This window comes from Oleiagrimonas citrea (assembly GCF_012395255.1).
Classification (GTDB): Bacteria; Pseudomonadota; Gammaproteobacteria; order Xanthomonadales; family Rhodanobacteraceae; genus Oleiagrimonas; species Oleiagrimonas citrea.
The window spans coordinates 396,402-452,003 of sequence record NZ_JAAZQD010000002.1 but is presented as its reverse complement, the minus strand read 5'-3'; the positions used below and the strand labels follow the sequence as shown (position 1 = coordinate 452,003).

The 55,602-nt window shown below is 66.3% G+C and carries 56 protein-coding genes (2 of these 56 running past the window's edge); 24 read left to right on the top strand and 32 right to left on the bottom strand.

The window, feature by feature from the left end:
• The 5 genes from accB to cutA all read right to left on the bottom strand — a co-directional run.
• Positions 1 to 35 carry the 5' portion of an acetyl-CoA carboxylase biotin carboxyl carrier protein gene (gene accB / locus HF690_RS06090; protein WP_168608818.1) on the bottom strand. 424 nt of this gene lie to the left of the window's left edge, so the window shows 35 of its 459 coding nt (coding positions 1-35); it begins with the start codon at positions 33 to 35; its stop codon lies beyond the left edge, outside the window.
• Between the two features lie 34 nt (positions 36 to 69).
• Positions 70 to 510: a type II 3-dehydroquinate dehydratase gene (gene aroQ / locus HF690_RS06085; RefSeq protein ID WP_168608817.1), complete on the bottom strand. Its 441-nt coding sequence runs from the start codon at positions 508 to 510 to the stop codon at positions 70 to 72.
• Positions 511 to 794: 284 nt separating this feature from the next.
• On the bottom strand, positions 795 to 1,409 hold the full coding sequence (locus tag HF690_RS06080) for a TlpA family protein disulfide reductase (protein WP_168608816.1): 615 nt from the start codon (positions 1,407 to 1,409) through the stop codon (positions 795 to 797).
• A gap of 4 nt (positions 1,410 to 1,413) precedes the next feature.
• Complete coding sequence (locus tag HF690_RS06075) at positions 1,414 to 3,621, bottom strand: protein-disulfide reductase DsbD family protein (RefSeq protein WP_168608815.1); 2,208 nt, start codon at positions 3,619 to 3,621, stop codon at positions 1,414 to 1,416.
• Between the two features lie 56 nt (positions 3,622 to 3,677).
• Positions 3,678 to 4,022: a divalent-cation tolerance protein CutA gene (gene cutA / locus HF690_RS06070; RefSeq protein ID WP_168608814.1), complete on the bottom strand. Its 345-nt coding sequence runs from the start codon at positions 4,020 to 4,022 to the stop codon at positions 3,678 to 3,680.
• Between the two features lie 230 nt (positions 4,023 to 4,252).
• Between cutA and groES the strand changes: the two genes are divergently transcribed.
• The 3 genes from groES to HF690_RS06055 all read left to right on the top strand — a co-directional run bounded on the left by groES (position 4,253) and on the right by HF690_RS06055 (position 6,992).
• Positions 4,253 to 4,546 (top strand): co-chaperone GroES, encoded by a 294-nt coding sequence (groES, locus tag HF690_RS06065; protein WP_113064176.1) that lies wholly within the window; start codon positions 4,253 to 4,255, stop codon positions 4,544 to 4,546.
• A gap of 117 nt (positions 4,547 to 4,663) precedes the next feature.
• A complete protein-coding gene (gene groL, locus HF690_RS06060; RefSeq protein ID WP_113064177.1) occupies positions 4,664 to 6,322 on the top strand; it encodes a chaperonin GroEL in 1,659 nt (552 codons plus the stop codon).
• Positions 6,323 to 6,437: 115 nt separating this feature from the next.
• Complete coding sequence (locus HF690_RS06055) at positions 6,438 to 6,992, top strand: YaeQ family protein (RefSeq protein ID WP_168608813.1); 555 nt, start codon at positions 6,438 to 6,440, stop codon at positions 6,990 to 6,992.
• Positions 6,993 to 7,057: 65 nt separating this feature from the next.
• Here HF690_RS06055 and HF690_RS06050 read toward each other — a convergent pair whose 3' ends face one another.
• Entirely contained in the window at positions 7,058 to 9,031 is a 1,974-nt protein-coding gene (locus HF690_RS06050; RefSeq protein WP_168608812.1) for an LTA synthase family protein, read from the bottom strand.
• 167 nt (positions 9,032 to 9,198) lie between these two features.
• Here HF690_RS06050 and glnE point away from each other — a divergent pair, with 167 nt between their 5' ends.
• A complete protein-coding gene (gene glnE, locus HF690_RS06045; protein WP_168608811.1) occupies positions 9,199 to 12,099 on the top strand; it encodes a bifunctional [glutamate--ammonia ligase]-adenylyl-L-tyrosine phosphorylase/[glutamate--ammonia-ligase] adenylyltransferase in 2,901 nt (966 codons plus the stop codon).
• Here glnE and HF690_RS06040 read toward each other — a convergent pair.
• Together HF690_RS06040 and rpsU are read right to left on the bottom strand one after the other, a co-directional pair.
• Positions 12,080 to 12,523: a GatB/YqeY domain-containing protein gene (locus HF690_RS06040; protein WP_113064181.1), complete on the bottom strand. Its 444-nt coding sequence runs from the start codon at positions 12,521 to 12,523 to the stop codon at positions 12,080 to 12,082. The two genes, glnE and HF690_RS06040, sit on opposite strands and share 20 nt — an antisense overlap.
• Before the next feature lie 148 nt (positions 12,524 to 12,671).
• Entirely contained in the window at positions 12,672 to 12,887 is a 216-nt protein-coding gene (gene rpsU, locus HF690_RS06035) for a 30S ribosomal protein S21 (protein ID WP_043099318.1), read from the bottom strand.
• Positions 12,888 to 12,949: 62 nt separating this feature from the next.
• Between rpsU and tsaD the strand changes: the two genes are divergently transcribed.
• Genes tsaD through HF690_RS06015 form a run of 4 tightly spaced genes read left to right on the top strand, consistent with a single transcriptional unit; the run spans position 12,950 to position 15,315 of the window.
• Entirely contained in the window at positions 12,950 to 13,987 is a 1,038-nt protein-coding gene (gene tsaD, locus HF690_RS06030; protein ID WP_168608810.1) for a tRNA (adenosine(37)-N6)-threonylcarbamoyltransferase complex transferase subunit TsaD, read from the top strand.
• Between the two features lie 55 nt (positions 13,988 to 14,042).
• Positions 14,043 to 14,402, top strand: a complete 360-nt coding sequence (folB, locus tag HF690_RS06025; protein ID WP_113064183.1) for a dihydroneopterin aldolase — start codon at positions 14,043 to 14,045, stop codon at positions 14,400 to 14,402.
• Positions 14,399 to 14,929, top strand: coding sequence for a 2-amino-4-hydroxy-6-hydroxymethyldihydropteridine diphosphokinase (gene folK, locus HF690_RS06020; RefSeq protein ID WP_168608809.1), 531 nt, complete (start codon positions 14,399 to 14,401; stop codon positions 14,927 to 14,929). Before folB ends, folK begins: the two co-directional genes overlap by 4 nt.
• Positions 14,926 to 15,315, top strand: coding sequence for a lipocalin-like domain-containing protein (locus HF690_RS06015; RefSeq protein WP_168608808.1), 390 nt, complete (start codon positions 14,926 to 14,928; stop codon positions 15,313 to 15,315). Before folK ends, HF690_RS06015 begins: the two co-directional genes overlap by 4 nt.
• Before the next feature lie 33 nt (positions 15,316 to 15,348).
• On the opposite strand, the gene HF690_RS06010 is transcribed toward HF690_RS06015, so the two are convergent.
• On the bottom strand, positions 15,349 to 16,101 hold the full coding sequence (locus tag HF690_RS06010) for a pteridine reductase (RefSeq protein WP_168608807.1): 753 nt from the start codon (positions 16,099 to 16,101) through the stop codon (positions 15,349 to 15,351).
• Between the two features lie 60 nt (positions 16,102 to 16,161).
• Between HF690_RS06010 and HF690_RS06005 the strand changes: the two genes are divergently transcribed.
• The 5 genes from HF690_RS06005 to HF690_RS05985 all read left to right on the top strand — a co-directional run bounded on the left by HF690_RS06005 (position 16,162) and on the right by HF690_RS05985 (position 22,480).
• Positions 16,162 to 17,457 (top strand): mechanosensitive ion channel family protein, encoded by a 1,296-nt coding sequence (locus tag HF690_RS06005; RefSeq protein WP_168608806.1) that lies wholly within the window; start codon positions 16,162 to 16,164, stop codon positions 17,455 to 17,457.
• A gap of 36 nt (positions 17,458 to 17,493) precedes the next feature.
• Entirely contained in the window at positions 17,494 to 18,351 is an 858-nt protein-coding gene (locus HF690_RS06000) for a DUF6159 family protein (RefSeq protein ID WP_113064188.1), read from the top strand.
• 6 nt (positions 18,352 to 18,357) lie between these two features.
• Positions 18,358 to 18,756, top strand: coding sequence for a hypothetical protein (locus HF690_RS05995; RefSeq protein ID WP_113064189.1), 399 nt, complete (start codon positions 18,358 to 18,360; stop codon positions 18,754 to 18,756).
• Between the two features lie 184 nt (positions 18,757 to 18,940).
• A complete protein-coding gene (locus HF690_RS05990) occupies positions 18,941 to 21,094 on the top strand; it encodes a TonB-dependent receptor (RefSeq protein ID WP_168608805.1) in 2,154 nt (717 codons plus the stop codon).
• 192 nt (positions 21,095 to 21,286) lie between these two features.
• Positions 21,287 to 22,480, top strand: coding sequence for a class I SAM-dependent methyltransferase (locus HF690_RS05985; protein ID WP_168608804.1), 1,194 nt, complete (start codon positions 21,287 to 21,289; stop codon positions 22,478 to 22,480).
• A 27-nt stretch (positions 22,481 to 22,507) separates the two neighbouring features.
• Here the strand turns inward: HF690_RS05985 and HF690_RS05980 are convergent, their stop codons facing one another.
• The 7 genes from HF690_RS05980 to HF690_RS05950 all read right to left on the bottom strand — a co-directional run bounded on the left by HF690_RS05980 (position 22,508) and on the right by HF690_RS05950 (position 30,124).
• The gene (locus tag HF690_RS05980; RefSeq protein ID WP_168608803.1) at positions 22,508 to 23,740 is read right to left on the bottom strand and encodes a multifunctional CCA addition/repair protein; all 1,233 of its coding nucleotides are present in this window, start codon (positions 23,738 to 23,740) and stop codon (positions 22,508 to 22,510) included.
• A gap of 40 nt (positions 23,741 to 23,780) precedes the next feature.
• Positions 23,781 to 24,719: a complex I NDUFA9 subunit family protein gene (locus HF690_RS05975; RefSeq protein ID WP_168608802.1), complete on the bottom strand. Its 939-nt coding sequence runs from the start codon at positions 24,717 to 24,719 to the stop codon at positions 23,781 to 23,783.
• A 44-nt stretch (positions 24,720 to 24,763) separates the two neighbouring features.
• Entirely contained in the window at positions 24,764 to 26,830 is a 2,067-nt protein-coding gene (locus tag HF690_RS05970; RefSeq protein WP_168608801.1) for a transglycosylase SLT domain-containing protein, read from the bottom strand.
• A gap of 29 nt (positions 26,831 to 26,859) precedes the next feature.
• Positions 26,860 to 27,624: an endonuclease/exonuclease/phosphatase family protein gene (locus HF690_RS05965; RefSeq protein WP_113064549.1), complete on the bottom strand. Its 765-nt coding sequence runs from the start codon at positions 27,622 to 27,624 to the stop codon at positions 26,860 to 26,862.
• Positions 27,625 to 27,700: 76 nt separating this feature from the next.
• A complete protein-coding gene (locus tag HF690_RS05960; protein ID WP_113064192.1) occupies positions 27,701 to 28,345 on the bottom strand; it encodes a thiol:disulfide interchange protein DsbA/DsbL in 645 nt (214 codons plus the stop codon).
• 35 nt (positions 28,346 to 28,380) lie between these two features.
• Positions 28,381 to 29,277 carry a thiol:disulfide interchange protein DsbA/DsbL gene (locus HF690_RS05955; protein ID WP_168608800.1) on the bottom strand — a complete coding sequence of 299 codons (897 nt, stop codon included), beginning with the start codon at positions 29,275 to 29,277 and terminating at the stop codon, positions 28,381 to 28,383.
• 112 nt (positions 29,278 to 29,389) lie between these two features.
• Positions 29,390 to 30,124 (bottom strand): c-type cytochrome, encoded by a 735-nt coding sequence (locus tag HF690_RS05950; protein WP_113064194.1) that lies wholly within the window; start codon positions 30,122 to 30,124, stop codon positions 29,390 to 29,392.
• A gap of 123 nt (positions 30,125 to 30,247) precedes the next feature.
• On the opposite strand from HF690_RS05950, the gene yihA reads away from it, so the two are divergent.
• A complete protein-coding gene (gene yihA, locus HF690_RS05945; RefSeq protein WP_168608799.1) occupies positions 30,248 to 30,871 on the top strand; it encodes a ribosome biogenesis GTP-binding protein YihA/YsxC in 624 nt (207 codons plus the stop codon).
• Here yihA and HF690_RS05940 read toward each other — a convergent pair.
• Positions 30,868 to 31,374 carry a GAF domain-containing protein gene (locus HF690_RS05940; RefSeq protein ID WP_113064196.1) on the bottom strand — a complete coding sequence of 169 codons (507 nt, stop codon included), beginning with the start codon at positions 31,372 to 31,374 and terminating at the stop codon, positions 30,868 to 30,870. The genes yihA and HF690_RS05940 overlap by 4 nt on opposite strands.
• 92 nt (positions 31,375 to 31,466) lie before the next feature.
• On the opposite strand from HF690_RS05940, the gene bioD reads away from it, so the two are divergent.
• Together bioD and dcp are read left to right on the top strand one after the other, a co-directional pair.
• Positions 31,467 to 32,174, top strand: a complete 708-nt coding sequence (gene bioD, locus HF690_RS05935) for a dethiobiotin synthase (RefSeq protein WP_240151604.1) — start codon at positions 31,467 to 31,469, stop codon at positions 32,172 to 32,174.
• A 124-nt stretch (positions 32,175 to 32,298) separates the two neighbouring features.
• Complete coding sequence (dcp, locus tag HF690_RS05930) at positions 32,299 to 34,488, top strand: peptidyl-dipeptidase Dcp (RefSeq protein WP_168608798.1); 2,190 nt, start codon at positions 32,299 to 32,301, stop codon at positions 34,486 to 34,488.
• Between the two features lie 76 nt (positions 34,489 to 34,564).
• Here the strand turns inward: dcp and HF690_RS05925 are convergent, their stop codons facing one another.
• From HF690_RS05925 to trxA, 5 genes are all read right to left on the bottom strand, one after another.
• Complete coding sequence (locus tag HF690_RS05925; RefSeq protein ID WP_113064197.1) at positions 34,565 to 35,932, bottom strand: glutamate--cysteine ligase; 1,368 nt, start codon at positions 35,930 to 35,932, stop codon at positions 34,565 to 34,567.
• Positions 35,933 to 36,004: 72 nt separating this feature from the next.
• On the bottom strand, positions 36,005 to 36,502 hold the full coding sequence (gene msrB / locus HF690_RS05920; RefSeq protein WP_205300800.1) for a peptide-methionine (R)-S-oxide reductase MsrB: 498 nt from the start codon (positions 36,500 to 36,502) through the stop codon (positions 36,005 to 36,007).
• A gap of 85 nt (positions 36,503 to 36,587) precedes the next feature.
• The gene (locus HF690_RS05915; protein ID WP_168608797.1) at positions 36,588 to 37,169 is read right to left on the bottom strand and encodes an LOG family protein; all 582 of its coding nucleotides are present in this window, start codon (positions 37,167 to 37,169) and stop codon (positions 36,588 to 36,590) included.
• 117 nt (positions 37,170 to 37,286) lie between these two features.
• Positions 37,287 to 39,029 (bottom strand): transcription termination factor Rho, encoded by a 1,743-nt coding sequence (gene rho / locus HF690_RS05910; RefSeq protein WP_168608796.1) that lies wholly within the window; start codon positions 39,027 to 39,029, stop codon positions 37,287 to 37,289.
• Positions 39,030 to 39,196: 167 nt separating this feature from the next.
• Positions 39,197 to 39,523, bottom strand: a complete 327-nt coding sequence (trxA, locus tag HF690_RS05905; RefSeq protein WP_113064201.1) for a thioredoxin — start codon at positions 39,521 to 39,523, stop codon at positions 39,197 to 39,199.
• Positions 39,524 to 39,880: 357 nt separating this feature from the next.
• Between trxA and HF690_RS05900 the strand changes: the two genes are divergently transcribed.
• From HF690_RS05900 to HF690_RS05865, 8 genes are all read left to right on the top strand, one after another.
• Entirely contained in the window at positions 39,881 to 41,659 is a 1,779-nt protein-coding gene (locus HF690_RS05900; protein WP_168608795.1) for a DEAD/DEAH box helicase, read from the top strand.
• 123 nt (positions 41,660 to 41,782) lie between these two features.
• Positions 41,783 to 42,463, top strand: coding sequence for a cell division ATP-binding protein FtsE (ftsE, locus tag HF690_RS05895; RefSeq protein WP_113064203.1), 681 nt, complete (start codon positions 41,783 to 41,785; stop codon positions 42,461 to 42,463).
• Positions 42,463 to 43,419 (top strand): permease-like cell division protein FtsX, encoded by a 957-nt coding sequence (ftsX, locus tag HF690_RS05890; RefSeq protein ID WP_168608794.1) that lies wholly within the window; start codon positions 42,463 to 42,465, stop codon positions 43,417 to 43,419. The genes ftsE and ftsX overlap by 1 nt, the downstream gene beginning before the upstream one ends.
• Positions 43,420 to 43,444: 25 nt before the next feature.
• Entirely contained in the window at positions 43,445 to 44,293 is an 849-nt protein-coding gene (locus HF690_RS05885) for a response regulator (protein WP_113064205.1), read from the top strand.
• Positions 44,294 to 44,312: 19 nt separating this feature from the next.
• A complete protein-coding gene (gene ung, locus HF690_RS05880) occupies positions 44,313 to 45,023 on the top strand; it encodes a uracil-DNA glycosylase (protein WP_113064206.1) in 711 nt (236 codons plus the stop codon).
• Between the two features lie 118 nt (positions 45,024 to 45,141).
• Positions 45,142 to 45,999: an RNA polymerase sigma factor RpoH gene (rpoH, locus tag HF690_RS05875; protein WP_113064207.1), complete on the top strand. Its 858-nt coding sequence runs from the start codon at positions 45,142 to 45,144 to the stop codon at positions 45,997 to 45,999.
• Between the two features lie 264 nt (positions 46,000 to 46,263).
• Positions 46,264 to 46,659: a TonB-dependent receptor gene (locus tag HF690_RS05870; RefSeq protein ID WP_168608793.1), complete on the top strand. Its 396-nt coding sequence runs from the start codon at positions 46,264 to 46,266 to the stop codon at positions 46,657 to 46,659.
• Positions 46,660 to 46,824: 165 nt separating this feature from the next.
• Entirely contained in the window at positions 46,825 to 48,696 is a 1,872-nt protein-coding gene (locus tag HF690_RS05865; protein ID WP_168608792.1) for a family 43 glycosylhydrolase, read from the top strand.
• Positions 48,697 to 48,721: 25 nt separating this feature from the next.
• Here the strand turns inward: HF690_RS05865 and HF690_RS05860 are convergent, their stop codons facing one another.
• The 10 genes from HF690_RS05860 to HF690_RS05815 form a co-directional block, all read right to left on the bottom strand.
• Entirely contained in the window at positions 48,722 to 49,897 is a 1,176-nt protein-coding gene (locus HF690_RS05860; protein ID WP_168184665.1) for a DUF2235 domain-containing protein, read from the bottom strand.
• 98 nt (positions 49,898 to 49,995) lie between these two features.
• Positions 49,996 to 50,835, bottom strand: coding sequence for a trypsin-like serine protease (locus HF690_RS05855; RefSeq protein WP_168608791.1), 840 nt, complete (start codon positions 50,833 to 50,835; stop codon positions 49,996 to 49,998).
• An 85-nt stretch (positions 50,836 to 50,920) separates the two neighbouring features.
• Complete coding sequence (locus tag HF690_RS05850; RefSeq protein ID WP_113064212.1) at positions 50,921 to 52,081, bottom strand: glycoside hydrolase family 18 protein; 1,161 nt, start codon at positions 52,079 to 52,081, stop codon at positions 50,921 to 50,923.
• Between the two features lie 68 nt (positions 52,082 to 52,149).
• Positions 52,150 to 52,530 (bottom strand): VOC family protein, encoded by a 381-nt coding sequence (locus HF690_RS05845; RefSeq protein ID WP_168608790.1) that lies wholly within the window; start codon positions 52,528 to 52,530, stop codon positions 52,150 to 52,152.
• Between the two features lie 86 nt (positions 52,531 to 52,616).
• Positions 52,617 to 53,018: a DUF6869 domain-containing protein gene (locus tag HF690_RS05840; protein WP_168608789.1), complete on the bottom strand. Its 402-nt coding sequence runs from the start codon at positions 53,016 to 53,018 to the stop codon at positions 52,617 to 52,619.
• A gap of 4 nt (positions 53,019 to 53,022) precedes the next feature.
• On the bottom strand, positions 53,023 to 53,424 hold the full coding sequence (locus HF690_RS05835) for a hypothetical protein (RefSeq protein ID WP_168608788.1): 402 nt from the start codon (positions 53,422 to 53,424) through the stop codon (positions 53,023 to 53,025).
• Positions 53,425 to 53,493: 69 nt separating this feature from the next.
• Complete coding sequence (locus HF690_RS05830) at positions 53,494 to 54,045, bottom strand: YdeI/OmpD-associated family protein (RefSeq protein WP_168608787.1); 552 nt, start codon at positions 54,043 to 54,045, stop codon at positions 53,494 to 53,496.
• Between the two features lie 49 nt (positions 54,046 to 54,094).
• Positions 54,095 to 54,496, bottom strand: a complete 402-nt coding sequence (locus HF690_RS05825; RefSeq protein WP_168608786.1) for an MAPEG family protein — start codon at positions 54,494 to 54,496, stop codon at positions 54,095 to 54,097.
• A 190-nt stretch (positions 54,497 to 54,686) separates the two neighbouring features.
• Positions 54,687 to 55,151, bottom strand: coding sequence for a VOC family protein (locus HF690_RS05820; protein WP_193568423.1), 465 nt, complete (start codon positions 55,149 to 55,151; stop codon positions 54,687 to 54,689).
• Between the two features lie 137 nt (positions 55,152 to 55,288).
• On the bottom strand, positions 55,289 to 55,602 hold the final stretch of the coding sequence (locus HF690_RS05815; protein ID WP_113064218.1) for a hypothetical protein. 400 nt of this gene lie beyond the right edge of the window; the window shows 314 of its 714 coding nt (coding positions 401-714); its start codon lies beyond the right edge, outside the window; its stop codon occupies positions 55,289 to 55,291.

Genomic DNA, 55,602 nt, shown 5'->3' with positions numbered 1-55,602 from the left:
AGGTCGATCAGTTTCTTGATCTTGCGCAGATCCATGGGATGAACCTTGTCAGCAGTAGGTCGAAAGGGATCAGCCGGCAAGCCGTGCGAACACGGCTTCCAGCGCCAGCCGGTAGCTGTCGGGGCCGAAGCCCGCGATCACGCCGACGGCCAGGTCGGAAAAATACGAATGACGGCGGAACGGTTCGCGCGTCTGCAGGTTGGACAGATGCACCTCGACGAAGTCGATCTCCACCGCGGCGAGCGCGTCGCGCAGGGCCACGCTGGTATGGGTGAACGCGGCCGGGTTGATCAGGATCGCGTCCACGCTCTCGTCGCGGGCCTGATGCACGCGGGCGATCAGCTCGTGCTCGGCGTTGGACTGGAACCAGGACAATTCATGTCCGGCGGCTTCGGCCCGCGCGGCGAGATCGGCGTTGATCTCGGCCAGACTGCGCGTGCCGTAGCGCTCGGGTTCGCGCACGCCGAGCAGATTCAGATTGGGGCCGTGCAGGGCAAGAATCTTGGCCACGAAGATATTCACTGAACGCGACGTGCATCGCCGAAGGCGCAAGTGTGCGCGTGAGAATTCGAATTGTCCAGTTCGGCGTAGTTCGGCGACGTTCTTTGACGTTCGCGTCACAAATTCCGGGTCAGTGGCGCAGGTGGCGCGTGAAACCGCCCGTGGGCGCACTGTGCCGGTGCCTTCGCGGTCGATGGCGGGACGTTCGTGACGCGATCGCAACACGAGTCCGGCGGTCCAGCCGTCGGGCGATGGGCGACCGTCGAGCGCTCAGGTCGACGTGGAAAGACGGTTCAGCGAAGCCACTGCGCCAGTTGCCGGGCGCCCAGCGGGCCCAGGTGCGTGCGCACGATGCGGCCATCGGAATCGACCAGCACGCTGAAAGGCAGGGCCAGGCGCGTGTTGCCTAGCACGGCGCGGGGGTCGGGTTTCACGCCTTCACCGAGCAGGGTCGGGTAGCCCGTAGGGTGATCGGCGAGAAAGGCGCGCACGGCCTGCGGGTCGTCCATCGCGATGCCAACGATTTGCGCCTTGCCCGCGTACGCGCGCTGCGCCGCGGTCAGCGCCGGCATTTCCTTGCGGCAGGGGATGCACCAGGTTGCCCAGAAATTGATCAGTACGGTGCGGCCCTTCCACTGCGCAAGGGGCTGGGGATGGCCCTCGGCATCGGGCAGTGTCCAAGTGGGCAGAGCATCGCCGGGTGCACGCACGGTCACGCCGGCCGGTGGCGCCGGGGCGGTGGCCGTGAGCAACCTTTGCGCGATGCTCTGACCCATCTGCGTGGTCATCAGGCGGTCCAGCAGTTTCGGCGGTACGCCGTATTCGTACACGTACACGCCGAACAGGCCGAATCCGACGGCTGCGGCCAACAGCACGATGCCCAGCGAGGCGCTTCGGCTGCGGGCCATCGGTTTACTGCGCCGCCTTCTCGACGGCCCTGCGCACGATGCCGGCGGTCAGCACGGAGGGCAGCTTCACACCTTCCGCACCGTTCTTGCCGAAGACCACGTAGACCGGCACGCCCGGCGAGTTCCAGCGCTTCAGGAAGGCGGTGATGGCCGGGTTCTCGTTGGTCCAGTCGCCCTTCATGTAGACCGTGCCGGTTCGCTTGAGCAGGTCGCGGAAGGCGTCGGTGTTCAGCACGGCGTGCTCGTTGGCCTTGCAGGTGATGCACCAGTCGGCGGTCATGTCGACGAACACCGGCGTGCCCTGCTTGCGCAGTTCGGCCAGCTTGGCCGGGGTGAACGCGACCATGCCCATGTCTGCGTGAGTACTCGCCATGGCCGCGGGAGTCGGCACGCGATGGATCAGCGCCAGCGGCACCAGTGCGATCAGCAGCAGGGCGCCGGCCAGCACCTTGCTCGGCGCGCCGCGATGGCGGCTGCGCTCGATCCACCACAGCGCCAGCGCCAGCAGCACCGCGCCGACCAGCAGCAGGCCGACGCCGTCCGCGCCGCGCTGGTTGGCCAGCACCCAGGCCAGCCAGGCGGCGGTCAGGTACAGCGGGAAGGCCAGCACCTGCTTCAGCGTTTCCATCCATGCGCCCGGCTTGGGCAGCCAAGCGCCCAGCTTCGGGAAGTAGCCGATCAGCAGGAACGGCAGCGCCAGACCCAGGCCGAGCACCAGGAAGACCAGCAGTGCCGAGTACCACGGTGCGGCGAAGGCGTAGGCCAGGGCCGCGCCCATCGCCGGAGCGGTGCACGGGCTGGCCACGACCACCGCCAGCACGCCGGTGAAGAAATCGCCGGACAGACCGGACTTGGCGGTCAGCGACTGACCCGTTCCGGCCAGCCCGGCACCGAAATGCACCACGCCGGAATAGCTCAGGCCCATGGCCAGAAGAATGTAGACGAGCACGCCCACGAACACCGGCTGCTGCAGCTGGAAGCCCCAGCCCGAAGCCATGCCGGCCTGGCGCAGCGCGATGACGGCGAGGCCGACCACGGCAAAGCTCAGCAGGACGCCGGCGGCGTAGGCCAGCGCGCGGTGATGCGCGACCTTCGGACCTTCGCGGCCTTCGATCAGGCTGACCGCCTTCAGTGACAGTACCGGCAGCACGCAGGGCATCAGGTTCAGCAGCAGTCCGCCGCCCAGCGCCAGCAGCAGCACGGTCAGCAGCGACTGCGACATCGCGGCCGGCGCAGGCGCATGTGCGGTCGAGGCCGTCGTTCCCGGACTGCTCGTGCCCGTGCCGGGCGGCAGGGCGACGTCGACGGTGCGGGTCATCACCGGATAGCAGATGCCGTCCTCCAGACATCCCTGGAACTGCGCCTGCAGTTTCACGTGGTCGGCGCGGCCGCGCGTGATCGGCAACGGCACCTCGACCTGGTCGAAGTAGACGATGCTGTCGCCGGAATATTCATCGTGGTAGGCCGTGCCGTTGGGCCACTGCGGCGTGCCCAGCTTCGCGCCGTCGGCGTCCAGCAGCGCCAGGTGGGTCTTGTCGCGATACAGGTAGTAGCCCTTGGGCATGCTCCAGCGCAGCAGCAGCGTGTTCGGCGCGGTGGCGATGGCCTCGAAGCGGAAGGCCTGCTCGGCCGGCAGGGCGTCGCCGGACGATGCGTTCTTGCCGCCGTCCGTCAGCATCTCGCTGGAGTTCTTGCCGATCGCGGTCAGCAGATCGTTGCCGCCGGCCTTGCCCGGGGTGGCCGCGCCGTTGCCGGGCAGCGTCATGGTCAGGGTCTTGGTGTACGGCGGGTAGCAGATCTTCGGATCGACCTCGTGGCAGCCCTGCATCTTCACCGCCAGCGTCAGGGTCTTCGCGTTCTTGTCCTGCAGCGTGTAGGGCAGCGTGGCGTCGATGGCGTGGTGGTAGATCTCGATGTCGCCCAGGTATTCGTCGTGTTCCTTCAGGCCGTCGGGCAGCTGCAGCGAGCCCAGTGTGGCCGCGCCGCCAGACGCCTTGGCCGAGATGCGGCTGCGATACAGGTAGTAGTCGGGCGCGATGGTCCAGTGCAGGTGGATCGTGCCCGGTGTGCGCACTTCGGCGGTGACCTGGTAGGCCTGCTCGACGGGCAGCAGACCGTCGACTTCCTGCGCGGCCAGCGGCGGCGCCAGCGCACACAGGGCCAGCAGTGCAGTCAGCAGCAGGAGGGCGGAACGACGGAACAGAAGATGCATCGGGGACTCCGGTCCGCGCTTCGTAGCGCGGGCTCGCGTACGGGGTAAGGTAGTCATTATGACCGTGCGGGCGGCGAATCGCTTACAGCGACGCTTTCGCCCAGCCAGTCCAGGTAGGCCGGCAGGCCGTCAGCGATGTCCAGCGCGATCAGCTCGGGCACGTCGTACGGATGCAGTTCGAGCAGGCGCGCCTGCAGGGCCGCGACGGCCGCGGCGCGGGTCTTGATGAGCAGCAGCACTTCGGTGTCCTCCTGTACCGCGCCTTCCCAGCGGTAGGTGGAGGTCAGGCCGGGCAGGCGGCTGACGCAGGCGGCCAGGCGCGCCTCGACGAGCGCGCGGGCGATGCGCGCGGCCGAGGCTTCGTCGGGGCAGGTGCACAGCAGCAGTCGGGCGTCGGTCATGGCATTCGGTCGCGTGAGCGTCGGACCAGTCTACGCAGCCGCGGCAGCGCGTGCAGGGGACTTTTTTCATGGCGGCCCTTGAAAGCGTCGCAGGGGTCCTCCATCTGGCGTGACAGGGCGGCGCGGTCTTCAAAACGGGATCGGCTGCCGCTAAAATTGGCACTCAACACCGCCGAGTGCTAACAAGGCGGTGAAATTTTCTTCAACATCAACGACTTGGTGGAAATGTCATGAGCAAACTGCGTCCGCTGCACGACCGCGTGATCGTCAAGCGCCTGGAAGAGGAGAAGGTCTCCGCAGGCGGCATCGTCATCCCCGATTCGGCCACCGAAAAGCCGATCCGCGGTGAAGTCCTGGCCGCCGGCGAAGGCAAGATCCTGGACGACGGCAAGGTCCGCCCGATGGCGGTCAAGGTCGGCGACAAGGTCCTGTTCGGCAAGTACTCGGGCACCGAGGTCAAGGTCGAGGGCGACGAACTGCTGGTCCTGCGCGAAGACGACATCGTGGCGGTGATCGAGGGCTGATTCCGCGCCTCCGGTCCGGCGCCGCATCCCGATGCCGAGCGCCGACCGCTGCGGGGACGCCGTCCGGCACCTACCTCCGATTTTCCATAACTGATTACCGAAAAAGGTTGAACCATCATGGCAGCTAAAGAAGTACGTTTCGGCGAAGACGCCCGCGCGCATCTGCTCAAGGGCGTGAACACGCTCGCCAACGCGGTCAAGGTCACGCTGGGTCCGAAGGGCCGCAACGTCGTGCTCGAGAAGAGCTTCGGCGCCCCGACCATCACCAAGGACGGCGTGTCCGTCGCCAAGGAAATCGAGCTGGAAGGCAAGCTCGAGAACCTCGGTGCGCAGATCGTCAAGGAAGCCGCTTCCAAGACGTCCGACATCGCCGGTGACGGCACCACCACCGCCACCGTGCTGGCGCAGGCGTTCATCCGCGAGGGCATGAAGGCGGTCGCCGCCGGCATGAACCCGATGGATCTGAAGCGCGGCATCGACAAGGCCGTGACCGCGGCCGTCGGCGAGCTGAAGAACCTGTCCAACCCGACCGCCGACGACAAGGCGATCGCCCAGGTCGGCACCATCTCGGCCAACTCCGACGCCAACATCGGCGACATCATCGCCGAGGCCATGAAGAAGGTCGGCAAGGAAGGCGTGATCACGGTCGAGGAAGGCTCGGGCCTGGACAACGAGCTGGACGTGGTCGAGGGCATGCAGTTCGACCGCGGCTACCTGTCGCCGTACTTCATCAACAACCAGCAGAGCCAGCAGGTCGAGATGGAAGACCCGTTCATCCTGCTGCACGACAAGAAGGTCTCCAACGTGCGTGACCTGCTGCCGGTGCTCGAGGCCGTCGCCAAGGCCGGCAAGCCGCTGCTGATCGTCGCCGAGGAAGTCGAGGGCGAGGCGCTGGCCACGCTGGTGGTCAACACCATCCGCGGCATCGTCAAGGTCGCCGCCGTCAAGGCGCCGGGCTTCGGTGATCGTCGCAAGGCGATGCTGGAAGACATGGCCGTGCTGACCTCCGGTCAGGTCATCTCCGAGGAAGTCGGTCTGCAGCTGGAGAAGGCCACGATCAACGATCTGGGCCGTGCCAAGCGCGTCGTCATCACCAAGGAAAACACCACCATCATCGATGGCGCCGGTGAAGCCGAGAAGATCCAGACCCGCATCGGCCAGATCAAGGCGCAGATCGAGGAGACCTCCTCGGACTACGACCGCGAGAAGCTGCAGGAGCGCGTGGCCAAGCTGGCCGGCGGCGTGGCCGTCATCAAGGTCGGTGCCGCCACCGAGGTCGAGATGAAGGAGAAGAAGGCGCGCGTCGAGGACGCCCTGCACGCCACGCGTGCGGCCGTCGAGGAAGGCGTGGTCCCGGGCGGCGGCGTCGCCCTGATCCGTGCGCTGTCCGCGGTCGAGGGTCTGACCGGCGACAACGTCGACCAGAACCACGGCATCGCCATCACCCGTCGCGCCCTGGAAGCGCCGCTGCGCGAAATCGTCAGCAATGCCGGCGAAGAAGCCAGCGTGGTGCTGAACAAGGTGAAGGAAGGCAAGGGCAACTTCGGCTACAACGCCGCCACCGGCGAATTCGGCGACATGATCGAATTCGGCATCCTGGACCCGACCAAGGTCACGCGTTCGGCGCTGCAGAACGCTTCCTCGGTCGCCGGTCTGGCCATCACCACCGAGGCCGTCGTGGCCGAACTGCCGAAGGACGACAGCGCCGATGCCGGCGCCGGTGCCGGCGGCATGGGTGGCATGGGCGGTATGGGTGGCATGGGCGGCATGATGTAAGCCCGGTCATTCGACCTGCGACACGAAAAACCCCGCTTCGGCGGGGTTTTTCTTTGCCCGGTTTCCGTGGGTGTGGCGGCGTACAATGGTGGATTGTCCCGGGAAATCCACGCGCATGGCGCTCAGCTCCACCATCCACAAGGCCGAACTGTCGATCAGCGACATGGATCGGCATTACTACGCCAGCCACGCGCTGACCGTTGCCCGTCATCCGTCGGAGACTGAACAGCGCATGATGGTGCGGCTGCTGGCATTCGCGCTGTACGCCGATGACCGGCTGCGGTTCGGTCGCGGCCTCAGCGATGACGACGAGCCGGCGCTGTGGCGTAAGGACTACAGCGAGGCGATCGAGCTGTGGATCGACGTCGGCGAGCCGGACGAGGCTCGCGTGCGCAAGGCCTGCGGTCGGTCGCAGCAGGTGGTGGTGATCAATTACGGCGGGCATGCCGCAGAGCTGTGGTGGGCGCGCGTCGGCGCGACGCTGCGGCGTCACCGCAATCTGTGTGTGCTGGACGTGGATGCCTCGACGCTGGAGCAGCTGGTCGCGCGCTGCGATCGCGGCATGCGCTGGCAGTGCCTGATCCAGGACGGCGAATTGCAGCTCATCGATGGCGACCGCACGCTGGCGGTGCGGCTGGATGCGCGCATGGGCGACTACGCGGTGGCCTGACTCCCGGTCATCGCGGCGACGGACGCGGATATCGAGCCGCGTCCGCCGGTCGCTGTTCGAAGGGGTCAGGGTGAGGAGACCGATGGTGTCGCCGCCTGCGGCTGGGCGTTCGGCATCGTGTCGGCGGCGGTCCGGGCGTGTTCCGAAGGCGTCGACGGCGAGGCCATCGTCGCGGCCTTCGCCCACAGCGCATCGTCGAGTTTGCCCTTCAGGCGCAGGCGGGCGATGTTGGTCATGCCCTTGTCCAATTGCTTCTGATCGGCGTCTTCGTCCGGTTTCGGCGCGTCCGGTGCGCGCGTGAGCGCGGCGAGCTTCGGCGCGACCAGCTGCGTCAGCGCGAAGTAGTTGTCGTGGATCGCGGTGCGCGCCAGTAGCATGCCCGGCAGTTCCCACGCGGCCACGTTCTTTTCGACCGGCTTGCCCGTCTTCAGGCGCGAGGTGTCGATCAGCAGGTACGGTACGGTCTGTACCAGGAAGCCCTGGCCGTTGCGGAAGCCGGCCTGCTGGAACGCCGGCACGATGGCCGGCAGGTGATCGCCGAAGAACACGATCAGCGTCGGCCGCTTGCGCTGGGCCAGCGTGTCGGCCAGGCGGCCCAGCTGCTGGTCGGCATGGCGGATGTGGTAGATGTAGTTCTGCAGCTCGACCTTGGCCTGTCCCGTCACCGTCGGCGGCACCGGAATGGCGTCGCGCACCTTGGTGTCGATGCCGAAATCCTGGTTGTACGGCCCGTGTGCCTCGATGCTGATGCCGAGCACGAAGCGCGGCGGTCCGTCGGCCGGCAGCTGACGCAGCAGCTCGTCGGTGAACGACTTGTCGGACATGTACTTGCCGTCGTGCACCGCATCGTTCGGCGGGAAGTCGTTCTGCGAGACGAAGCGGTCGAAGCCCAGCGCCTTGAACGCCGTGGAGCGGTTCCAGAAGCCCGGGTCGTTGCCGTGCACGGCCAGGGTCTCGTAGCCGTGCTGCTTCAGCAGCCGCACGATGCCGGGAATGGTCTTGCTGTGGATCTGCAGGTACGGGAACTGGATATCCGGGAAGTAGCGAAGCGGCAGGCCGGTGAGCACTTCGAACTCGGTGCGGATGGTGCCGCCGCCGAAAGTCGGCGAATGCATCTCGCCGGACACGCCGTGCCGGGCCAGTCGCCGCAGGTTGGGCATGAAATCGGTGCCCTGCGGATAGCCGTTGAGGATGGTCGGGTCGAAGAACGACTCGCTGAGAATGACGACGATGTCGGGCTTGCCGTCGTTGTCGGCCGCCGCGTTGTCCGCGGATTTCGCGCGCTGGATCGCCGGGTCGTAGCTGGCCATCATCTGCAGTGCGTCGCCGACGTTGGGCTTGTCCTTTTCCGCGCTGTACTGCAGGCGGAACAGCATCAGCGAGCTGATCAGGCCGGTGTGCTTGGCGGTGGCCTTGGCCGACCACGGCTGCATGCCCAGCGTGCCGCGGCTGTAGACCACGGACCAGGAAGAAAGGCCGAGCGCGAGGGTGCCCAGCAGCGCGAACGCGATCATGCCGCCGGCGAGCCGGTGGCGCGAACGGCGCTGTAGCAGCCGTGGCTCGTAGCGGATCAGTGCTGCCAGCAGCACGATGCCGCCGAGGATCAGCAGATACGGCCATGCGCTGTGCGGCAGGTAGCCGCTGAGCAGTTCGCCGCCGCCGTCGCCCATCTGTCCGACCATCTGGAAATCGGCCGGCATCAACGGCGAGCCGAGGTTGGCGACCTTGAGCGCATTGACGCCGAACACCAGTGCTTCCGCGCCGAGGGCGAGCACGAAGGCCAGCAGCGCCTTGCGCATCAGCACCAGCAGGAACAGTGCCAGCAGCAGGCCGGGCAGCGCATTGGCGATCATGCGCCAGGGCGCGGCCCACCAGTGCGCCCAGGCCGGGGAACTCCATAGCGCGCGCGGTGCGACCCCGGCACCGCCATCAAGCAGGCTCGTGGCCAGCACGAACAGCGCCGACAGCACGACGAGAAGCCCCGCCTTCGACCACGGCGACCACTGCGCCAGGGGCTTGATGTGTACGGAATGTGTCATGGACGAACCCGCATCGTGGCTTGCCGTGCGCCGTCGTGGCGCATCTCTGCAAGCATACTGAAGTGTAAATGTAACGATACGGACATGAACGCCAGATCACGAACGAAACGCCGGTATGCGGCCGTTCAGGTGCTGGCGTGCGCCGCCATGCAGGCGATAATGCGCGCATGAGCACCATTCCGTTGCCGCAATCGCTCGAGAGCCGGGTGGCCGAGCGTTACGCCGAAATCATCGCCCGTTGCCGCACGGCCGGCGTCACGGTTCAGGATGATGCCGGCGTCGCCGAGCGCATCCGCCGCATGCTGCTGGTCAGCGATTTCGCCGGCGAGGTGCTGATGCGCCAGCCGCACTTGCTCGGCGCGGCCGGGCTCGACTGGCTGCGTGGCGGGGGCGATGTCGCGACCCGCGCAGAAAAACTGCATCTGCCCGAGGATGAGGCCGGGTGCATGCGGGCCTTGCGCGAGTTCCGCGATGCCGAGGCGATGCGCCTGGTGTTCCGCGACGCCAACGGGCTGGATGCGCTCAGCGACACGCTCGGCGATACCAGCGCGTTGTACGAGGCGCTGCTCCAGCGCGCGCTGGTCTGGTCAGAGGCGCACATCGCGGAGCGTTTCGGCGTGGCGCGTAACGTCGAGGGCGAAGCGCAGAGGCTGGTGGTGCTGGGTTTCGGCAAGCTCGGCGGCAACGAGCTGAATTTCTCTTCCGACGTCGATCTGATCCTCAGCTATGCCGAGTCGGGCCAGAGCGACGGTCATCGCAGTCTCGACAACGGCGAATATTTCGCGCGCGTGGGTCGGCAGTTCGTGCGTCTGCTGGCCGAGCCGACCGAGCAGGGCATCGTCGCCCGCGTCGATCTGCGCCTGCGTCCGTTCGGCAGCGCAGGCCGCCTGGCACTGCCTTTCTCGGCGATGGAGCAGTACTACCAGCGCGAAGGGCGCGACTGGGAACGTTACGCCTGGATCAAGGCCCGTCCGGTGGCCGGCGACCGCAGCGCGGGCAAGGTCCTGCTGCAGATGCTGCGTCCGTTCGTGTACCGCAGGTACCTCGATTACACCGCCTTTGCCGGATTGCGCGACATGAAGGCGCGCATCGATGCCGAGGTGGCGCGCAAGGACCTGTCGGAGAATCTGAAGCAAGGGCCGGGCGGCATTCGCGAGATCGAATTCGTGGTGCAGTTGGAGCAACTGATCCGCGGTGGCCGTGATCCGTCGCTGCGTGTGCGCGGTCTGGTCCCGGCGTTGGACGCCTGCGAGGCGCACGGGTACATCCCGGGGCGGCGTGTGCGACGGCTGCGCGAGTCGTGGGCCTTTCTGCGACATCTGGAGAATCGCGTGCAGATGCTGCGCGATGCACAGACCCACGACGTGCCCGACGACCCGATGCTGCGCGAGCGACTCGCGTTGGGACTGGGCTATGCGGACTGGGCGGCGCTGGCGACCGAGCTGGCGCAGCATCGCGCCGCGGTCACCGAGGAATTCCACGCGGTGCTGGTGCCCGAGGCCGGTGCGCACGCCGCGGCGCCGGCGGACGACACCGCGCTGTGGCGTGCGGCCACCGAGCAGGTGCTGACCCCGGAGCGGCTGCGGGACAGCGGTCTGTCCGACGCGCAGACGCTGGCCGATGCCCTCAACAAGCTGCCCCAGGCTGCCACCGTGCGTGCGATGTCGGCGCGCAGTCGCGAGCGGCTGGAGCGATTGATGCCGCAGTTGATCGCCGCCGCCCGCGCGACCGCGGCGCCGGAGATCTGTCTGCGCCGTCTGACCCGGCTGGTACAGGCGGTGGCGCGGCGCTCGTCCTACCTGTCGTTGCTGGAAGAGCAGCCGGCCGCGCGCAAGCGGCTGGCGCAGCTGTTCGCCGAGCGCGCCTTCCTGGCCGAGTGCGTGATCGCGCAGCCGCTGCTGCTGGACGACGTATTCGATCCGCGCATGGAGCACCTGCCGCTCAAGCGTGCCGACATTGCCGACGAGATCGCCCGCGCGCTCAAGGCGCTGGACGTGCGCGATGCCGAGGGCGATCTGGAGCGTATCAACGAATTGAAGGCCAGTCTGGCGTTCCGACTGGGGTTGGCGTTCAGCGATGGTCGCGCGGACGCGGTCGCCTGTGCGCGGCGCCTGGCGGGGCTTGCGGCCGAGACCGTCGGCGCAGTGCTGGCGCTGGCCGAGCGCGAGCTGGTGGCCCAGCATGGCCGTCTGCCCGGCGAGGGCTCCGGTTTCAGCGTGCTCGGCTACGGCAGTCTGGGCGGCGATGAGCTGGGGTTCGCCTCGGACCTGGATCTGGTGTTCGTGTTCGACGGCGAGCGCGCGCAGCAGCGCAGCGACGGTGCGCGGTCGCTGGACGGCGTGCGCTGGTATCAGCGGCTGGCGCAGCGGGTGATGCACTGGCTGTCCGTGCTGACCCGCGCCGGTCGGTTGTACGAGGTCGATGCGCGTCTGCGGCCGGATGGCGCCAAGAGCATGCTTGTCACCAGTCTGGAGGCCTTCGACGCCTACCAGCGCGGGCGGGCCTGGACCTGGGAACACCAGGCGCTGCTGCGCGCGCGGCCGGTGGCGGGCGATGCGGCGCTCGGTGAGCGTCTGCGCACGGTGCGGCGTGACGTGCTGTTGCAGCCTCGCGATCCAGAGCGGGTGCGCGATGAAGTGCGGGAAATGCGACGTCGCTGGCGGCGGGAGCGTGACCGCTCACATGCGATGCAGCTGGATCTGAAGCAGGGTGCCGGTGCGCTGCTGGATATCGAATTTCTGCTGCAGGGGCTGGTGCTGTCCCATGCGTCGAAACACCCGGCGCTGCTGCAGCACACGGCCAATGCGGCGTTGATCGATGCCTGCGCGGCGGAGGGGCTGCTCGACGGCGCGCAGGCGGAAGTTCTGCATGCCGCGCACGAGGCGCTCCTGCAGCGTTCGCTGGAGTGCACGCTCGACAACCGACCGCGGCTGTTGCCGCGGTCGGCGTCGATCGAGCGTCATTGCGAAGCCGTGATGCGTACGGCGGAGGCGCTGGGGTTCGACTTCGAGGCGTCGGAAGACGCCGGTCCACCAACTTGGGGCGGCGTCAGCCCAGGCGCTGCTTGAGCTGCTTGGACACGTTGCCCATGTCGGCGCGGCCGGCGGCACGCTCCTTCAGCAGGGCCATGACCTTGCCCATGTCGCGCATGGACTCGGCGCCGGTCTCGGCGATGGCAGCGTCAATCATGGCCGTCAATTCTGCTTCGTCCAGCTGGGCCGGGAGGTAGGCCTCGATCACGCCGATCTCGAAACGCTCGGTTTCAGCGAGATCCTCGCGCCCGGCGCTTTCGTACTGGCTGACGGAATCTCGGCGCTGCTTGAGCATCTTCTCCAGTACGCCCAGCACCTGAGCTTCATCCAGCTCGACACGCTCGTCGACTTCCCGCTGCTTGATGGCGGCGTTGATCAGGCGAATGACGCCCAGGCGCGGCTTGTCGCCGCTGCGCATGGCGGTCTTCATGTCTTCGGTAAGCCGGGATTTCAGGGTCATGAGGTTTTCCTGGTGAAAGACTGCAAACGCGAAAAGCCGGTGTCGAGATCTCGACACCGGCCAATGCAGGCATGTTGTGCGCAGGGCTCGGTGTCACCGCGCCGCCGAAGCGGTCGGGCGAATCAGCCGCGCGCAGGCTGCCTGATGCTCAGTACAGACGCGTGCGGCGCGCGGTATCGCGCGACAGGCGGCGCAGGTGACGCTTCACCGCAGCCGCGCGCTTGCGCTTGCGCTCCTGAGTCGGCTTCTCGTAATACTCCCGCTTGCGGGTTTCGGCGAGCACGCCGGCCTTTTCGCAGGTACGCTTGAAGCGACGCAGGGCGAGCTCAAACGGCTCGTTCTCGCGGACTTTGACGCTGGGCATGGAATCTCCACTTGGTAAACTGGCCCGCTGAAATCGGGCGAGCCGCGAAGTATAACGTGTACATGAGCAAATTTTCAAAGCCTGTGTTGGGCATCGAATCGTCCTGCGATGAGACCGGGGTGGCTGTGTATCAGCCGGGGCGCGGTCTGCTGGCCCATGCGCTGTACTCGCAGGTGAAACTGCACGCCGATTACGGCGGTGTGGTGCCGGAACTGGCCAGCCGCGATCACGTGCGCAAGCTGCTGCCGCTGGTGCGCGAGACGCTGGATCGTGCCGGGCTGGGCATGCGCGATCTTGGCGGCGTGGCCTACACGGCCGGGCCGGGGTTGGTCGGCGCGCTGTTGGTCGGCGCCAGCGCGGCGCGCGCGATGGCCTGGGCGCTGGATCTGCCGGCCATCGGCGTGCACCACATGGAAGGGCATCTGCTGGCGCCGCTGCTGGAACCCGATCCGCCGCAGCCGCCGTTCGTGGCGCTGCTGGTGTCCGGCGGCCACTCGATGCTGGTCGCGGTGCGCGGCATTGGCGACTACGAGGTGCTGGGCGACACCCTGGACGACGCCGCCGGCGAGGCCTTCGACAAGACTGCCAAGCTGATGGGGCTGCCGTACCCGGGCGGCCCGGCGCTGGCCGCGGAGGCGCTGAAGGGCGATCCGGGCGCCTTCCATTTCTCGCGTCCGATGACCGACCGACCCGGTCTGGATTTCAGTTTCTCGGGCCTGAAGACGCAGGTGCTGCTGGCCTGGAACAAGAGCGATCGCAGCGAACAGACCCGCGCCGATGTCGCCAGCGGTTTCGAACAGGCCATCGTCGAGACGCTGGCGATCAAGTGCCGGCGCGCGCTGGAAGCCACCGGCATGTCGCGTCTGGTCATCGCCGGCGGCGTCGGTGCCAACCGCCGCCTGCGCGCGCAGCTGGCCGAGGCCGGCGAGCGCGAGGGCTTCAGCGTGCACTTCCCGCGGCTGGAGTTCTGCACCGACAACGGCGCGATGATCGCGCTGGCCGGCGCCATCCGGCTGGCCGCCGGGCAGGAGCAGGGGCCGCAGATCCGCGTGCAGCCGCGCTGGAGCCTGGAAACGCTGGAGCCGGTGCCGACCGCCTGAGCGCTTGCCGCTACACTGTCCGGCCTGCAACGCACCACTGCATCCGAGGAAGGGCATGGATATCGTCTTCATCGAACGACTCAAGATCGACACCATCATTGGCATCTACGAGTGGGAGCGGATGGTGCGCCAGACGGTGACACTGGATCTGGACATGGCGTTCGACAACACCGCGCCGGCCGCCACCGACAACATCGATGACGCGCTGAACTACAAGGCGGTATCCAAGCGTCTGATCGAGTTCGTCGAAGGTTCCGACTTCGGGCTGGTCGAGACCCTGGCCGAACGCTGCGCGCAGATCGTGCGCGAGGAATTCGGCGTGACCTGGCTGAAGCTTCGGCTGCGCAAGCCGGGCGCGGTGCGCGGCGCCAAGGCCGTCGGCGTGCAGATCGAGCGCGGTACGCGTCCCGAATGACCGCGGTTCTTCTCAGTCTGGGCAGTAATATCGAGCCCGAGCGCCACCTGCGTGCGGCGCTGACGGCGCTGCGCGAGCGTTTCGGCGCACTGCGCATCTCGCCGACCTACCGTACTGCGTCCGTGGGCTTCGAGGGTGCGGCGTTCCTCAATCTCGGCGTCGGTCTCGATACCGACCTGGAGCCGGAAGCGTTGAACGCCTGGCTGCACGCGCTGGAGGACGCCGAGGGTCGCCGCCGCGACGGACCGCGTTTTTCCAGTCGCACGCTGGACATCGACATTGTGCTGTTCGGCGACCGCGTCGTGCGCGGTCCGGGTCACCTGCAGATTCCGCGTGACGAACTTCGCCATGCTTTCGTGCTGAAGCCGCTGGTCGACATTGCGCCTGAGACCGTGGTGCCGGGCGATGGCCGCACGCTAGCGCAGCTGTGGGCCGTGCACCCGGATTACGAGCGCGCCTTCGAGGTCTGCGCGCTGGAACCTGCCGCGACGGGCGCTTCCGCCAGCAAACAGGTATCCGGCTCATGACGTTGCGCAAGCAGGATCTGGTTGGTGTCTGGACCCTGGAGCGCTTCGTCGTGCATCGCGCCGACGGTGAGGATTTCGTCTGGCCAGGGAGGCAGAGCGGCACGCTGATCTACACCGATGACGGCTATGTCAGCGTCGCGCAGAACCGCGATCCGCTGCCCGATCCGACGCCGGAGGACCGCGCCCGCGAGTCCAACTTCTACACCGGCACCTATGTGCTGGACCTCGAGCACGGCCGTGTCGTGCACACGCCGCTGCAGTCCAGCGCGCCGGCCATCATCGGCGTGCCCGCCGAGCGCGCTGTGACGATGGATGCAGAGGGGCGGCTGTGGCTTTCTGGAGTGGGGTTGAAGGAACGCGTGACGCTGGTCTGGCGGCGGGCCTGAGACCCCGGGCGCAATGCCCGATCCGGCGGAGGGTCACGCCCAGTGCGCGTCGCGTCCGCCATCGACGCGCAGAATCTGGCCGGTCACGAATCCGGCATCCATCAGCAGCCAGCGTACGCTTTCGGCGATTTCCTCGACGCGGCCGATGCGGCCGAGCGGCGTGTGGGCAAGCATGGCTTCGCGCGCAGCCGGATCGCTTTCGTCCTCGGGCCACAGGATCGCGCCCGGCGCGACGGCGTTGACGCGCACGTCCGGGCCGAGTGTCGTGGCCATGCCTCGGGTCAGGGCTTCCAGCGCGGCCTTGGAGGCGGCATAGGCCAGCAGGTCGGGGCGCGGTCGTGCGGCGTGCAGGTCGGTGAGGTTGACGATGGCGCCGCACCGCTCGCGCAGCGCTGGCGCGGCGGCCTGGCACAGCAGGAACGGCGCGCGAGCATTGACCGCGAACAGCGTGTCCCACTGCGCTGCCGTGGTGTCTTCCAGGGGCGAGGCAAAGAAGGCCGAGGCATTGTTGACCAGTGCGTCGAGCCGGTGGAAGCGCTGCATGGCGGCGTCGACCAGCGTCTTCGCGGCCTGTGCCTCGGCGAGGTCGGCGGCGACGGCGTGCACGGAGTCCGCGCGCGCCGCCTGCAGATCCGCGCACAGCGTCCGCATGGCGTCGTCCGAGTTGCGATAGTGCAGCAGCAGATCGTATCCGGCGGCATGCAGGTGCCGTGCGATGCCGGCGCCGATGCGGCGAGCGGCGCCGGTGATCAGGGCGACGGGGCGGGAATCGTCATGGGTCTGCATTGGATGTGCGCACCTGTGTGGCTATGCTCTTGCCTTTATCCGCAAGTGTCCCGCTTTTCGATGGAACAGATCAAAGACTGGCTCGATTCGCCGTTCGCGCTGACCGTGTGGTATTCCCTCGGCCTGGTCTTGTTGGCGTGGCTGACCAACATCGTCACCCGTCGCGTGCTGCTGCGGCTGGTGCGCGCGGTGACGCGGCGCACGGTCTGGCACTGGGACGATGAAATGGTCGATGCCGGCGTGTTCAAGCGCCTGGCCCAGGTCGTGCCGATGCTTGTGATCCAGTTCGGCATCAAGCTTGTACCGAACGTGCCGGACGATTGGGACGCCGGCATCCAGCGACTGGCGCTGGCGATGACCGCGGTCTACGGTTTCCTCGCGCTCAGCGCCGTGTTCAACGCGCTGGAGGCGCTCTACCAGAAGACGCCGCATGGGCGCATGCGCTCGATCAAGGGCTATGTGCAGCTGGTCAAGATCATGCTGTTCGTGGTCGGCGCGATCATCATCATCGCGACGCTGGTCGGTCGCTCGCCGCTGCTGCTGCTGTCCGGGCTGGGCGCGATTTCGGCGGTGCTGCTGTTGGTGTTCAAGGACACCATCCTCAGCCTCGTCGCCAGCGTGCAGATCGCCACCAACGACATGCTTCGCGTGGGCGATTGGATATCCATGCCGCAGTTCAACGCCGACGGCGACGTCATCGACATCGCCTTGCACACGGTGAAGGTGCAGAACTGGGACAAGACCATCACCACCATTCCCACCTGGCGGTTGATCTCCGATTCGTTCCAGAACTGGCGTGGTATGCAGGACGCCGGTGCGCGGCGCATCAAACGGGCGATCTATCTGGATGCCGGTAGCGCGCGGTTCCTCCGCGACGACGAGAAAAAGCACCTCTGCCGTTTCCGCCTGCTCAAGGACTACCTGCAAAGGAAGCAGGACGAGCTGGCTGAATGGAACAGCGCGCTGGGCGATCCGGGCAACGTGCCGGTCAACCAGCGGCGTCTGACCAATCTCGGCACGTTCCGCGCCTATGCGCTGGCCTACTTGCAGGCGCATCCGCACATCAATCACGAGTTGACCTGCATGGTGCGCGTGCTCGATCCGACGCCTGCGGGCATCCCGGTGGAGGTGTATTGCTTCACCAACACCACGGCCTGGGTCGAGTACGAGGGCATCCAGGGCGACATCTTCGATCACCTGATGGCGATCCTTCCCGAGTTCGGCCTGGCGCTGTTCCAGCAGCCCACGGGCCGCGACATGCGTGCCGGTCTCGGGCGCATGGGCGAGGATGGCGGTTCGGGCGACACGCATGCACGACTGGATTCGCCTCCGCGCGATGCGCACAATGGCGGGTAGACAAGTACGTAGCGCGGGATGCGCGGGGGAGGAGTGATGGCTGGACGATTCGCACGCAGCTGGGCGCTGGCCAAGGCCAGTGCCGGCATGCTCAATCGGGAGCGCCGTCTGTTGGTGTTTCCATTGCTTTCGGGGCTGTGCTGCCTGTTGGTGCTGGCAAGCTTCGCCGCGCCGGTCTTCGCCGCGTTCGAGGCGCATTCCGGCAGCGCGCCGGTGCAATCGATGCAGCATTCGAGCGGGTTCTACATCGGCCTGTTCGTGTTCTACGTCGTGCAATACAGCGTGATCTTCTTCTTCAATACCGCGTTGGTGGGCTCGGCGATGGCCTGCATGAACGGCGAGCGTCCGAGCGTCGGCGACGGGCTGCGTCTGGCCGCCTCGAAGTGGCCGCAGATTCTCGGTTACGCGCTGATCGCCTCCACCGTGGGCATGGTGCTGCGCATGCTGCAGGAACGGCTGGGGCTGATCGGCCGTCTGTTGATCGGTCTGGTCGGACTTGCCTGGACCGTGGCGACCTTCCTGGTGGTGCCGGTGCTGGCGGCGACCGATGTCGGGCCGTATGAAGCGGTCAAGCGCAGCACGCAGCTGCTCAAGCAGACCTGGGGCGAGAACATCATCGGCAACGCCGGAATCAGCGTGGTGTTTTCGCTGGGCTTCATGCTGATCGTGGTAGCGCTATTCGCCGGCATCACGTTCAGCGTCTCGCTGCATGCGGCGGTGCTGATCCCCGTGCTGGCCGTGCTCGGCGTGCTGGCCTTCATCGCGCTGGCGCTGATCCAGTCGGCCTTGCAGGGCATCTACGCTGCCGCCCTGTACCGCTACGCCGAATACGGCGATGCCGGCAACGGTTTCGATCAGGCGCTGCTGGATCAGGCGTTTCGCAGCAAGCGTTGATCGTTCGTGAGTGCGTGGCGCCGTCAGGCGCTGATCGAGCTTCCAGAGTTGCGGGTCTGCATCGAGCAGGCCCGCACGCCGATGGCGCTCTGGATCGAGCTGAAGCTTGCTTTCGATGAGGCCGTTCGGCGTAAGGATGCGTCATCAATACGGCGGACTCTGCGTTTCGCTGACTGGTGCTGTTCGGACCGTTCGGGCCGTTTGCCCAACGATGCGTCGACGGCAGCTGTATGCGCTTTCTACGAACACCTTCCCGATGACCGGACATGCTGGCATCGATTCAGTGAATGGTTCTTTCCGCACGAATTCGAGCGTCTGCTGCCGATATTCGCCTTTCATCTTTCGGCACCGGACCTCGAGATATTGAAGAGCGCCTATGCGCAAGGACGCGACCAGCTCGTGTGAGGCGTGACTTGCCGAAAATCTTTGGTCTGGCCGAACGCGGTCATACCTCTTCTTGTGACGCCGCGTCGATGTGAGCGGGGCAACCATGACTTTCGGGCCATGGGGGTTTGCCGACCGTGAATGTAACATTATAACATTACAGTTCGATGCTCCCTCTCACCGCTTGTCCGGAATATCTGTCCCGATGAAGAAAACCACGCTTGCCCTGGGTCTTGCCCTGGCCCTGTCCGCTCCGTCCGTGTTCGCCGCCACGCAGCCGGTCGCTCCCCAGCCGGCTCCGGACGCCAACCACGGCCAGACGCAGAAGAAGGCCGTCGACCTGAATGCCGTCGAGGTCAGCACGACGCTGGACCAGTCGCGCAATGCCCTGTCGCCGGAAACCGGCAGCAGCCAGTACGTGATGACGCAGCACGCGATCCAGAAGCTGCCGTTGGGCGACGCGACGCCGGTCAATCAGGTGCTGCTGCAGGCGCCGGGCGTGGTCAAGGATTCCTATGGCGGGCTACACGTGCGCGGCGACCACGGCAACCTGCAGTACCGCATCAACGGCGTGATCATTCCCGAGTCGATCTCCGGATTCGGACAGACGCTGGACACGCGCATCATCCATACCGTGAAGCTGCTCGACGGCGCGCTGCCGGCGCAGTACGGCGAGCGCACTGCGGCAGTGGTCGACATCACCACCAAGAACGGCCATGAGCTGGGCAACGGCGGCAGTGTCGGCGTTACCGGCGGTTCGTTCGGCACCATCAACCCGAACGCCTCGGTCTGGGGCAGCCACGGACGCTGGAGCTTCTTCGGCACCGCCAACTATCTGCAGAGCGATGTCGGCATCGAGAACCCGACGCCCAGCCGCAAGCCGATCCACGATCACACCAACCAGGTGAAGGGCTTCGGTGACCTGAGCTACCTGGTCAACGATCACACCCGCGTCAGCTTCATGTTCGGTGTGACCCACAACCGGTTCGAGATCCCCAACAACCCGGATCAGCAGCCGTCGTTCCAGTACATGAATCAGACCGCGTTCAATTCGGCGGATCTGAACGAGCGCCAGAACGAGACCACGCGCTTTGGCGTGCTGTCCCTGCAGGGGCAGCTGGGCAAGACCGACTATCAGGTGTCGCTGGGCCAGCGCTACAGCAGCCTGGACTTCATGCCGGACAGGATCGGCGACCTGATGTTCAACGGCGTCAGCTCGGCCATCGACCGCAGCAACCGCGCCAGCACGCTGCAGGCCGACTTCTCCACGCCGCTCAATGACACCAACACGCTGCGCTATGGCCTCTACGGCAGTTTCGAGCGTGCACTGAGTACCAACAACGCCTACGTGTTCCCGGCCGACGCGAACGGCAACCAGACCAGCACCACGCCCATCAACATCTTCGACGGCAACCGCATCATCGCCAAGACCTGGGCCGCCTACGTGCAGGACGAATGGAGCATCGGCGACAAGTGGACCGTGAACTACGGTCTGCGCGGCGACAAGTACCAGGCCTTCCGCACCGAGAGCCAGCTCAGCCCGCGTCTGGGCGTGGTCTATCAGGCCACCGACAACACCACGGTCCACGCCGGCTACGCCCGCTACTTCACGCCACCGGCGACCGAGCTGATCAGCACCGACAACATCGCCAAGTTCGCCGGCACGACCAATGCGCTGGATGGCGCCAACGGTAACGACACGCCGTTGTCGCAGCGTTCGGACTACTTCGACCTGGGCGTGCAGCAGAACATCGGCAACAACCTGACGCTGGGTCTGGACGCCTACTACCGCAAGGTCCGCCGCCTGCAGGACGAAGGCCAGTTCGGCGCCGCGTTGGTGTATTCGACGTTCAACTACGCCAAGGGCCGCGTCCATGGCGTGGAGTTCACCGCCAACTATGCGTCGGGTCCGCTGTCGGCGTACTTCAACCTGGCGCTGAGTCGTGCCATGGGCGAGCGCGTCATCACCAGCCAGTACAACTTCGCGCCCGAAGACCTGGCCTACGTCGCCGATCACTACATTCATCTGGACCACGACCAGAAGCTGGCCTCGTCCGGCGGTGTCAGCTACGACTTCGGCGATGCCACTTCGGTCGGTGCGAACTACATCCTCGGCAGCGGTCTGCGCAAGGACGGCAGCGTGCCGAACGGCGCCTCGCTGCCGTACTACTTCCAGCTGAACCTGAGCGTGTCGCACGACTTCACCTTCGCCGACACAGGCAAACTGCACACACAGCTGGCCGTCATCAATGCACTCGACCGCACCTACGAGCTGCGTGACGGCAGTGGCATCGGCGTCGGTGCGCCGCAATTCGGTCCCCGTCGCGGTCTGTACCTGACCGTGCAGAAGCATTTCTGATCACCGTCCCCGCGGTTTGCGCGCCGCGTCCGGCCATCGTGCCGGGCGCGGTCTGCGCCCGGGAATCAGAACAGTAGAAATCGACCGGACGGGACCTTCGTTCTGCTCGGCGGGCGTTCGTCTCGGCCGTGTCCGCCGCTCGGACTTCCCGCATCGGCTATCCTTGCGGCGATGAATCCGAACGCCGTATCCATGCATTCCCACCTGCCCGAACCCGACGACGAAGAACGCGCCCACGCCGAACGGCTGGCCGAACACCTGCGCGAGGAAATCGCCGCGCAGGGACCGATGCCGTTCTCGCGCTTCATGGAGCGCTGCCTGTATGCGCCGGGACTGGGCTACTACAGTGCCGGCAAGCCGAAATTCGGCGCGGCCGGCGATTTCGTCACTGCGCCCGAGCTGGGCGATTTGTTTGCGCAGTGCGTTGCGCACACGCTGGCACCGGCGCTGCGCGAGCTCGGTCCGCAGGCCGAGATGATCGAGCTGGGCGGCGGCAGTGGTGCATTCGCCGAGGCCGCGATCAAGGCGCTCGACGCCGCCGGCGCGATGCCCTACCGCTATCGCATCCTCGAGCCGAGCGCGGATCTGCGCGAACGGCAGGGCGAACGGCTGCGCGCGGCGCTGCCGCCGAAGCTGCATGCGCGCGTGGCCTGGCTGGAGCGGCCGCCGGAACAGGCATGGCGCGGCGTGCTGTTCGCCAACGAAGTCATCGATGCGCTGCCTGCCACGCGCTTCACCCTGCATGAGGGCGAGGTGTTCGAGGAGCACGTCGAGGCCGACGAGGCGGGCCGCTTCCAGCGCAGTGCGCGTCCGGCCGATCCGCTGGTGGCCGGCGCCGTGCGTCATCTCGAACGCGCGCTGGGCGGACGTTTCGCCGAGGGCTACCGTTCCGAGCTGCTGCCGCAGTTGCCGTACTGGATGCAGGCCGTTGCCGGCACGCTGGAGGCCGGGTTGATGCTGTTCGTCGATTACGGCTATCCGCGCGCCGAGTACTACCATTCCGAGCGCACCGACGGCACGCTGCGCGCGTTCTACCGCCAACGCATGCATGCCGATGTGCTGCGTTATCCGGGGTTGCAGGATCTGACCGCGTCGGTCGATTTCACCGCGCTGGCCGAGGCCGGCGTGCAGGCTGGCTTCGAGATGGCGGCGTATCTGCCGCAGGCGCAGTTTCTGATCGCCAGCGGCTTGCAGGAGGCGTTCCAGGCCGCGCACGCGCAGGCCGCCGACGAGCAGACCCGCTACGCGCTGGCGCAGGAGGTCAAGCATCTGACCCTGCCGGGCGAGATGGGCGAGCGCTTCCAGGTGATGCTGTTCACGCGCGGTCTGCAGGCCGACGTACTGCCCGAGGACGTGCGTCTGGCGGACCGTTCGCAGCGGCTGTAGGCGCGTCCGATACCTCCGCGCGCGGCGTCATGCCGTTGCGGGTTTCTCCACTTCGGCGATGGCGCGCGTGCGGGCACGCTGCATGGCTTCGCCGATGGCTGGCCCTTGCAGCCCCTGTTCGATGAACGGTGCGGCCGTGACCGTGACCGCCGCCGCGCGCGCCGCACGCAGGAAATCGGCCTGCGGATAGGCGTCGTCAGCATGGCCGGTGCGGCCGCGGGCGTCGGCTTCGCAGGCCGTCAGGAACGTCTCCAGGCGCTGCGGGCGGCGCAGGGCATCGAGCTTGTCCAGCAGGCCGAGTACGGTCTTCGGTTTCAGCTGCAGCGCGCGGTGCGCGTGCAGATGCTCGCGGCAGACCAGCAGTCCGAGGTCGCGGTAGTCGGTTGGCAGCTTCAGGCGCTTGGCCAGCGCGCGCACAGGTTCGGTGCCGCGTTGTTCGTGCATGATGTGGCGCGGCCATTCGGCTTCCGGCGTGCGCGCCTTGCCAAGATCGTGGACCAGGGCGCAGAAGCCGACCAGGTCGTCACCGGGCGCCAGCCGTGCGGCCATGTCGAGGACCAGTTCGACGTGCACGCCGGTGTCGATTTCCGGATGGTATTCGGCGCGCTGCGGTACCCCGTACAGCGCGTCGATCTCGGGAAACAGCACACGCAGCGCGCCGGCCTGGCGCAACACCTGCAGGAAGGCCGATGGCTGCGGCTCGCGCAGCGCCTTGCGGGTCTCGGCCCAGACGCGTTCGGGCACCAGGTGATCGATCTCGCCATCGGCGGTCATGCGCTGCATCAGCGCCATGGTTTCCCCGGCGACGCGAAAGCCCAACGGTGCGTAGCGCGCGGCGAAGCGGGCCACGCGCAGCACGCGCACCGGGTCCTCGGCGAACGCCGGCGAGACGTGACGCAAAACGCGCGCTTCGAGATCGGCCGCGCCGCCGAAGGGATCGACCAGCGCGCCGTCGGCGTCCTCGGCCATGGCGTTGATGGTGAGGTCGCGGCGGATCAGGTCCTGTTCCAGTGTCACCGTCGGTTCGGCGTGGAAGGTGAAGCCATGGTAGCCGCGGCCGCTCTTGCGTTCGGTGCGCGCGAGCGCGTATTCCTCACCGCTCTCGGGATGCAGGAACACCGGGAAATCGCTGCCGACCGGCTTGTAGCCGGCTTCGATCAGTTCTTCGGGGCGTGCGCCCACGACCACGTAGTCGCGATCGGCGACGGGGCGTTGGAGCAGCTTGTCGCGGACCGCGCCGCCGACCAGATAGATGCGCATGCCGGCATTGTGCCATGCGCGCGATGCGCGCAAGCGACGGTCAGCGCGGCTGCCGGCGCATGCGGTCGAGCTGGCGTTGCCGTCCTGCGTCGGCGACCAGGATCGGCAGCAGGGTCGCGAAATGATGCGGCTTGATGCCCAGTTCTTTCAGGCCGTCGCGTTTGCCGACCGAGGCCGTGCGCAGCGACTTGAAGTTGTCCAGCGTGAAGGGCTTGCCCGGCAGCAGGCCCAGTACGCGTGCCTGCAGGCGTCCCAGCGTGTCCGGCAATCCGACCACGGCCCGGCGCAGACTGGCCGCGTCGCGGATCATGCGCACGATCTGTTCCAGCGTGTAGGTCTCTGGACCGTACAGTTCGAAGGTGCGTCGGCTGCTCAGCGTGTCGTCGGCCACGCAGCGGGCGATGGCCTCGGCGACATCGCCGGCGAAGACCGGCGCCATTAGCGCGTCCGGCCGAGCCAGCGGCATCACCGGCGCCATACGCAGCAGGGCATGGAAGCGCGAGATCAGACCATCGCCGAGACCGTAGATCACGCTCGGCTGGTAGAGGGTCCAGTCCAGCGCCGAGGCTTTCACGATGGCCTCGGCTTCGCCACGCGACTTCAGGTAATTCGACAGTCCCTGGCCGGCCTTCAGCGAACTCATCTGATGCAGGCGAGGCACGCCGCCATCGCCGCAGGCCTCGATGACGGTGCGGGTCAGCGCGACATGGACGTCGCCGAAGCGCTGGTGGCGCGTCTCGTTGAGAATGCCGACCAGATTGATCACGGCGTCGGCATCCCGGAAATGCTCGGTGAGCACGCCGCGCTCGTGGACCGAGGCGCTGCGCACGCGCACGTTGGGCAGCACTTCCAGTGCGCGGTGCTGCTCGCGGTTGCGCGAGAGCAGGGTCAGTCGATGACCGTCCGCCGCCAGCCGGGGCACCAGATAGCGGCCGACGAAACCGGTCGCACCGAGCAGAACGAGAGTCTTGGTCTTCATGTAGGCCGAATTGTGCTTGATCGCGCGACGGTCGCCTACCCTGTTCAGGGCTTGGCGGCTGTGGAGGCCGTCTGCGTGCTCGGACACTGCACGGCTTCACGCGGTGTGCTCGCGGTGGGTGGCGTGTACGGCTTGCCGAAACGCGGCATGCGCTGCGCCAGCGTCACGGTGCGCTGATGCAGGCGCCAGTCGTACAGTACGCTGAAGGCCATCACGCGGGCCACATACTCGCGCGTCTCGTGGAAGGGCATGGTGGCGACGAACAGGTCCGGCGGCAGGTCGCCGCGCGCGGACAGCCATTTGTCGACCTGCTTGGGGCCTGCGTTGTAGGCCGCGCTGGCCAGCCATGGGGCGCCGCCATAGCGCGCCGCCATCTGCGCCAGATAGTGCGTACCCAGGGCAATGTTGAGTTTCGGGTCGTACAGATCGTTGGCGCCGCCGTAGGGCAGTTTCAGGCGCCTGGCGACCCGGCGCGCAGTGCTCGGAAGCAGCTGCATGAGGCCGTAGGCGTTGGCGCCGGAGCGGGCGTCGGTCACCCAGGCGCTCTCGGCGCGGATCAGGGCGTAGGCCCAGGCTGGATCGATGCCGGCGTCCTCGGCCTGTTCGCTGACCCGATCCTGACGCGCCAGCGGGAAACGCTGGTCGTAGAGCTTGATCGCGTCGCCGCTGCTGAAGGTGAAGATGGCGCGGTCATACCAGCCGCGCTGGTAGGCCAGCATCGCCGCCTGTCGACGGGTGGCGGCGCTGGCGCCGCGCAGGGCATGCACCCATTCGCGGCGCGCCAGCTTGGGCTGGTTCACGGCATACAGTTCAAAGGCGCGGTCCAGTCCGGGGTTGGCGAGGAGGGCGGTTTCGTCAAGCGGTGCATCGGTCGCGTGCGCTGGGCAGATCGTGTACGGCTCGTGCAGGCGGTCCGCGGCGAGAAAGCCGAAATACGTGGTCTGATCCGCCAGTTCGGCGTAGGCCTTGTGGGCGGCATGCTTGTAGCCCATCGCACTCAGCGCGCGGGCGTGGAAGTAGCGCCACTCGTTGTCGTGTTGTTGCACGGCCGGCATGGCCGCGTAGGCATCGAGCACGCCTTGCCAGTCGCGCCGGGCCAGCGCCACGCGCAACCGCCAACCGCGCGTGGCGTCGCTTTGCGCGTCGGCCGGCAGGGCCCGCAGGCGCTGGATCGCGTCGTGGGTGAAGTCCGTGGCGCGGAACAGCGCCATGTCGTGTTCGATATCGCGGCGCTGGGATTTGGTGAAGTGCAGCTGGCGGCGAAGTTTTGGCCACAGTGCGTCGGCCTGGTCGCTGCTTTTGCGCGTCAAATGGCGCATGGCGATGGTGGCGGCCTGGCGGTTGCGGGTGTCGTCCGGCCAGTGCACGGCGTCGGCGGCGGCGCGCGCGGGATCGCGCAGCGCCAGCGCCAGGTGCTGGGCGTGACGGGCGTCGCGTCCGTGCAGCCAGCGCCCCAGCGAAGCCACGGTGCCGCCGCGCCCGGCGTCGACGGCGCGATCGATGCGCTGCCAAAGACGCTTGCGGGTCAGCAGTTTGTGGTCGTGCGCCCAGCTCAGGATCGGATCGCAGTCGGCGGGCAGGGAGGCGTGCTTCCACAGGCCGGCGAGATCGCGATCGAACGTCAGTGCGTGGCCGGCGGCCAGCCGGCCCTGAAGGTGATCGCAGGTCAGCGTCGCGCCGAGTCCGGGGCGATACAGCGCGTTGAAGCCGTTCCAGTCCCGACGGCGCGCCAGTTCATGCAGAAAATCGCGACGCAAGTCATGCGCCGGAAGCATGTTCGGCCAAGCCTGCAGATACGCCTCGACCTGCTTGCGGGTGACGGTACGAAGCTGGCTTTCCAGCGCCGCTGCCTGCAGGTATGGATACAACGGGTAGTGCTTGAGTGAGGTCGCCTGTTTCTTCCAGGCCGGGTCGCCGCGTTCGGCGCTGGCGTAGGCCTGGATGAAGGCGGCGCGCTGCGCCTGGCGGGACGAGGCGTGTGTCGTGTTCTTCGCGGCGTGCTGGGCAGCGGCATGAGCGGCCAGCGTCGGCAGCCCGCAACTTGCCAGCAGGGCCAGTGCGCGGAGCCCCCTTCGCGCGATATTCGGTGCGTTCGACAGCAACAATTCCATGGGCAGAATGCTTCCGTTGGCGGAGCCGGTCAGTGCATGGCCAGCTCCATGGGCAGTTCGATCTCCGCGGCGAGCGGAAGGTGGTCGGAGAAGGCGTCCGGGAGCGTCCATTGACGGCGCAGACGCAGGTCCGGAGACAGCAGAATGTGATCGATGGCGCGGCGCGGGCGCCAGCTCGGGAACGTCGGCGCGGCATCGGTGGGCGGTTGCAGCGACGTGCGCGCGAACAGGCGGCGCATCTCGCTGCTGTCCGGGTCGGTGTTGAGATCTCCCATCAGGATCACGTGTGGATGAGAGCCTAGCAATTCGGCGATGAATGCCAGCTGCCGCTCGCGTGCCTGCGGCCCCAGCGAAAGGTGGGCCACGACCACGGCCAGCGCGTCCTCGCCTTCGCCGAATCGCGCCAGTAGCGCGCCGCGTCCGCGTCCGGGCAGCGGATAGTCGACGACCTGCGTGGGTTCGAGCCGGCTGATCAGGCCATTGGCCGAATGTGCCAGGCGCGCCATCTGCCGGTTCGGTTGATGACTCCAGAACGGCATGCCGGACGACTCCGCCAGGTAGCGGGTCTGGTTGCGGAAGCCCGAGCGCAGACTGCCGGCATCGGTTTCCTGCAGGCCGATGAGGTCGAACTTCGGAAGAATGCGCGCGAGACTGTCGAGGTTGTCCTGCTTGGCGCGCGTCGGCAGCACGCTGGCCCAGCTGCGGGTCACGTACTGGCGATAGCGCTGCACGCTGGCGCCGGCCAGGATGTTGCAGCTGAGCACGCGAAGGGTTCGGGATGTGGAGCCGGTCATGGCGCCAAGGTAGCGGTCCGCGAAGGACATCGGCAAGCGGCGCGTGGTCGCGCCGCCGCCGTGTTCAGGAATGGATTCAGGAGCCTTTCTTCAGTTCGCGCTGGACCAGCCAGTGGGTCAGCTTCAGCAACTGGTCGTAGCTCTTGATGTGGTTGCTGCGGTATTTGCCGTCCACCACGATGGTCGGCGTGCCGTCGACGCCCCAGTCCCGGATCAGCGCGTTGCCGCGAGCGATGGCCATGTCGGTCTGCTTGGAATTGGCGGCCTGCAGGAACTTCGCCTTGTCGACGCCCTGACGGGCATAGAAATCGGCCAATTCGTCGAGCGTGTTGATCGGGTAGCGTTCCTCGAACTTTTCCTTGAACAGTTCCAGGTGCGTCTGCTTGAGCACGCCAAGCTGCTTCGCGGCGTAGTAGGCGCGGGCGTACGGTTCCCAGGCCGGGCTGAACGAGGCCGGCAGCAGTTTGAACTGCACGCCCTTGGGCAGCGACTTGCGCAGCTTTTCGGCATCCGGTGCGAAATGCGCGCAGTGCACGCAACCGTAGGAGAACACCTCGACCACTTCGACCTTGCCGCTGCTCGACAGCCGCTTCGGTTGCTGGATGGTCACGTACTCGTTGCCGTTGGTGAACGACGCGGCCTGGACCGAGCCGTCATCCTTGGCCGAGCAGGCGCTGGCCAGAGTGATGCCAAGCACGAGCAGGGCGATGCGTTTGATCATGGTGTTCTCCGTGAAAAGTCCTGCTGGATTCCGGTTCAGTGGCCGGAGGCTTCCTTGGCGGCCAGCCACTTGGCCAGCTCGATGGCCTGCGGTCCGCCGCCGGCGCTGCGGAAGTCGAAGCGGTACTTGCCGTCGACGACGAAGGTCGGCGTACTAGGGACACCGTAGGCCTTCAGCAGTTCATCGGCACGCTTCATCTTGGTGTTGATGCTGAACGACTTGGCCACGCCCAGGAACTGCTGTTCGTTCACGCCGTAGTGCTTGGCGAAGAACTTGGCGAAGGCGTCGATGCCGGGCCATTCGTCGCGCGATTTCGGACGGCCCGTCGAGAGGTCATAAGTGGCCAGTTCGCCGCTCTTCCAGGCGGCGTCGAAGACAGCATCGTAGCTCTTGCGGGCCACGCCCAGTGCCTGCGCGGTGTAGAAGGCACGCTGATAGACGACCCAGTTCTCATCCGGGCGGAACGCGGCCGGCAGGTACACCATGGTGGCGTAGTCGGGCAGCGATTTGCGCATGCTGTCGACCAGCGGGTGCGCGGCGTTACAGGCCGGGCAACCCCAGGAAAAGATCTCGACGACCTCGACCTTGTTGGTCGAGGTGACCTTGGGCTGGGCCGGGCTGATCACGAAGTAGTTCTTGCCGGCCACCCATTTGCCGGTGTCCTTGAAGTCGACCTTGGAGGGATCGATGGCCGGCGCGGTGGACGCGCTGTCGCTGCCGGTGTCGTCGCCGCTGGACGGAGCGGCAGCGCTGTCGCTGGCGGCCGGCGTCGCGCTGGACGACATGGCGGGACTCGCAGCCGGGGCGCTGGCGGGCGCGCTCGGTGCGGCGGCCGGCGTCGGCGCGGAAGCGGCCTTGTCGGCGTCGCTGGAGTGGGAGCCGCAGGCGGCCAGGAACAGGGAACAGATCAGGATCGGCAGTGCTTTGCGCATCGGGACTCTCCGTGGAAGAACGGCTCCCGAGCCGATGCCGGTGTCACGTTTCAGGACGGGAGCCTGTGCCCCGCCATGCAGCGGGGCGGGGTGGCTTTGCCGCGAGCGTGCCTTACGGCGCGGCGCTCTCGGCCTTGCTGTCAGCGGCGGTGTGCAGACCTTCCAGGTAGCTGGAGACGGCCGCGATATCCTGCGTGGTCAGGCGCTTGGCGATGGCGGGCATGATCTTGGAGTGATCGTCGCTGCCCCACACTGTGCCGTCGTGCCAGGCCGTCAGCGTCTTCTGCAAATACTGCGCATGCTGACCGGCCAGCTGCGGGTAGACCGCGCCCGGATTGCCGCGGCCGTCGGGGCCATGGCAGGCCATGCAGGCCGGGATGCCGCGGCTGGCGTCGCCTTCGCGGTACAGCTTGCCACCGGCCTCGGCCAGCTTCTCGTCGGCCACGCCCGGACGCGAGCGCTTGGTCATGAAGTAGGCGCCGACGTCGTCCATGTCCTGCTCCGACAGCTGCGAAGCGAAGCCCAGCATGATCGGATTCTGGCGCTTGCCGCTCTTGAAGTTGTGCAGCTGGCGCGAGATGTATTCTTCGTTCTGGCCGGCCAGCTTGGGGTACTGGGCATCGGATGAGTTGCCGTCCATGCCGTGGCAGGCGCCACACACGGCGGCCTTGGCCTGCCCCGCTTTCGCGTCCCCCGGCAGCGGACCGGTCGGCTTGGCAGGCGCGGCTGCCGCCATCTGGGCGGACGAGCCTGCCGCTGCCGGAGCGGCTTGCTGAGGGGCACTCTGCGCCATGGCCGCGCCAGCGACCAGAGTGGCGGCCAGAGCCACTACACGCCGAAAACTCATACACTGTCTCCCGAAAGCCCGGTACTGCATTGGGGTTATGACTAAACTTCAGAATTATCCCCGCGCGCAAGGGGCCGGTCAAACGACCGGCATCCGCGCCGGTTCCAGCACAAGGTTTCCCCGATGAGTTCCAATCCGCTACAACGCGCGCGCTTCGCACTGGCCGCGCACAAGGTCACACAGTTACCGGACGACGCCGGCGCCGAGGTGGCCTTCGCCGGCCGCTCCAATGCCGGCAAGTCCAGCGCGCTCAATGCGCTGACCGGCCAGCGTGCGCTGGCGCGCACGTCGAAGACACCCGGACGCACGCAGCAGATGGTGGTGTTCACGCTCGACGAGCACACGCGGTTGGTCGATCTGCCGGGCTACGGTTACGCCAAGGTGCCGGAGTCGCTGCGCGCGCACTGGCGCAAGGAGATCGACGCCTACCTCAATCAGCGAGAAAGCCTGCGCGGCGTGGTGCTGATCGCCGACATCCGTCACGAGCTGAAGGAGTTCGACCGCCAGATGCTGCACTTCTGCAGCGCCAGCGGCCTGCAGTGCCATCTGCTGCTGACCAAGGCGGACAAGCTTTCGCGCGGTCAGGCTGCCGCGGCCGTGGAGCGCGCCCGCACCCTGTGCCGTCGCGAGGGTTGGCCCGCCAGCGTGCAGAGTTTCTCCTCCAGTGCCGGCAGCGGTCTGGAGTCGGCGCGCGAGACCATCATGACGATGCTGGAAGGGGCGCCGGATGCCGAGGCTTCGGCTTAACCGGCTTCGTCGGCCGCGTTCACGGCCGCCATGAACACCGTGCAGAGCTGCTCCATGCCGGCGCGATCGGCGTCGTCGAAGCGGTCCACGTGTGGGCTGTCCACGTCCCACACGCCCAGCAGCGAGCCGTCCGCGCGCACCAGCGGCACGACGATCTCCGACTGCGAGGCGGCGTCGCAGGCGATGTGGTCGGCGAAGGCGTTGACGTCCTCGACGACCTGGGTCTCGCGCGTCTGCGCAGCCGTGCCGCACACGCCGCGTCCGAGCGCGATGCGCACGCAGGCGGTCTGCCCCTGGAACGGGCCGACCACCAGTTCCTCGCCGTCGAAGAAGTAGAAGCCGGCCCAGTTGACCATCGGCAGCGCGTGATACAGCAGTGCGGCGAAATTGGCCGCGTTGGCGATCAGGTCGCGCTCGCCGTGCAGCAGGCCACGGGCCTGGGTGGCCAGTTCGGCGTAGGCGGCGGGCTTGTCGGTGAAGTCGAGCGGCTCGGCTTGGAACATCGGAACGGGCTCCTGGGGACGACGTAGTATCCTCACATGGTGACGAATCCGGTCGCTGCAATGGCGACGCTTCCATCTTTAACGTGATCATCATGAATGAAACGCATATCGCGGGTATGCCCGCTGTGCGCGGCGTGTTCATCGCCGGCACCGACACCGAAATCGGCAAGACCCACGCCAGCGTGGCCCTGATCCACGCGTTGCGCGGCGCGGGCCTGAACGTCTGCGGCATGAAGCCGGTCGCCAGCGGTTGCGACGCCACGCCCGACGGGCTGCGCAATGCCGACGCCGTCGCGCTGCAGGCGGCCAGCGATCCGCAGCCCCCGTACGCGCAGGTCAATCCGTTCGCCATGAACGCGCCGGTGTCGCCGCACCTGGCCGCGCGCGAGGACGGCGTGACGGTGACGATGGAACCGATCCGTGCGGCCTACGACGCGCTGGCCGCACAATGTGACATCACCGTGGTCGAGGGCATTGGCGGCTGGATGGTGCCGTTGCGCGACGATCTGCTGGCCTCGGCGATTCCCGAGGCGCTGGAGCTCCCGGTGATCCTGGTCGTCGGGCTGCGCCTGGGCGCGCTCAACCACGCGCTGCTCAGCGCGCGTGCGATTCAGGCCGACGGCCGCCGTCTGCTGGGCTGGATCGGCAATCGCGTCGATCCCGCCATGGCCATGGCCGACGCCAACATCGACACGCTGCGCGCGCGGATGCCGGCGCCGTGCCTGGGCGTGCTGGAGCATGGGCCGTCACCGCAAGCGGCCGCCGCGCGCCTGCAGGACGCGGTTGCCGCGTTGCGCTGAATTGACGCTCGCGTGCGGGCACGGCACTTGGTGCCGGGCGTTCGGCGCAGGTAGAGTGGCCGGTGGTCTATCGTTTTCGGCCCCGGCCGGAATCCAGTTTTCGTCTGCAAGGGATCCATTCGCGATGTACAGCATGCGTACCATCACACTTGCCGCCGCGATCGCCGCCGTCGTGGCGGTGACCGGCTGCTCGCAGTCTTCTTCTCCGTCCGACAAGGCGGCCGCCGGCTCGCAGGCCAGCGCCCCCGCGCCGACCGGCTCGGCGCCGGCCAAGACGCGCGAGAATCCGCTACTCACCAAGAGCGACCTGCCGTTCCAGGCGCCGCCGTTCGACAAGATCAAGGACAGCGATTTCGCGCCCGCCTTCGAGCAGGGCATGAAGGAACAGCTGGCCGAAGTGCAGAAGATCGCCGACAACCCGGCCAAGCCGACCTTCGACAACACGCTGGTGGCGATGGAGAAGTCGGGCCAGACCCTGAACCGCGTGCAGATGGACTTCAACGCGCTGTTCTCGGCCAACTCCGATGACGCGCTGAGCAAGGTCAACGAGGACATGGCGCCGAAGCTGGCCGCGCACAGCGACGCGATCTACCTCAACGACAAGCTGTTCCAGCGTATCCAGACGCTTTACAACGAGCGTGACTCGCTCAAGCTCGATCCCGAGTCCGAACGTCTGCTGGAGTGGTACTACAACGACTTCGTGCATCACGGCGCCAAGCTGTCCGACGCCGACAAGGTCAAGCTCAAGAGCCTCAACGAGCAGGCTTCCAAGCTCGAGTCGCAGTTCGTCAACAAGCTGCTGGCCGCGACCAAGGCCGGTGCGCTGGTGGTCGACGACAAGTCCAAGCTGGACGGCCTGTCCAAGGGCGAGATCGCCGCGGCCGCACAGGCGGCCAAGGCCCGCGGTCTGACCGGCAAGTGGGTGCTGCCGCTGCAGAACACCACGCAGCAGCCGGCGCTGGCCGAGCTGACCAATCGCGACGTGCGTCACCAGCTGTTCGAGAACAGCTACATGCGCACCGAGAAGGGCGGTCCGAACGACACCCGCAAGACCATCGCCGAACTGGCCAAGGTGCGCGCCGAGAAGGCCAAGCTGCTGGGTTACCCGAACTTCGCGGCATGGAAGCTCGAGGACCAGATGGCAAAGACGCCGGACGCCGTGCTGAAGTTCGTGCGTGCGCTGGTGCCGCCGACCATGGCCAAGGCCCGCCACGAGGCCGGCGAGCTGCAGTCGATGATCGACAAGAGCGGCAAGCACTTCAAGCTGCAGGCCTGGGACTGGGAGTTCTACGCCGAGAAGCTGCGCAAGGCCAAGTACGACCTGGATCAGAATCAGGTCAAGCCGTACTTCGAAGTCGACAACGTGCTCAAGAACGGCGTGTTCTACGCCGCCCACGAGCTGTACGGCCTGACGTTCAAGGAGCGCAAGGACATCCCGGTCTACAACCCGGACGTGAAGGTGTTCGAGGTCTTCGACAAGGACGGCAAGCCGCTGGGCCTGTTCTACGCCGACTACTTCAAGCGCGACAACAAGCAGGGCGGCGCGTGGATGGACAACCTGGTCGGCCAGTCCAAGCTGCTGGGCACCAAGCCGGTCATCTACAACGTGTGCAACTTCACCAAGCCGGCGCCGGGTCAGCCCGCGCTGATCAGCTGGGATGACGTGACCACGATGTTCCACGAGTTCGGCCACGCGCTGCACGGTTTCTTTGCCAGCCAGCAGTATCCGAGCCTGTCCGGCACCAACGTGGCGCGCGACTTCGTCGAGTTCCCGTCGCAGTTCAACGAGCACTGGGCCAGCTATCCGCAGGTGTTCAATCACTACGCCAAGAACTACAAGACCGGCGAGCCGATGCCGAAGGAACTGGTGGCCAAGCTGCACAAGGCGGCCAAGTTCAACCAGGGCTACGCGCTGGGCGAGCTGCTGTCGGCCTCGCTGCTGGACATGAGCTGGCACATGATCCCGGCCGACGCACCGCTGAAGGACGTCGACAAGTTCGAGGCGCAGGCGCTGAAGGACAACCACACGGATCTTTCGTACCTGCCGCCGCGTTACCGCTCCAGCTACTTCATGCACATCTGGGGCAACGGCTACTCGGCTGGTTACTACGCGTACCTGTGGACCGAGATGCTGGACGACGACGCCTACCAGTGGTTCGAGAACCACGGCGGCATGACCCGCGCCAACGGTCAGCGCTTCCGCGACATGATCCTGTCGCGCGGCAACACCGAGGACCTGGGCAAGATGTTCCGCGACTTCTACGGCAAGGACCCCGAAGTGGGCCCGATGCTGAAGGATCGCGGGCTGAAGTAAGCTGCCGCGTCATGCAGTAACGAAAAAGGCCGGCGTCATGCCGGCCTTTTTCATGGGAGCGGCGCGGGTGCGTCGCTCAGTAGGCGAATTCGCGGAACACCGGATCGACGCTGCCGTTCCACGGGCCGTGGAACAGTTCCAGCTTGCGCTCGGCCGGAGTCTGGCCGGACTGGGCCAGTTCCAGCAGCGGCTGCAGGAAGATGGTCTCGTCGGCGCCGTGCTCGTTGTGCTGTGCGCGGCGCTTCAGGCCATGGCCCGCGATGTTCAGCGTCTCCAGCGCCAGGTCGCGCACTGTGCCGTTGCGGAACGGCAGCTTCAGCGCCTGCTTGGGCACGCCGTCGCGCAGGGCGTTGCGCTCGGTCATGGTGAAATCCTTGACCAGATCCCAGGCGGCGTCCAGCGCGGTGTCGTCGTAGAGCAATCCGACCCACAGCGCGGGCAGCGCGCACAGGCGGTTCCACGGGCCACCGTCGGCGCCGCGCATTTCCAGGAAGCGCTTCATGCGCACTTCCGGGAAGGTGGTGGTCAGGTGGTCGTCCCAGTCGCGCAGGGTCGGCGTCACGCCCGGCAGTTCCGGTAGCTTGCCGGCGAGGAAGTCGCGGAAGCTGCGTCCGGCGACGTCTACCGGCTGGCCGTTCTGCATGGTGAAGTACATCGGCACGTCGAGGATGTAATCGACCCAGCGTTCGTAGCCGAAGCCGTCCTCGAACACGAAGTCGAGCATGCCGGTGCGGTCCGGGTCGGTGTCGGTCCACACGTGCGAGCGGTAGCTGAGGTAGCCGTTGGGCTGGCCGTCGGTGAACGGCGAGTCGGCGAACAGCGCGGTGGCCACCGGCTGCAGCGCCAGGGCGACGCGGAACTTCTTCACCATGTCCGCTTCGCTGGAGAAATCCAGATTCACCTGCACGGTGCAGGTGCGCGTCATCATGTCCAGGCCGAGATCGCCGCGCGTGGGCATGTAGCGGCGCATGATGGCGTAGCGGCCCTTGGGCATCCACGGCATCTCCTCGCGCTTCCACTTGGGCTGGAAGCCCATGCCGAGGAAGCCGAGGCCGAGTCCGTCGGCGATCGAACGCACTTCCTCCAGATGGCCGTTCACCTCGCGGCAGGTCTGGTGGATGGTCTCGAGCATGGCGCCGGACAGTTCCAGCTGACCGGCCGGCTCCAGCGTGATCGATGCGCCGTCGCGCGCCAACGCCACGGGTAGTTCGCCCTCGCGGGCGATGTCCCAGCCGTGGCGGGCGGCGATGCCTTCGAGCAGAGCGCGGATGCCCTGTTCGCCCTCGTAGGTCGGCGGTCGCAGATCACTCTGGCGGAAACCGAACTTCTCGTGTTCGGTGCCGATGCGCCAGGCGGCGCGGGGTTTTTCGCCGCTGGCGATGTATTCGGTCAGTTGACGCGGGTCGGTGATCGGCGTGGCCTTGGCGGAGCTGGGGATGGACACCGGGAATCCTTGCAAGAACGGTCCGCACCACTGTGGGGGCGACGGCAGCGAATTGAAAGGGGGCGCCCGTGATCAGACTGTTTCGCCGGGACGGAATTGCAGGGCGAGTCCGTTCATGCAGTAGCGCAGACCGGTCGGCGGCGGTCCGTCGCGGAACACGTGGCCCAGGTGACCGCCGCAACGGCGGCAGTGCACCTCGGTGCGCGCCATCAGCAGGCGGGTGTCGCGGTGGGTACCGATGGCGTTGGGTAGCGGCTTCCAGAAACTCGGCCAGCCGGTGCCCGAGTCGTACTTGGTCTTGGAGCTGTACAGCGCTAGGGCGCAGCCCGCGCAGTGATAGACACCGGCGCGCTTTTCGTGATCCAGGGGGCTGCTGTAGGGCGGTTCCGTGCCGGCTTCGCGAAGAATGTGGAACTGCGCAGGCGTCAGGCGCTGGCGCCACTGCGTCGGGGTCAGCTTCCAGGCACCGGATGCGGGTGGGCGTTCGGTGGCGTGGCCGTTTCGGCACGCGCTCAGCAGCACTACGGCGCTGCCGGCGCCGGTGGCCATCAGGAATCGGCGTCGTTGCATGGTCGGCCTCCTTGGGGCGTCGTCCATGCATACGGACCGTGTCCGCCGGCAGATACTTACACGCGGGGATCGATGGCGGGTGCGCTCATTGACGCACGGCGGCGTAGTCGCGTGCGTTCTCGTCCCATGCGGGCGCGTCGAGGATGGCCGGCAGTACCTCCGCCGGCGTGGCCACGCGTTGCCACATCTGCGCGTGCTCGGGATTCATGAAGCGGGCGTCGATGACCTGGCGCATGAACGCATCCAGCGGTGCGTAGAAGTCCAGCGTGTCGAGCAGGATGATCGGGTTGAGATAGATGCCCAGCCGCTTGAGCGTGATGGCCTCGAACAGTTCTTCCAGCGTGCCGCAACCGCCGGGCAGGGCGACGACCGCATCCGAGCCGGTCAGCAGGCGATGCTTGCGCTCGCGCATGTCCTCGACCAGCTGTAGTTCGGTCAGGCCCGGATGTCCCCATTCCAGATCGGCCATGAAGCGCGGCAGCACGCCGGTGACACGGCCATCGACATCCAGCGCACCGTCGGCCACCGCGCCCATCGAGCCGCGCGAGCCACCGCCGTAGACGATGCTGTGCCCGCTTTCGGCCAGTCGCCGGCCGAGATCACGTGCGGCATCGCGGTAAATCGGGTCGGCGTGGTCGGACGAGGCGCAGTAGACGCAGATGCGCATGACGGATTCCTGCAGGCGGGGTTGCGGGAATTATGCCGCAGTCGACGCGCATGGCGGGCCGGACACGAAAAAGCCGGCGCGGGGCCGGCTCTCTCGCAAAGCATGACGGCGGAGCCGTCAGCGCTTCATGGCGTTGAAGAACTCGTCGTTGGTCTTGGTGTTCTTCATCTTGTCGAGCATGAACTCGATGGCCGCCAGTTCGTCCATCGGATGCAGCAGCTTGCGCAGGATCCAGATCTTCTGCAGCAGGTCCGGCGCGATCAGCAGGTCCTCGCGGCGGGTGCCGGAGCGGTTGATGTCGATGGCCGGGTACACGCGCTTCTCGGAGATGCGGCGGTTCAGGTGCACTTCCATGTTGCCGGTGCCCTTGAACTCCTCGTAGATCACCTCGTCCATCTTGCTGCCGGTGTCGATCAGCGCGGTGGCGATGATGGTCAGGCTGCCGCCTTCCTCGACGTTGCGCGCGGCGCCGAAGAAGCGCTTCGGGCGCTGCAGGGCGTTGGCGTCGACGCCGCCGGTGAGCACCTTGCCGGAGCTGGGCACCACGGTGTTGTAGGCGCGCGCGAGGCGGGTGATGGAATCGAGCAGGATGACCACGTCCTTCTTGTGCTCGACCAGGCGCTTGGCGCGTTCGATCACCATCTCGGCGACCTGCACGTGGCGCACGGCCGGCTCGTCGAAGGTCGAGCTGATGACCTCGGCGCGCACCGTGCGCTGCATCTCGGTCACTTCTTCCGGGCGCTCGTCGATCAGCAGGATGATGACGTGGGCGTCGGGGTGGTTGGTGGTGATCGCCTGGGCCACGTTCTGCAGCATCATCGTCTTGCCGGCCTTGGGCTGGGAGACGAGCAGGCCGCGCTGGCCGCGACCGATCGGTGCGATCAGGTCGATGATGCGGCCGGTGATGTCCTCGGTCGAACCGTTGCCGCGCTCCAGGTGGAACGCCGTGCGCGGGAACAGCGGGGTCAGGTTCTCGAACAGGATCTTGTTCTTGGAGGCCTCCGGCGGATCACCGTTGATGGTCTCCACGCGCAGCATCGCGAAGTAGCGCTCGCCTTCCTTCGGCGGACGCACGCGGCCGGTGATGTAGTCGCCGGTGCGCAGGTTGAAGCGACGGATCTGACTGGGGCTGACGTAGATGTCGTCGGGGCCGGCCAAGTAGGACTCGTCGGCCGAGCGCATGAAGCCGAAGCCGTCCTGCAGGATCTCCAGCACGCCCTCGGCCCAGATGCCGCCGCCGGAGCGGGCATGAGCCTTGAGGATGTTGAAGATGACGTCCTGGCGACGGGCGCGGGCGACGCCTTCGTGGGCGCCCAGTTCGTCGGCCGTTTTCAGCAGCTCGATGGCGTTCTTGCGCTTGAGCTCGGTCAGGTTGATGACGCGGTCGTCGCTGCCGGCGTCGTGGTTCTCGTCATCGTCCATCGGCAGGCCGGCGTGACCGCCACGCGCGTTGCCGCGGTTGCCACCACCGCCACCACCACCACGGTCGTTGCGACGACGACGGCCGCGACGCTCGTTATTGCTGTTGCCGCGGTTGTTGCGCGATTTGTTGCGGCTCTCGCCGCCCTGCTGCGACGACGACTTGCCCTGATTCTCGCCGTCACTGCCGGAGGACGACTTGTCGCCGCCATCGCTGCTGCCGGACGCCGGAGCGGGCGCAGGTGTGCTGGGAGCGGGTGCCGGTGCGGGTGCCGGAGCGGGCGTCGGCGCCGGGGCGGGCGCGTCGCTGGCTGGCTTCGCGGCCTTGTCGGCGGCCTTGGCGCGCGTGCGCTTGGGCTTGGGCTTGGCCGGCTTCTCGGCTGCCGGGGAATCGGCCGGACGCGGGGTCTCGGGGCTGGACTTGGTATCGGTATCGGACACGAACGGACCTCGCAGGGCGCCGTGGAAAAAAGGAGGGATCGGGGATCTTTCGGATGCGAGGGCACGAACGGCCCGTCGTCAGGATTGGCAATCTAGCACTGCGAGCGGTTGGTCGCAATCATCCGGCCGCGCGGCGTCTTGCGCCGCAGCGGCCGGGTGCGGTGCGCTCAGAGCAGGCCGTCGACCATCTGCGTGATGCGGCCCTTCGGCACGGCGCCGACCTGGGTCGCTTCGACCTTGCCGCCCTTGAACACCATCATGGTCGGCACGCCGCGCACGTTGTAGTTCACGGCGGTCTTCTGGTTCTGGTCGATATCGACCTTCACGATCTTGACGCGGCCCTGGTAGTCCTTGGCCACTTCGTCGAGGATCGGCGCGATGGCCTTGCACGGGCCGCACCAGGGGGCCCAGAAATCGACCAGGACGGGGATGTCCGAATTCAGGACCTCGGTCTCGAATTCGCTTTCATTGATGTGGGTGATCAGATCGCTCACTGCGGATCTCTCCGTGGTTACGGGTGGGGTCGCGCCGGGGCCTGCGCACGCGGCGTTCGGCATCGGCTACACTATGTCACCCACAGATGGCGGGTGGGGCTGGATAAATCAAGCGGACGGCCGTTGCGGCTGACGCTCATTCCAGCGCAACTCGGGACGGGATTCAAGCCGACGCGAAGACAGTCGGCGGTCGCGCCCCGGCTCCCGGATTCGCCCGAGAACAGGCGCGCAGGCACGCGCCGGCCGAGCGCTCGGGCGCCGGATGGCCCCCGCACCGACCCCTTTTCACGGCCGCGCCGACGCACGGCGCGCCGCACAACGCCGCGGGCCCGTGGCTCGCAGGCTGGACCAGGATTTATGGCTGAACACGTACTCACCGACACTTTCTTCGAAAATCTCGACCTGCATCCGACCCTGCAGCAAGGTATTCATGCCAGCGGCTTCGTCCGTTGCACGCCGATCCAGTCGCTGACCCTGCCGGTCGCGTTGAAAGGCCGTGATGTCGCCGGCCAGGCGCAGACCGGCACCGGCAAGACCTGCGCGTTCCTGGTGGCGATGATGAATCGCCTGCTGACCCGGTCAGCCATGGCCGACCGCAAGGACAGCGACCCGCGCGCCCTGGTCATCGCGCCGACCCGTGAACTGGCGATCCAGATCGAGAAGGACGCCCGCGCCATCGGTCGTGATACCGGCCTGCGCATCGCCCTGATCTACGGCGGCGTCGACTATGACAAGCAGCGCCAGCAACTGCGCGATGGTTGCGACATCATCATCGCCACGCCCGGCCGTCTGCTCGACTACTACAAGCAGCACGTGTTCACGCTGAACTCGGTCGAGGTCATGGTGATCGACGAGGCCGACCGCATGTTCGACCTCGGCTTCATCAAGGACGTGCGCTACATCTTCCGCCGCCTGCCGGGGCGCGACGAGCGCCAGGTGCTGCTGTTCTCGGCCACACTCAGCCACCGTGTGCTGGAACTGGCCTACGAGCACATGAACGAGGCCGAGAAGCTGGTGGTGGAGACGGACAATGTCACCGCCGACAAGGTCCGCCAGGTGGTGTACTTCCCGGCCAAGGAAGAGAAGATGCCGCTGCTGCTGAATCTGTTGGCGCAGCACAAGCCCGAGCGCAGCATCGTGTTCGCCAACACCAAGGCCGCCGTCGAACGCATCAAGGAGCGCCTGCGCAAGCAGGGCTACAGCGTCGGCGCACTGTCCGGCGATGTGCCGCAGGTCAAGCGTCAGAAGTTGCTGCAGCGCTTCAAGGACAGCCAGATCGATACGCTGGTGGCCACCGATGTGGCCGCCCGCGGTCTGCACATCCCGCACGTCAGCCACGTGTTCAACTACGACCTTCCGCAGGACGCCGAGGACTACGTGCACCGTATCGGCCGCACCGCGCGCCTGGGCGCCGAGGGCGATGCCATCAGCTTTGCCTGCGACCTGTACGCCATGGGCCTGCCCGACATCGAGGCCTACATCGAGCAGAAGATTCCGGTCGAGTCCATCGATCCGGCCATGCTGAAGATGCCGCGCCCGTTGCCGCAGGCGGCGAATGCCGCGCAGGGCAAGGACGAGGACGCGAGCGAGGGAGCTGAAGAGAGCAGCACCGAGGGCGCATCGACGGCATCCGCGCAGGGTTCTGCCGAGGGCGCGCCGCGCAAGCGCCGTCGCCGACGTCGCGGCAAGAAGCCGGCATCCGGTGAGGCCGGCAACGCTTCGTCCGCGAATGCGCCGCAGAAGGCTTCCAGCAGCGAGGCCACTTCGGCCTCCGCGTCGTCCTCGAACAACGAGGCTTCGTCCGCACAGAGCAGCGACAAGCCGGTGACCGAAGAGGCTGGCGACAAACCTCGTCGCCGCCGCCGCCGTGGCGGCCGCGGTCGGGGCCGTGGCGGCGAGCCTGCGCAGGACCGCAACCATGCGGCGGCTCAGGGCGGCAAGCGCAAGCAGACTGACGCGGACAACCGTTCCTCGCGCGGCGATTCGCGCCGTCGCGGCGGGAGCGAAGTCGACAAGGCCGGCAACAGTGCGAAGTCGGGCGGAAGCCGTCAGGTGCATGCCGAGCCGGCGTCGTCCGGCGAGTCCAAGCCGAAGAAGAAGGTGGGCTTCTTCCGCCGTCTGTTCGGCGGTCGCTGATTCGCTTCGAAGCCTTTCGAACGCGGGCGTGGTGCGCATCGACATGAACGATTCGCGCACCGCGTCTATGGCAACGCGGCGCGGGCACGGTATGCTCGCGTTTTTGCAGGCAACGCGGCGTCCGTGATCCGTTTCGACCAGGTCAGCAAGCGCTATCCCACCGGCCAGGAAGCCCTCAGCGGGCTGTCGTTCCATGTCGAGCCGGGCGAGATGGTCTTCGTTACCGGCCATTCGGGCGCGGGCAAGAGCACATTGCTGAAGTTGCTGGCGATGATCGAGCGCCCCACGCGCGGCAGCGTCACCGTCGACGGCCGCAATCTGGCCACGGCGCGCGCGAGCGCGATTCCCAGACTGCGCCGCAAGCTGGGCATGGTGTTCCAGGATCATCGTCTGCTCATGGACCGCACGGTGTTCGCCAATGTCGAACTGCCGCTTGTGATCGCCGGCATCGCGCCGGCCGAGCGCGCCCGTCGGGTGCGTGCGGCGCTGGAGAAGGTCGGGCTGCTGGCCTACGAGAAACAGGCGCCGGCCCTGCTTTCCACGGGCGAACAGCAGCGCGTCGGCATCGCCCGCGCCATCGTCGCCAAGCCGCCGTTGATCATCGCCGACGAGCCGACCGGCAATCTCGATCCGCGGCTGGCCGCCGAGATCATGGGGCTGTTCGACCAGTTCCAGAAGATCGGCACCACGGTGCTGGTGGCCAGTCACGACCTGATGCTCATCAAGCGCACGCGCAAGCGGGTGTTGGTGCTCGATCATGGCCGCCTGGTCGATGATGTGCCGGCGACCGAGGTGATGGCCTGATGGCGCGTGCGCAGCGCGAGCCGGGCACCGCGCGCACTCGTCCGCGTCGCGTCGCGGTCTGGGGCGAGCAGCATGCCTGGGGTTTCATAGCCAGCCTGCGGAGGCTCACCGGACGTCCGCTGAGTACCCTGCTGACCGTCACGGTGATGGGCTTCGCGCTGGCGCTGCCGCTGACCTTCGCGCTGTTGCTGGGCAATCTGCAGCGGCTGGGGTCCGCGCTGGGCCAGACCCAGGCCATCAGCGTGTTCATGCAGACGGATGGTCACGCCAGCGATGCCAAGGCGCTGGCGGACAAGTTGCGCGGGCGCGACGAGGTCGATGCCGTCGACGTGCGCACGCCCAAGCAGGGCATGGCCGAGCTGGCCACCATGCAGGGCTTCAGCGATGCGTTGAAATCGCTCGACTACAACCCGTTGCCCTACGTCGTGGTGATTCGCCCGGTGGCGCACATCGATGCCGGTCAGGCCGCGAAGTTGATCGCCTGGCTGCGCACGCAACCGGGTGTGGATCAGGTGCAGGACGATGGCGCATGGCGTCAGCGTCTGGATGCTCTGCTCGCGGTCGGCACACGCGCGGTGTTGCTGCTGGCGGTGCTGCTGGCTATCGCTGCGCTGCTGGTGGTCGGCAACAGCGTGCGCCTGGATATCCAGGGGCGCAGTGACGAGATCGCGGTGCTGCGTCTGGTCGGCGCCAGTCCGGCGTTCGTGCGTCGCCCCTATGTCTATGCCGGTCTCTGGTACGGTCTGGCGGGCGGCGTGGTCGCCACCCTGCTGACGCTTCTGCTGGAATGGGCGTTGGCCGCACCGGTGGCGCGTCTGGCCGCAAGCTATGGTGGCCGGCTGGACTTCGGTGGTTTGCCGTGGGGGCTGCTGGCGTTGGTGCCGGTGCTGGCCGCGGCGTTGGGTTGGCTCGGCGCACGGCTGGTTTGTGCGCGACAATTGCGGCGACCGGGATGAGTCGTACACATACACGGGGGCATGCATGAAGGGCGACATCAGTCGACACATTGCCAGCGCGGAACCGCGCGTCATGGTGGTCGACGGTTCGAAAGTCGTACGCCGGCTCATCGAGCAGGTGCTGAGCAAGGAGTTGCCGGAAGCGACGGTGGTCTGCTGCGGAAGCGGTGAGGAAGCGCGCGCGGCGCTCGAGGACGGCGTGGTCGATTTCGTCACGGTGTCCCTGCGGCTGCCGGACATCGACGGCATCGAACTGGCCCGGCACATCCGCGAGCAGGTCACGCAGACCTACGTGCCCATCGTGGTGATTTCCGGCGACGTCGACCAGCGCCTGCGCGACCGCAGCCTGGGCGATGCCGTTACCGACTATTTCGACAAGTCGCTGGGCTTCAAGGCCCTGGCTGACTTCATCCGCGGCTACGTGCGCCCGGACGATCAGGCCGAGGGCGAGGTCCTGTATATCGAGGACAGCCGCGTCGTCGCCCTCGCCACGCGACGCATGATGGAGAAGCACGGCCTCAGCGTGTTGCACGACATCAGCGTCGAGGACGCGCTGGCGCGGCTGGAGACGGCCAAGGTGCAGGGCCGCATCGGCGCCGATGTGGTGTTGACCGACGTCACCCTGAAAGGCGAGCTGACCGGCGGCGACCTGCTGCGCAAGCTGCGCGGCGAATACGGCTACAACAAGGGGCAGCTTCCGGTGCTGGTGATGACCGGCGACGACAACCCCGACAAGCAGGCCGAGTTGATCCGCGCCGGCGCCAATGACCTGGTCGAGAAGCCGGTCGAGGAGCGCCTGCTGATGACCAAGTTGCTGTTCCAGCTGCGGGTATCGCGCCATTTGCGCGAACGGGCTGCGGCCACGGCGGAGTGAACCGATCAAGGATGAAGCGATGAGCGAACTGCGACTGGAACCCTCCTGGAAGCAGCGCGTGGGCGACTACTTCCAGCGACCGGACATGCAGGCGCTGGGGGACTTCCTGCGCGCCGAGAAGCGCGCTGGCAAGGAGATCTATCCGCCCGGCGGGGAAATCTTCGCAGCGTTCGACCACACGCCGTTCGACATGGTGAAAGTCGTGATCCTGGGCCAGGACCCGTATCACGGTCCGGGCCAAGCACACGGCTTGTGTTTCTCCGTCCGTCCCGGCGTGCCGGCGCCACCCTCGCTGGTCAATATCTTCAAGGAAATCGAGAATGATCTCGGTATCCCGCGTCCGGATCACGGTTGCCTGACGCCCTGGGCCGATCGCGGCGTGTTGCTGCTCAACACCGTGCTGACGGTGGAACGCGGCCAGGCCGCATCGCATCGCGGAAAGGGCTGGGAAGGGTTCACCGACCACGTCATCGATGTGCTGAACCAGGAGCGCGAAAACCTGGTCTTCCTGCTCTGGGGCAGCCACGCCGGCAGCAAGGCGAAGCGCATCGACAGCCGGCGCCACGGCATCCTGCGGGCACCGCATCCCTCGCCGTTGTCGGCGCACCGCGGCTTTCTCGGCTGCGCGCATTTTTCCCGCGCGAATCAGTACCTGGAAGCCCACGGCCAGACGCCGATCGACTGGTCGCTGCCGCCGCTGGAAACGCTGCGACAGACCGCCACAGATTGACTTTGTCTGGACTTGGTGTACTATTAAGTACAGTTATGCGGCGCCGGAACTTTCCCGGCTCCTTAGCACTCCAACCTTTAGAGTGCTAGTCTGAACGTTCCTCAGGAGGTTCGAGTTCATGAATCAGGCCCTGGTTGCCAACAATCTGCCGATCCCCAGTGTTGCCGGCAGCCTCGACGCGTATATTTCCGCGGTGCATCGCATCCCGGTATTGAGCGCCGAGGAAGAGCAGCAGCTGGCCGAGCGCTACCACGCTGAGGAAGATCTCGGCGCGGCCAAGCAGCTGATTGCCGCTCATCTGCGCTTCGTGGTTCACGTCGCGCGCGGTTATTCCGGTTACGGCCTGCAGCTGGCCGACCTCATTCAGGAAGGCAACATCGGCCTGATGAAGGCGGTCAAGCGGTTCGACCCCGACCACGGCGTGCGCCTGGTGAGCTTCGCGGTGCACTGGATTCGTGCCGAGATGCACGAGTTCATCCTCAAGAATTGGCGCATCGTCAAGGTCGCCACGACCAAGGCGCAGCGCAAGCTGTTCTTCAACCTGCGCAAGAGCAAGAAGCGTCTGGGCTGGATGAACGCCGGCGAGGTCAAGACGGTGGCCGAGGAACTCGGCGTGCCGGAGAAGACCGTGCTGGAGATGGAATCGCGCCTGTCCGGTCGCGACGTCGGTTTCGACGCGCCGGTGGATGCCGATGACGATGCGCGCCCGTCGCCGTCCACGTTCCTGATCGACGACAACGCCGATCCGTACCAGAACGTGGCCGACGCCAGTCAGGCCGAAAGCCGCCATGACACGCTGTCCGAGGCACTGCAGGATCTGGATGACCGCTCGCGTGACATCATTCAGCGCCGCTGGCTGACCGACGACAAGGCCACGCTGCAGGAACTGGCCGATGAGTACGGCGTTTCCGCCGAGCGCATCCGCCAGATCGAGGCTGCGGCCATGAAGAAGATGCGGGGCGTGTTCGCCGCCTGAGCGCGCGGACTCGATACCACATCCGAACGGCCCCGCATTGCGGGGCCGTTTTTTTATGCTCGAGATGTTTGGCTGACCCGCCTGGTATGTGCGTCGCACGGCCCGAGGACTAGGCCGAATTGCGGACGCTACGCGTCGACAACAGTGCTATCGTCGCCAGCAGCGAGACAAGGGTGCTCTGGACTCGCTGGATCGGCAAGGGCGTTACACGGCGGGACCGGGTGAAGGTCCGGTCCCATGACGGGTTGCCAGCATGGGGGCGCTATGAACTACGACAGAAAGTTTCTGCTGTGGGCGCTGGGTTTCGCGGTGTTCGGTTTGTGTGTGGGCATCTACATGGCGGCATCGAAGAATCACGGTCAGCTGGTGGCACACGCGCATATCCTGCTGGTCGGTTTCGTGGTGTCGTTCATCTACGCCATCATCCACAAGCTGTGGCTGACCACGCCGGGACGCTGGATCGCACGTATCCAGTTCTGGTTGCACATCGTGTGCGCCGCACTGCTCTCCATCGGACTGCTGCTGCTGTACGGTCACGTGTATCCGGAGACTGTGCTCGAGCCGATCCTGAGTCTGGGCTCGATCGGCGTGCTGCTGGGGATGCTGCTGATGGGCGTGATGGTGCTGCGGTCGAGTCGCGCCGGCACTTCGGCGACGTAGCGTCGCGTGTCCGGCTGCAACGGGGCCGGACGTTCCTGTGCCGATGGTTCGGTTGCCAGGGGCGTGCCGGCTGTAGGAGGATGACTGTCTTCCCCCGCCCGGTCGCGACTGGGCGTATTTCCTGCGCGCCGGGCAGCGGCGCGCCGCTGCTCCCGGTGCCTCGTCATGCCCTTGCGCAAGTTCGAACGCTTTTTGATTTCGCAATGTAAACGTTTACATTGCGGCCTCGTTGCGGGGCTTCTGCTGGCTGCGCCGCTGGCGCATGCCGTGTCGCGGGCGGCTCCGCCGCGCGCCACCTACGCCAATCCGGTCGATATCGACTACCGCTACAACTACGAACAGATGAACCGGGGCATTTCCTACCGCACCGGCGCGGATCCGGCGGTGGTGCGCTTCAAGGGCGCCTACTACTTGTTCCAGACCCTGGCGGATGGCTACTGGCGATCGACGGACCTGGTGCATTGGCGCTTCATCCAGCCCGATCGTTGGCCGTTCCACAGTGAAGTGGCGCCCGCCACGCTGGTCGCCGATGGCAAACTGTTCCTGATGCGTGCCTCGATGCGGCCGCAGCCGTTGCTGTTCAGCACGAATCCTGCGTCGGGGCACTGGTCGTTCTGGACCCGCTGGTTGCCGATGGTGCCGAAGACCACATGGCCCGGTAAGTCGATTCTGCCGGGACGCCTGCCGTCCGGTCCGTGGGACCCCGGTCTGTTCCAGGATGACGACGGCAAGGTGTACTTGTACTGGGGTTCCTCCAACGTCCATCCGCTCTACGGTATCCAGATGAATCTGGCGCTGGACAAGGCATCCGAGGGCGAGGGCAAGCGCGTCACGTATCCCGGCGATCCGGTGACGCTGATCAAGCTGCATCCGGCCCAGCACGGTTGGGAGCGCTTCGGCCGCAATCATTCGAATACCACCATTGCGCCGTACATCGAGGGCGCCTGGATGAACAAGCACGGCGGCCACTACTACCTGCAGTACGCCGCGCCCGGCACCGAGTACAACGTCTACGCCACCGGTGTGTACACCAGTGACAAGCCGCTGGGGCCATTCCACTACGCACCCTACAACCCGATCGGCTACAAGCCGGGCGGTTTCGTGCAGGGTGCCGGTCACGGTTCCTCGTTCGAGGACGTGCACGGCAACTGGTGGAACACCGGCACCAGCTGGATCGGCACCAATTGGACCTTTGAGCGGCGTATCGGCCTGTACCCCGCCGGCTTCACCGCCGATGGCCAGATGTGGGTGAACACGCGCTTCGGCGATTTCCCGCACTACATGCCCGAGCACAAGCTGAAGCCGGGCGAGAGTACCTTCACTGGCTGGATGCTGCTGTCCTATCGCAAGCAGGCGACGGCCTCGTCGCAGATCGCCGATCACCCGCCGTCACTGGCGACGGACGAGAATCCGCGCACCTTCTGGGTGGCGGCGAAGAATGCGCCGGGACAGACGCTGACGGTGAATCTAGGCGGTCCGCGCACGGTGCGAGCGGTGCAGGTGAATTATGCCGATTACAAGGCCGGCCGCTACGGCGACGCGCCGGACATCGTCACGCGCTTTCGTCTGCTGGGTTCGGTGGACGGCATGCACTGGCACACGCTGGCCGACCTATCGAAGAGCCGACGCGGTCGCGCCGATGCCTACCTGCCGCTGAAGCACGCCCAGACGCTGCGCTACATCCGCTACGTGCACATCCATGTCGGTGCGAAGCATCTGGCCATCGCCGACCTGCGTGTGTTCGGCAACGAGACCGGCCCGCCGCCGCCCGCGCCGGTGCTGGTCTCGGCCAGGCGGCTGGCCGACACGCGCGATGCCGAGATCACCTGGAAGCCGGTGCCTGGCGCGGTCGGCTACAACGTGCGCTGGGGACTGGCGAAGGGCCGTCTGTTCGAGACCTACCAGCGCTTCGCGGACAAGCCGACGAAGCTGAAGCTGACCTCGCTGAACAAGGGCGTGCGCTACGTGGTCGCGGTGGAGGCGTTCGACGAGCGCGGTGTGTCGACGCTGTCGAAGACGATGGTGCTCGAACCCTGAGCGCGCGATACGGGAACGCCGCAGTTCAATCCGCGGCGAACGCGTCGTGGCGCTGGCCGGATTCGTCGTAGGCGACGTCGGGCAGGTTCGGCGGGCGGTAGCCGGGGTCGTCGCGCATGCGACGGAATACCGAGCTGTGGATGGTCGCGCCTTCCTCGATGAAACGGGGCAGTGGGCGCGGCGAAAAGCGCCAGTGCGGCGTGTAGCGACCGCTGGCGGCGTCACGCAACCATTCGCGACGCGGTGCCCACTGGGCCAGTTTCCAGCCGAGGCGGTCCAGCGCATCGTGCATCGGTCCCAGCGCATCCGGCGGCGGATCGGCAAGCACCTGTGCGCGTTGCGCAGGGTCGAGCTGCAGCCCGCAGGCCTGCGCCTCGTCCATCATCCAGGCCAGGGCGATCTTCGCCAGTCCGCTTTCCGTGCGCGGGTAGCCGCCGCCGACATCCGCATGCGCGCCGACGAACCAGATCTGCTTCACATCCGTGTCCGTATTTGACGAGGACCACAGATTGGTGCGGAAGAACTTGCGGCGTTCGTCGATGGAGACGGCATGGCGCACGGTCCGCACGCTGGGATTCCAGCGCGTGTACGGAAGCTTGAACGGGTTGTAGATCGAGCCGACGCTGGACACGGTGTCCCAGACGCCGAGGAAATGGATCGGTGGTGTGATCGAGAAGGTGTCGCGGAATTGTTCACACAGTGGCAGGTGCAGGCTGCGGTAGACATGGGCATCGGCTTCGGCGCGGTCGTTGCGCTTCTTGGCCTGCACCGCTTCGCGCCGGAACAATCGCATGGCGTACTCGGCGAGATTCGGGTTGTAGGTACGTAGCAGACCGCAGACGTGGATCAGCGCCGCCAGCACACGCGCCGTGTAGGCGCCGCGGCTGAAACCGAACAGGTAAATGCGGTCGCCCGGCCGGTAATGCTGCATCAGGAAGTCGTAGCACAGGCCGACATTGCGAGTGAGACCAAAGCCGAATGCCGATCCCAGCAGTTGCGTCACGCGCCTGCTGATTGGCGTCAGCGCGCCGGTGGCAGCGAAAGTACCGACACCGGGATCGTAGAACGCCAGTTGCTGCTGCGCATCGCGCGCCGAGGCCGCCAGCAGGCGGATCACGTTGGTGTTGTGCTCGCCGAACTGGTTGTTGGTGCCGTCGCAGAACACCACCAGATTGCGCGGCGGATTCGAGGGTGACTCCATGTTCGGCATCGGTCGTCCCTGTCTGATCGCGGTGCGCCAAGGCCCGCGTTCGCCGCAGCATAGCAGCGGACGGCCGCGCGCTCATGCGCGGGCGCGGGTCACCGGGAGGGGAGCTGAGCGTGGGCCGCGAGGGTGCGATTGATCCAGTCCGCGTAGTACGCAATGCGCGAGTTGGAGAACGTCTGTCCGCAGACGCCGGCGCGGAAGGTGCGGGCGCCGGGCGGCCAGTGCTTCCAGTCGGCCAGGCCGGCGAGTTTCCATTCGCCCCGCTGCCGGATCAGCACCGGGCCGCCGCTGTCGCCGTCGCCGAGCACGCCTTCCAGCGGCAGCGCCTGCTTGCCGCAATCGAACCGGTAGTCGAGCCACTGCGCGTGGGCGCGGGTGATGCGGTTGTAGGCCCGGCGCAGCTCGCCGCGGTGCGGTGCGTGCGGATACTGGCCGACCCGGCCGTCGCCGGTCGCGCCGGCGCCGAAGATCTGCACGACCTTGCCCGTTTCGTCGCGGTCGCGGTACAGCGTCAGCGGGCGCACATCCGTGACCGGCTTGCGCAGATGGACCAGCGCGATGTCGTGCATGCCTTCGAGGCCGGCATGCAGTTTTTTCCAGTGAGCCAGGGTCGGTTCTTGGGCCTGTTTCCGGAATGCGGCGAATTGCTGCTTGAAGCCCGGATAGGTGATCACTGCGTCGACCGTGCGCCATGCACTGTGGATCCACACCCGTTTCAGGTCGTAGCCCAGCGTGGCGTGCCCGGCCGTGACCACCCATTGCGGCGCGATCAGCGCGCCGTGCCCTTCGCCGGGCAGGTTCACCAGCGCGGGCAGGGCGTTGCGCTCGACGCGGTAGCGTGCGTCGGGCACGCCGGGTCGTCGCACGATGGCGAGCGCGGCGGTCGAGATCGCGAGCAGGGAGACGACGATCAGGCGTGCAATGGGCTGCACAGGCTTCTCCGTGTGCGGGAAAGGATCACCTCGCCATCCTAGGATGCGGGCGGTCCGACTTCATATGGCGGAAGTCCGTCTTCAGTCAGGGCCGTGCTTTCGGTGTGCGAGGGCTGGAGGCCGGCGAGACGGGCCCCTTCAGTTCGTCGGTCAACGCGTGCAGCAGTTCATGCGTCGGATCCAGACTCTGTTCCCAGTACATGATGCCGCCGAGACGGTGTTCCTTCACGTAGTCGGCCTTGGCGCGAAGCGATTGCGGATCGTCGTAGGTGATGAAGGTGCGCGTGCGCGGGTTCCAGAGATAGGGCGCCTGCGCGCGGGCGTCCCAGTAACGGGTGAAGCCGTTGCGGTCGATGTAGCCGGTCTTCAGTTGTTGCCAGTCGAAGGTGCCGAGAAAGGAACCATACGGCTGGTAGCGTCCGCGTTCGCGGTCGCGCACATCGGTGAAGGCACGGGCGTAGAACGCCGCGCCGAGCATGATCTTTCTGGCGGGTACGTGGGCGGCCAGGTACTGGCGTACGGCCTTGTCGGCGTAGCGATCGGTCCGCGCGGTCGACACAGCGGAGCGGTACAGGCCGGCGTGATGCCCGGTGGTCGGCGTCATGCTGTTGTTGAAGTCGTAGGTCATCAGGTTGATCCAGTCCAGCAGGCGTGCGATCGCACGCAACTGGACGTGATCGACGAATGGGCCGTCGGCCAGGGCGGCGGTCAGCAGGAAATGCCGCGGATCTTCCGGATGCGTGCGCGAGGCGTGATCCATGGCACGGCGCAATGCGCTGAGCAGAAGGGTGAAATGCACGCGGTCGCTGTCGCGGGCCTTGATACCCGCGCTAGCGTGGCCGGGATATTCCCAGTCGACGTCCAGGCCGTCGGCGTGGACGCGTTCCAGCAGGGTCACGGCGCTGTCCGCAAAACGCTTGCGCGAGGCAGGCGTCATCGCCGCATCCGAGAATCCGTCCGCGCCCCAGCCGCCGACCGAAATCAGCAGCTTCAGTTTCGGGTTGCGCTGACGCAGCGGCTGGAAACGGGCGAAAGCATCGGTGTGCTTGGCGTCGAGCACGACTTCGCCGTTCTCGACCTGTGCGAAGGCAAAGATGATCGCGTCCAGGCGCGAGGCTTCGATGTCGGCCGGGTCCGTCTTGATGGTCGCGTATCCGACCACGCGCGGCGGTGGCGCGGGCTGGCATCCGGAGAGCAGCAGCGCCAGGCCGAGCAGGAGCAGGGCGACGAAGGAAGACTTGAGCATGCGCGGGGACTCGGTGCGCGGGATCTTCGGCCCGCGGTTCGGGTGAGTAGGGTGCCGGTGGATGGCGTTCAATCTTTCACGCGCCAGGGCGGGTTCTTGCGGTTTTCGCCGGCATGGAACAGGCACAGCTCGTTGCCTGAAGGGTCGCGCAGGCGCGCCTCGCGCCACAGCCAGCGCTTGTCCGTGGGTGCTTGCTGGAACACGAATCCGGCTGCCTGCAACTGTGCGACGCGCGCATCCAGATCCGTGCATTCGAAATACACGACCACGCTGCTGTCGCCGACCGGATGCTCCGTGCGGTGCAGCGAGAACGTCGCGTCACCATCGGGGCAGGCGAAGCGCGCGTAGCGCGGCGGCGAGTGCACGATCAGCGTGAAACCCATGTCGCGGTAGAAAGCCACGGTGCGTTCGAAGTCGGTGACTGGGAGGGTGATCTGATTGAGGTTCACGCAAAGACTCTCCGAAGCCTGTCAGCGGGGTGGTGCTGCGAGTATGGCGGAGGTATTCATGCGCCGATGCATAGCCGACAGCGCGATTACCAACGATGCCGTAGATACTTGGCCAGTCTGGCACGAATGTCTGGCTCACAGCGTCGGTACCAAACGCCATTGAGCAGGCGTCGAAATGGAGGGCGTTGGCGGGCAAGCGTCTCGATTTCATCGATGACGGCAGGGCCGTTCATGACAAGAAGATCTTCGAGTGGTCCGGCAGCCAGCACGGCCAGGAGGTCGTTCGGTGAGGAGGTGTCGATGCGTTCGAGTATCTCGAGAATGACTTCGAGGCAACGTTTCGGCTCTTCGCGTGGAAGCGTCCAGTCCAGCGGCGAGTCACCCACATCCGGACCGATGGCGGGAGTTTCAGGCCCCGACCAGAGATGGATCCAGGCTTCGGCGATCTTCGCGCACGAGCCTTCTGCGCCATCGGGCGAATGCGCCATCGAATCAGCTTTTCTTTTTGCGCCTAGGGAAGAAATGCGTCAGACCCATGAGCAGGCCGAAGCCGAGAAAAAGCCACCCGAACAAGTCGTCGTCATAGGCATAGAGATAGCCCAGGCCGAGCGCAATCAAGGCCAGGGAAGCAAGTGGCTGCACATAGCGCTGTGCTCGATATAGCTGGGCGTTTCCCAGGGAGGCGAACTGGACTTCGGTCAGCTTCTCGGCGAATGCCGCATGTTCCTGCGAGCAGGCGAGACTGTGTTCCGCTTTGATGGCGCAATCGCGACATACGCCGCGCGCGCAGACCTTGCATAGTCCGACGGCATGCTTTCCTTGATGCGCAAAACACTCCATGAGGAACTCCTGGTACTGAAGATAGTGCCGGTCGATAGTGAGGTCGAATGGCAAGGTGCGAATCGCAAGTGTGCATGTTCAGGGCAACGACTGCACACGGGCCATGACGGGACTTGAGAAAATTCAGTCCGCCGCCTCGGGCGCGCTGAATTCCTTGCTGTAGAAGCCAGATCGATCGAAACAGCACACGCGCCGCTTGCCGGAAGCCAGCATGTCGCAGGCGTTGGCGATCCGGCGCGCGCGCGTTTCTTCGCGCCTGGCGGCGGTGATCCAGTGCAGCCAGTCCCAGCGGCCCGCACAGGTGATGTCGGCCCAGGCGGCCTTCGCCTCGGGCGCATCGTAGAGCGCCTGACGCACATCCGGCGGCAGCCTAGGTTCGGGTGGCGTCGGGTCGGTGGTGATGGCCAGCGTGACGGATTCGCCTGGTATGACCTGCGCGCGCTTGCGCAGTGCAGCGCCGACTTTCAGCCAATGGCCTTTTTGTCCGTCGGGTTCCAGTGTGGCGCGGAACGTGGCGCCGTTGAGCGTGCCTTTCACGAATGCCTGTCCGCGGGTGGGGAGCTGTGCGCTGGCGTCCCTGGGCAAGACCAGAAAGCTCCATCGGTCCCCCTTCTCCGCGTGCCTGGGTCGCAGCAGCGTCGCTTCGAAACGGATGGTGGGCGTGGTGTCGGACATGGCGATGAAGAGGTTCGTGGAACACGGCTCTGCGGACGGAATGCTGGCTTCAGTGCGGCCAGAGCACCAGCACGCGTATCCATAATCCTACGGCAGCGAGAAAGTTGACGGTGAACACCAGGCCGCGCAGGCGAATGTTGGGGATGAGGATCTGCACGCCGCTGTGCAGCAGGCGTCCGGCGACGAAAATCCAGGCCAGCCACAGTGCCCACGTATCGACGGCGTGCAAGGACATCAGCAGCAGGCATGCGAGGTGGAAGAACAGGGGCCATTCGAACTGATTGGAGAGATTTGCGCTGATGCGCGGTTCGAATGCGGTCCAGGAAGGCAGGTCACGGCCCCGCCGGCCCACACCCCAGACGGCGGGCGCGCGGACAGCGGTCAGCAAGAAGTAGAGGAATGCGGTAAGCGCCACATGGGCGGCCATCGGGAGGATGAGCGAAGGATTCATCGGATTGCCGTATGCCTGCGTGGAGGGCGTCGCCGTGGTCGTGCATGCGTCGACGTACTTCAGAGCCTACAGGCATGTGCATACCGCATGCGCGGCACGGGTGTTCGGCTAGATCGGTTTCTGCGCATACGGTGCGGTTCGCGGCATCGTCGTACGGATTCGGATGTGCCGCATGCGATGGTCGGGCATCTCAAGCGCGGCGTGCAGCCTCGATCAGGGCGATGTCGATCTTGCGCATCGTCATCATGGCGTCGAAGGCGCGTTTGGCGATGCCGGGGTCGGCGTCGGTGATCGCATCCATCAAGACCCGCGGCGTGATTTGCCAGGACACGCCCCAGCGATCCTTGCACCAGCCGCAGTCGCTTTCCTGGCCGCCATGGTCGACGATGGCGTTCCAGCAGCGGTCGGTTTCTTCCTGGTCCGTGGTCGCGACCTGGAACGAAAACGCCTCGCAGTGCTTGAAGTGCGGTCCGCCATTGAGACCGAGGCAGGGGATGCCCATCACTGTGAACTCAACCGTCAGCACGTCGCCCTGCTGTCCGGAGGGATAGTCGCCGGGTGCGTGATGCACGGCATCGACCGAGGAGTCGGGGAATGTCGCAGCGTAGAAGCGCGCGGCCTCTTCCGCGTCACCGTCGTACCACAGGCAGACCATGTTCTTGGCTTGCTTGGCCACATGCACCTCCGATTACCAGCAGTCAGTTGTTCGCGCTGAGCCGTACGGAATCAGGATTGTTCGTTGAATGGCGGGTCAGCGTTCAGCCAGGTAAAGGCTGATCGGATTTTGCGTATCTACAACGGTGTTGCGAGTTTCCTGGTCGAGAGCACCTTGTGTGTTTCGAGGTCTACATTCAACACATGTGCTGCGCCATGCGATGTATAAAACACAAGCAGCGCGCGGGTGCCGTCTGCGAAGTGGAAACCCATCATGGCATCCACGTCGGATGCGAGCGTAGTGACGCGGCGGCCATCGACAGAAGCCAGCTCGATGTCCCATAGCGCGGCACTCGTGGGGTCGCCTGTTTGCCGGCGTACGCCGAAAATCAGGCCGACGGCTTTTTTTGCAGGTTTCATGTTTGCCGAGGGTGCAGGCATATTGTGCTCGA

Bases quoted from the DNA above. Each gene is read 5' to 3' on its own strand.
- folK (WP_168608809.1), top strand. From the start codon at position 14,399: ATGACCGCGGTTCTTCTCAGTCTGGGCAGTAATATCGAGCCCGAGCGC.
- ung (WP_113064206.1), top strand. From the start codon at position 44,313: ATGAGCGAACTGCGACTGGAACCCTCCTGGAAGCAGCGCGTGGGCGAC.
- HF690_RS05965 (WP_113064549.1), bottom strand. From the start codon at position 27,624: ATGACCGGCTCCACATCCCGAACCCTTCGCGTGCTCAGCTGCAACATC.
- groES (WP_113064176.1), top strand. From the start codon at position 4,253: ATGAGCAAACTGCGTCCGCTGCACGACCGCGTGATCGTCAAGCGCCTG.
- HF690_RS05955 (WP_168608800.1), bottom strand. From the start codon at position 29,277: ATGCGCAAAGCACTGCCGATCCTGATCTGTTCCCTGTTCCTGGCCGCC.
- folB (WP_113064183.1), top strand. From the start codon at position 14,043: ATGGATATCGTCTTCATCGAACGACTCAAGATCGACACCATCATTGGC.
- glnE (WP_168608811.1), top strand. From the start codon at position 9,199: ATGAGCACCATTCCGTTGCCGCAATCGCTCGAGAGCCGGGTGGCCGAG.
- HF690_RS05985 (WP_168608804.1), top strand. From the start codon at position 21,287: ATGCATTCCCACCTGCCCGAACCCGACGACGAAGAACGCGCCCACGCC.
- rpsU (WP_043099318.1), bottom strand. From the start codon at position 12,887: ATGCCCAGCGTCAAAGTCCGCGAGAACGAGCCGTTTGAGCTCGCCCTG.
- tsaD (WP_168608810.1), top strand. From the start codon at position 12,950: ATGAGCAAATTTTCAAAGCCTGTGTTGGGCATCGAATCGTCCTGCGAT.
- HF690_RS05915 (WP_168608797.1), bottom strand. From the start codon at position 37,169: ATGCGCATCTGCGTCTACTGCGCCTCGTCCGACCACGCCGACCCGATT.
- HF690_RS05885 (WP_113064205.1), top strand. From the start codon at position 43,445: ATGAAGGGCGACATCAGTCGACACATTGCCAGCGCGGAACCGCGCGTC.
- HF690_RS05950 (WP_113064194.1), bottom strand. From the start codon at position 30,124: ATGAGTTTTCGGCGTGTAGTGGCTCTGGCCGCCACTCTGGTCGCTGGC.
- HF690_RS06055 (WP_168608813.1), top strand. From the start codon at position 6,438: ATGGCGCTCAGCTCCACCATCCACAAGGCCGAACTGTCGATCAGCGAC.
- HF690_RS05840 (WP_168608789.1), bottom strand. From the start codon at position 53,018: ATGGCGCATTCGCCCGATGGCGCAGAAGGCTCGTGCGCGAAGATCGCC.
- HF690_RS05970 (WP_168608801.1), bottom strand. From the start codon at position 26,830: ATGGAATTGTTGCTGTCGAACGCACCGAATATCGCGCGAAGGGGGCTC.
- HF690_RS06050 (WP_168608812.1), bottom strand. From the start codon at position 9,031: ATGACACATTCCGTACACATCAAGCCCCTGGCGCAGTGGTCGCCGTGG.
- cutA (WP_168608814.1), bottom strand. From the start codon at position 4,022: ATGACCGACGCCCGACTGCTGCTGTGCACCTGCCCCGACGAAGCCTCG.
- HF690_RS05990 (WP_168608805.1), top strand. From the start codon at position 18,941: ATGAAGAAAACCACGCTTGCCCTGGGTCTTGCCCTGGCCCTGTCCGCT.
- HF690_RS05940 (WP_113064196.1), bottom strand. From the start codon at position 31,374: ATGTTCCAAGCCGAGCCGCTCGACTTCACCGACAAGCCCGCCGCCTAC.
- ftsX (WP_168608794.1), top strand. From the start codon at position 42,463: ATGGCGCGTGCGCAGCGCGAGCCGGGCACCGCGCGCACTCGTCCGCGT.
- rpoH (WP_113064207.1), top strand. From the start codon at position 45,142: ATGAATCAGGCCCTGGTTGCCAACAATCTGCCGATCCCCAGTGTTGCC.
- HF690_RS05825 (WP_168608786.1), bottom strand. From the start codon at position 54,496: ATGAATCCTTCGCTCATCCTCCCGATGGCCGCCCATGTGGCGCTTACC.
- HF690_RS06080 (WP_168608816.1), bottom strand. From the start codon at position 1,409: ATGGCCCGCAGCCGAAGCGCCTCGCTGGGCATCGTGCTGTTGGCCGCA.
- HF690_RS05850 (WP_113064212.1), bottom strand. From the start codon at position 52,081: ATGCTCAAGTCTTCCTTCGTCGCCCTGCTCCTGCTCGGCCTGGCGCTG.
- bioD (WP_240151604.1), top strand. From the start codon at position 31,467: ATGAATGAAACGCATATCGCGGGTATGCCCGCTGTGCGCGGCGTGTTC.
- HF690_RS06040 (WP_113064181.1), bottom strand. From the start codon at position 12,523: ATGACCCTGAAATCCCGGCTTACCGAAGACATGAAGACCGCCATGCGC.
- HF690_RS06005 (WP_168608806.1), top strand. From the start codon at position 16,162: ATGGAACAGATCAAAGACTGGCTCGATTCGCCGTTCGCGCTGACCGTG.
- yihA (WP_168608799.1), top strand. From the start codon at position 30,248: ATGAGTTCCAATCCGCTACAACGCGCGCGCTTCGCACTGGCCGCGCAC.
- HF690_RS06015 (WP_168608808.1), top strand. From the start codon at position 14,926: ATGACGTTGCGCAAGCAGGATCTGGTTGGTGTCTGGACCCTGGAGCGC.
- HF690_RS05865 (WP_168608792.1), top strand. From the start codon at position 46,825: ATGCCCTTGCGCAAGTTCGAACGCTTTTTGATTTCGCAATGTAAACGT.
- HF690_RS05870 (WP_168608793.1), top strand. From the start codon at position 46,264: ATGAACTACGACAGAAAGTTTCTGCTGTGGGCGCTGGGTTTCGCGGTG.
- HF690_RS05975 (WP_168608802.1), bottom strand. From the start codon at position 24,719: ATGAAGACCAAGACTCTCGTTCTGCTCGGTGCGACCGGTTTCGTCGGC.
- HF690_RS05860 (WP_168184665.1), bottom strand. From the start codon at position 49,897: ATGGAGTCACCCTCGAATCCGCCGCGCAATCTGGTGGTGTTCTGCGAC.
- HF690_RS06075 (WP_168608815.1), bottom strand. From the start codon at position 3,621: ATGCATCTTCTGTTCCGTCGTTCCGCCCTCCTGCTGCTGACTGCACTG.
- dcp (WP_168608798.1), top strand. From the start codon at position 32,299: ATGTACAGCATGCGTACCATCACACTTGCCGCCGCGATCGCCGCCGTC.
- HF690_RS05820 (WP_193568423.1), bottom strand. From the start codon at position 55,151: ATGGTCTGCCTGTGGTACGACGGTGACGCGGAAGAGGCCGCGCGCTTC.
- HF690_RS05980 (WP_168608803.1), bottom strand. From the start codon at position 23,740: ATGCGCATCTATCTGGTCGGCGGCGCGGTCCGCGACAAGCTGCTCCAA.
- HF690_RS05900 (WP_168608795.1), top strand. From the start codon at position 39,881: ATGGCTGAACACGTACTCACCGACACTTTCTTCGAAAATCTCGACCTG.
- HF690_RS05960 (WP_113064192.1), bottom strand. From the start codon at position 28,345: ATGATCAAACGCATCGCCCTGCTCGTGCTTGGCATCACTCTGGCCAGC.
- HF690_RS06000 (WP_113064188.1), top strand. From the start codon at position 17,494: ATGGCTGGACGATTCGCACGCAGCTGGGCGCTGGCCAAGGCCAGTGCC.
- msrB (WP_205300800.1), bottom strand. From the start codon at position 36,502: ATGCAACGACGCCGATTCCTGATGGCCACCGGCGCCGGCAGCGCCGTA.
- groL (WP_113064177.1), top strand. From the start codon at position 4,664: ATGGCAGCTAAAGAAGTACGTTTCGGCGAAGACGCCCGCGCGCATCTG.
- HF690_RS05830 (WP_168608787.1), bottom strand. From the start codon at position 54,045: ATGTCCGACACCACGCCCACCATCCGTTTCGAAGCGACGCTGCTGCGA.
- HF690_RS06010 (WP_168608807.1), bottom strand. From the start codon at position 16,101: ATGCAGACCCATGACGATTCCCGCCCCGTCGCCCTGATCACCGGCGCC.